Annotated in this window: 51 protein-coding genes (2 of these 51 running past the window's edge); 27 read left to right on the top strand and 24 right to left on the bottom strand. The window is 61.4% G+C overall.

The window, feature by feature from the left end:
• Positions 1-74: the end of a hypothetical protein gene (locus AB4Y36_RS24870; protein WP_368610194.1), read on the top strand. It extends 439 nt beyond the left edge of the window; only the last 74 of its 513 coding nucleotides appear in the window; its start codon lies off the left edge, out of view; the stop codon is at positions 72-74.
• A gap of 93 nt (positions 75-167) precedes the next feature.
• Here AB4Y36_RS24870 and AB4Y36_RS24865 read toward each other — a convergent pair whose 3' ends face one another.
• Positions 168-1,565, bottom strand: a complete 1,398-nt coding sequence (locus AB4Y36_RS24865; protein ID WP_368603100.1) for a hypothetical protein — start codon at positions 1,563-1,565, stop codon at positions 168-170.
• A gap of 256 nt (positions 1,566-1,821) precedes the next feature.
• Between AB4Y36_RS24865 and AB4Y36_RS24860 the strand changes: the two genes are divergently transcribed.
• From AB4Y36_RS24860 to AB4Y36_RS24845, 4 genes are all read left to right on the top strand, one after another.
• Positions 1,822-2,652 (top strand): NAD-dependent deacetylase, encoded by an 831-nt coding sequence (locus AB4Y36_RS24860; protein ID WP_368684386.1) that lies wholly within the window; start codon positions 1,822-1,824, stop codon positions 2,650-2,652.
• Between the two features lie 9 nt (positions 2,653-2,661).
• Positions 2,662-3,069, top strand: coding sequence for a hypothetical protein (locus AB4Y36_RS24855; protein WP_368603102.1), 408 nt, complete (start codon positions 2,662-2,664; stop codon positions 3,067-3,069).
• A 160-nt stretch (positions 3,070-3,229) separates the two neighbouring features.
• Positions 3,230-3,796, top strand: coding sequence for a hypothetical protein (locus AB4Y36_RS24850; protein WP_368684385.1), 567 nt, complete (start codon positions 3,230-3,232; stop codon positions 3,794-3,796).
• 127 nt (positions 3,797-3,923) lie between these two features.
• On the top strand, positions 3,924-4,274 hold the full coding sequence (locus AB4Y36_RS24845; RefSeq protein WP_368603104.1) for a hypothetical protein: 351 nt from the start codon (positions 3,924-3,926) through the stop codon (positions 4,272-4,274).
• A 43-nt stretch (positions 4,275-4,317) separates the two neighbouring features.
• Here the strand turns inward: AB4Y36_RS24845 and AB4Y36_RS24840 are convergent, their stop codons facing one another.
• The gene (locus tag AB4Y36_RS24840) at positions 4,318-5,373 is read right to left on the bottom strand and encodes a helix-turn-helix transcriptional regulator (protein ID WP_368684384.1); all 1,056 of its coding nucleotides are present in this window, start codon (positions 5,371-5,373) and stop codon (positions 4,318-4,320) included.
• A gap of 186 nt (positions 5,374-5,559) precedes the next feature.
• Here AB4Y36_RS24840 and AB4Y36_RS24835 point away from each other — a divergent pair, with 186 nt between their 5' ends.
• The 3 genes from AB4Y36_RS24835 to AB4Y36_RS24825 all read left to right on the top strand — a co-directional run bounded on the left by AB4Y36_RS24835 (position 5,560) and on the right by AB4Y36_RS24825 (position 11,133).
• Positions 5,560-7,206 carry a hypothetical protein gene (locus AB4Y36_RS24835; RefSeq protein WP_368684383.1) on the top strand — a complete coding sequence of 549 codons (1,647 nt, stop codon included), beginning with the start codon at positions 5,560-5,562 and terminating at the stop codon, positions 7,204-7,206.
• A gap of 208 nt (positions 7,207-7,414) precedes the next feature.
• Positions 7,415-10,216 carry an AAA family ATPase gene (locus AB4Y36_RS24830; protein ID WP_368603107.1) on the top strand — a complete coding sequence of 934 codons (2,802 nt, stop codon included), beginning with the start codon at positions 7,415-7,417 and terminating at the stop codon, positions 10,214-10,216.
• Between the two features lie 608 nt (positions 10,217-10,824).
• Positions 10,825-11,133, top strand: a complete 309-nt coding sequence (locus AB4Y36_RS24825; protein WP_368684382.1) for a hypothetical protein — start codon at positions 10,825-10,827, stop codon at positions 11,131-11,133.
• 1,158 nt (positions 11,134-12,291) lie between these two features.
• On the opposite strand, the gene AB4Y36_RS24820 is transcribed toward AB4Y36_RS24825, so the two are convergent.
• Both AB4Y36_RS24820 and AB4Y36_RS24815 read right to left on the bottom strand, forming a co-directional pair.
• Positions 12,292-12,537 (bottom strand): Txe/YoeB family addiction module toxin, encoded by a 246-nt coding sequence (locus AB4Y36_RS24820; RefSeq protein WP_368684397.1) that lies wholly within the window; start codon positions 12,535-12,537, stop codon positions 12,292-12,294.
• A 16-nt stretch (positions 12,538-12,553) separates the two neighbouring features.
• On the bottom strand, positions 12,554-12,814 hold the full coding sequence (locus AB4Y36_RS24815; protein WP_069262059.1) for a type II toxin-antitoxin system Phd/YefM family antitoxin: 261 nt from the start codon (positions 12,812-12,814) through the stop codon (positions 12,554-12,556).
• A 795-nt stretch (positions 12,815-13,609) separates the two neighbouring features.
• On the opposite strand from AB4Y36_RS24815, the gene AB4Y36_RS24810 reads away from it, so the two are divergent.
• The 3 genes from AB4Y36_RS24810 (at position 13,610) to AB4Y36_RS24800 (ending at position 16,250) form a co-directional block, all read left to right on the top strand.
• Positions 13,610-14,296, top strand: coding sequence for a hypothetical protein (locus tag AB4Y36_RS24810; RefSeq protein WP_368684381.1), 687 nt, complete (start codon positions 13,610-13,612; stop codon positions 14,294-14,296).
• Positions 14,297-14,613: 317 nt separating this feature from the next.
• Positions 14,614-14,985 carry a YciI family protein gene (locus AB4Y36_RS24805; protein ID WP_069262408.1) on the top strand — a complete coding sequence of 124 codons (372 nt, stop codon included), beginning with the start codon at positions 14,614-14,616 and terminating at the stop codon, positions 14,983-14,985.
• Entirely contained in the window at positions 14,982-16,250 is a 1,269-nt protein-coding gene (locus AB4Y36_RS24800; protein WP_368684380.1) for an RNA polymerase sigma factor, read from the top strand. Before AB4Y36_RS24805 ends, AB4Y36_RS24800 begins: the two co-directional genes overlap by 4 nt.
• A gap of 118 nt (positions 16,251-16,368) precedes the next feature.
• Here the strand turns inward: AB4Y36_RS24800 and AB4Y36_RS24795 are convergent, their stop codons facing one another.
• A complete protein-coding gene (locus AB4Y36_RS24795) occupies positions 16,369-16,782 on the bottom strand; it encodes a hypothetical protein (RefSeq protein ID WP_368684379.1) in 414 nt (137 codons plus the stop codon).
• Between the two features lie 344 nt (positions 16,783-17,126).
• Between AB4Y36_RS24795 and AB4Y36_RS24790 the strand changes: the two genes are divergently transcribed.
• Positions 17,127-18,086 (top strand): hypothetical protein, encoded by a 960-nt coding sequence (locus AB4Y36_RS24790; RefSeq protein WP_368684378.1) that lies wholly within the window; start codon positions 17,127-17,129, stop codon positions 18,084-18,086.
• 84 nt (positions 18,087-18,170) lie between these two features.
• Here AB4Y36_RS24790 and AB4Y36_RS24785 read toward each other — a convergent pair whose 3' ends face one another.
• The 7 genes from AB4Y36_RS24785 to AB4Y36_RS24755 form a co-directional block, all read right to left on the bottom strand.
• Positions 18,171-20,330, bottom strand: coding sequence for a response regulator (locus tag AB4Y36_RS24785; protein WP_368684377.1), 2,160 nt, complete (start codon positions 20,328-20,330; stop codon positions 18,171-18,173).
• Between the two features lie 8 nt (positions 20,331-20,338).
• Positions 20,339-26,383, bottom strand: a complete 6,045-nt coding sequence (locus AB4Y36_RS24780; RefSeq protein WP_368684376.1) for a HAMP domain-containing protein — start codon at positions 26,381-26,383, stop codon at positions 20,339-20,341.
• A 375-nt stretch (positions 26,384-26,758) separates the two neighbouring features.
• Positions 26,759-27,232, bottom strand: coding sequence for a PRC-barrel domain-containing protein (locus AB4Y36_RS24775; protein WP_069262064.1), 474 nt, complete (start codon positions 27,230-27,232; stop codon positions 26,759-26,761).
• A 157-nt stretch (positions 27,233-27,389) separates the two neighbouring features.
• Entirely contained in the window at positions 27,390-27,701 is a 312-nt protein-coding gene (locus tag AB4Y36_RS24770; protein WP_368610196.1) for a hypothetical protein, read from the bottom strand.
• On the bottom strand, positions 27,698-28,072 hold the full coding sequence (locus AB4Y36_RS24765) for a hypothetical protein (protein WP_069262066.1): 375 nt from the start codon (positions 28,070-28,072) through the stop codon (positions 27,698-27,700). The genes AB4Y36_RS24770 and AB4Y36_RS24765 overlap by 4 nt, the downstream gene beginning before the upstream one ends.
• 53 nt (positions 28,073-28,125) lie before the next feature.
• Positions 28,126-28,389 carry a CsbD family protein gene (locus AB4Y36_RS24760; RefSeq protein WP_368684375.1) on the bottom strand — a complete coding sequence of 88 codons (264 nt, stop codon included), beginning with the start codon at positions 28,387-28,389 and terminating at the stop codon, positions 28,126-28,128.
• A gap of 159 nt (positions 28,390-28,548) precedes the next feature.
• Positions 28,549-29,877 carry an NRAMP family divalent metal transporter gene (locus AB4Y36_RS24755; RefSeq protein ID WP_368603115.1) on the bottom strand — a complete coding sequence of 443 codons (1,329 nt, stop codon included), beginning with the start codon at positions 29,875-29,877 and terminating at the stop codon, positions 28,549-28,551.
• A gap of 73 nt (positions 29,878-29,950) precedes the next feature.
• Between AB4Y36_RS24755 and AB4Y36_RS24750 the strand changes: the two genes are divergently transcribed.
• The 4 genes from AB4Y36_RS24750 to AB4Y36_RS24735 all read left to right on the top strand — a co-directional run bounded on the left by AB4Y36_RS24750 (position 29,951) and on the right by AB4Y36_RS24735 (position 34,313).
• Complete coding sequence (locus AB4Y36_RS24750; RefSeq protein ID WP_368684374.1) at positions 29,951-30,157, top strand: hypothetical protein; 207 nt, start codon at positions 29,951-29,953, stop codon at positions 30,155-30,157.
• Complete coding sequence (locus AB4Y36_RS24745) at positions 30,157-31,233, top strand: acyl-CoA dehydrogenase (protein WP_368684373.1); 1,077 nt, start codon at positions 30,157-30,159, stop codon at positions 31,231-31,233. Before AB4Y36_RS24750 ends, AB4Y36_RS24745 begins: the two co-directional genes overlap by 1 nt.
• 133 nt (positions 31,234-31,366) lie before the next feature.
• A complete protein-coding gene (locus AB4Y36_RS24740; RefSeq protein ID WP_368684372.1) occupies positions 31,367-31,942 on the top strand; it encodes a pyridoxamine 5'-phosphate oxidase family protein in 576 nt (191 codons plus the stop codon).
• Between the two features lie 244 nt (positions 31,943-32,186).
• Complete coding sequence (locus tag AB4Y36_RS24735; RefSeq protein WP_368684371.1) at positions 32,187-34,313, top strand: penicillin-binding protein 1A; 2,127 nt, start codon at positions 32,187-32,189, stop codon at positions 34,311-34,313.
• 161 nt (positions 34,314-34,474) lie between these two features.
• Here AB4Y36_RS24735 and phaP read toward each other — a convergent pair whose 3' ends face one another.
• Both phaP and AB4Y36_RS24725 read right to left on the bottom strand, forming a co-directional pair.
• Positions 34,475-35,008 carry a TIGR01841 family phasin gene (phaP, locus tag AB4Y36_RS24730; protein ID WP_368603119.1) on the bottom strand — a complete coding sequence of 178 codons (534 nt, stop codon included), beginning with the start codon at positions 35,006-35,008 and terminating at the stop codon, positions 34,475-34,477.
• A 128-nt stretch (positions 35,009-35,136) separates the two neighbouring features.
• Positions 35,137-35,334: a hypothetical protein gene (locus AB4Y36_RS24725; RefSeq protein WP_069262071.1), complete on the bottom strand. Its 198-nt coding sequence runs from the start codon at positions 35,332-35,334 to the stop codon at positions 35,137-35,139.
• A gap of 370 nt (positions 35,335-35,704) precedes the next feature.
• Here AB4Y36_RS24725 and AB4Y36_RS24720 point away from each other — a divergent pair, with 370 nt between their 5' ends.
• From AB4Y36_RS24720 to AB4Y36_RS24700, 5 genes are all read left to right on the top strand, one after another.
• Positions 35,705-35,932, top strand: coding sequence for a hypothetical protein (locus AB4Y36_RS24720; RefSeq protein WP_069262072.1), 228 nt, complete (start codon positions 35,705-35,707; stop codon positions 35,930-35,932).
• A 425-nt stretch (positions 35,933-36,357) separates the two neighbouring features.
• Positions 36,358-37,062, top strand: a complete 705-nt coding sequence (gene phoU, locus AB4Y36_RS24715; protein WP_069262412.1) for a phosphate signaling complex protein PhoU — start codon at positions 36,358-36,360, stop codon at positions 37,060-37,062.
• Positions 37,063-37,156: 94 nt separating this feature from the next.
• Complete coding sequence (locus tag AB4Y36_RS24710; RefSeq protein ID WP_368684370.1) at positions 37,157-37,813, top strand: hypothetical protein; 657 nt, start codon at positions 37,157-37,159, stop codon at positions 37,811-37,813.
• A 100-nt stretch (positions 37,814-37,913) separates the two neighbouring features.
• Entirely contained in the window at positions 37,914-38,603 is a 690-nt protein-coding gene (locus tag AB4Y36_RS24705) for a hypothetical protein (protein WP_368603122.1), read from the top strand.
• Positions 38,604-39,140: 537 nt separating this feature from the next.
• Positions 39,141-39,305 carry a zinc ribbon domain-containing protein gene (locus tag AB4Y36_RS24700; protein WP_083245053.1) on the top strand — a complete coding sequence of 55 codons (165 nt, stop codon included), beginning with the start codon at positions 39,141-39,143 and terminating at the stop codon, positions 39,303-39,305.
• Positions 39,306-39,320: 15 nt separating this feature from the next.
• Here AB4Y36_RS24700 and AB4Y36_RS24695 read toward each other — a convergent pair whose 3' ends face one another.
• Genes AB4Y36_RS24695 through AB4Y36_RS24685 form a run of 3 tightly spaced genes read right to left on the bottom strand, consistent with a single transcriptional unit; the run spans position 39,321 to position 45,152 of the window.
• Positions 39,321-42,374, bottom strand: a complete 3,054-nt coding sequence (locus AB4Y36_RS24695; RefSeq protein ID WP_069262075.1) for an efflux RND transporter permease subunit — start codon at positions 42,372-42,374, stop codon at positions 39,321-39,323.
• Between the two features lie 11 nt (positions 42,375-42,385).
• Positions 42,386-43,537: an efflux RND transporter periplasmic adaptor subunit gene (locus AB4Y36_RS24690; protein WP_368684369.1), complete on the bottom strand. Its 1,152-nt coding sequence runs from the start codon at positions 43,535-43,537 to the stop codon at positions 42,386-42,388.
• Between the two features lie 37 nt (positions 43,538-43,574).
• Positions 43,575-45,152: an efflux transporter outer membrane subunit gene (locus AB4Y36_RS24685; protein WP_069262076.1), complete on the bottom strand. Its 1,578-nt coding sequence runs from the start codon at positions 45,150-45,152 to the stop codon at positions 43,575-43,577.
• Between the two features lie 318 nt (positions 45,153-45,470).
• Between AB4Y36_RS24685 and AB4Y36_RS24680 the strand changes: the two genes are divergently transcribed.
• Together AB4Y36_RS24680 and AB4Y36_RS24675 are read left to right on the top strand one after the other, a co-directional pair.
• Complete coding sequence (locus AB4Y36_RS24680; RefSeq protein WP_368684368.1) at positions 45,471-46,997, top strand: FAD-dependent oxidoreductase; 1,527 nt, start codon at positions 45,471-45,473, stop codon at positions 46,995-46,997.
• 143 nt (positions 46,998-47,140) lie between these two features.
• Positions 47,141-47,524 carry an ATP-dependent protease gene (locus AB4Y36_RS24675; RefSeq protein ID WP_069262078.1) on the top strand — a complete coding sequence of 128 codons (384 nt, stop codon included), beginning with the start codon at positions 47,141-47,143 and terminating at the stop codon, positions 47,522-47,524.
• A gap of 98 nt (positions 47,525-47,622) precedes the next feature.
• On the opposite strand, the gene AB4Y36_RS24670 is transcribed toward AB4Y36_RS24675, so the two are convergent.
• Positions 47,623-47,829 carry a hypothetical protein gene (locus AB4Y36_RS24670; protein ID WP_028204535.1) on the bottom strand — a complete coding sequence of 69 codons (207 nt, stop codon included), beginning with the start codon at positions 47,827-47,829 and terminating at the stop codon, positions 47,623-47,625.
• 441 nt (positions 47,830-48,270) lie between these two features.
• Here AB4Y36_RS24670 and AB4Y36_RS24665 point away from each other — a divergent pair, with 441 nt between their 5' ends.
• From AB4Y36_RS24665 to AB4Y36_RS24655, 3 genes are all read left to right on the top strand, one after another.
• Positions 48,271-49,035: a class I SAM-dependent methyltransferase gene (locus tag AB4Y36_RS24665; protein ID WP_342948120.1), complete on the top strand. Its 765-nt coding sequence runs from the start codon at positions 48,271-48,273 to the stop codon at positions 49,033-49,035.
• Between the two features lie 251 nt (positions 49,036-49,286).
• Entirely contained in the window at positions 49,287-49,946 is a 660-nt protein-coding gene (locus AB4Y36_RS24660) for a carbonic anhydrase (RefSeq protein WP_368684367.1), read from the top strand.
• A 72-nt stretch (positions 49,947-50,018) separates the two neighbouring features.
• Positions 50,019-51,548 carry a SulP family inorganic anion transporter gene (locus AB4Y36_RS24655; protein ID WP_368684366.1) on the top strand — a complete coding sequence of 510 codons (1,530 nt, stop codon included), beginning with the start codon at positions 50,019-50,021 and terminating at the stop codon, positions 51,546-51,548.
• A gap of 220 nt (positions 51,549-51,768) precedes the next feature.
• Here AB4Y36_RS24655 and AB4Y36_RS24650 read toward each other — a convergent pair whose 3' ends face one another.
• From AB4Y36_RS24650 to AB4Y36_RS24630, 5 genes are all read right to left on the bottom strand, one after another.
• On the bottom strand, positions 51,769-52,506 hold the full coding sequence (locus tag AB4Y36_RS24650) for a BON domain-containing protein (RefSeq protein ID WP_368684365.1): 738 nt from the start codon (positions 52,504-52,506) through the stop codon (positions 51,769-51,771).
• 134 nt (positions 52,507-52,640) lie between these two features.
• Positions 52,641-54,140 carry a type I glutamate--ammonia ligase gene (gene glnA / locus AB4Y36_RS24645; protein WP_368617540.1) on the bottom strand — a complete coding sequence of 500 codons (1,500 nt, stop codon included), beginning with the start codon at positions 54,138-54,140 and terminating at the stop codon, positions 52,641-52,643.
• A gap of 19 nt (positions 54,141-54,159) precedes the next feature.
• Positions 54,160-54,363 (bottom strand): hypothetical protein, encoded by a 204-nt coding sequence (locus tag AB4Y36_RS24640; protein ID WP_069262085.1) that lies wholly within the window; start codon positions 54,361-54,363, stop codon positions 54,160-54,162.
• 61 nt (positions 54,364-54,424) lie between these two features.
• On the bottom strand, positions 54,425-55,399 hold the full coding sequence (locus tag AB4Y36_RS24635) for a cysteine synthase A (RefSeq protein WP_368684364.1): 975 nt from the start codon (positions 55,397-55,399) through the stop codon (positions 54,425-54,427).
• A 178-nt stretch (positions 55,400-55,577) separates the two neighbouring features.
• Positions 55,578-55,922 (bottom strand): hypothetical protein, encoded by a 345-nt coding sequence (locus AB4Y36_RS24630; protein ID WP_069262087.1) that lies wholly within the window; start codon positions 55,920-55,922, stop codon positions 55,578-55,580.
• Positions 55,923-56,243: 321 nt separating this feature from the next.
• On the opposite strand from AB4Y36_RS24630, the gene AB4Y36_RS24625 reads away from it, so the two are divergent.
• Positions 56,244-57,221, top strand: coding sequence for a pseudouridine-5'-phosphate glycosidase (locus tag AB4Y36_RS24625; RefSeq protein ID WP_368684363.1), 978 nt, complete (start codon positions 56,244-56,246; stop codon positions 57,219-57,221).
• Here the strand turns inward: AB4Y36_RS24625 and atzF are convergent.
• Positions 57,218-57,438, bottom strand: the end of a protein-coding gene (gene atzF / locus AB4Y36_RS24620; RefSeq protein ID WP_368684362.1) for an allophanate hydrolase. Its footprint extends 1,582 nt past the window's final position; the window shows 221 of its 1,803 coding nt (coding positions 1,583-1,803); the start codon falls outside the window, past its right edge — the gene reads right to left on this strand; the stop codon is at positions 57,218-57,220. The genes AB4Y36_RS24625 and atzF overlap by 4 nt on opposite strands.

The following is a 57,438-nucleotide window of genomic DNA, read 5'->3' as shown; positions in this document are numbered from 1 at the left end:
TTGTCGGATGGACCAATCGGACGCTCGACACGCTATTGAATGAACTCGGCGATACCTGGGGCGAAACGGACTGATGAGCTTGCTGCGCCCCGGGGGCGTCGATGAGCAGTCAGCGCCTTGCCGATCGTCGCGCGCAAGAGCCGGCACGCCGGAGGGCTGCTGACGCTTCAAGCGTCCTGCTCTCGCGATAGGTACCACTCAAGGAGCGGCCGTATATTGACGCAGCCGTTCTCGACGTCCACCTTGGAGGCAAGCCGCCACGCGAGGTGCGGCGTTTTCCGCACGCGTTCAAGGACGCCCACTTCTTCGAGGACGGCGACGAGTCTGCTGGTGTCAGGAGCATTTCCAGCCTCGTTTCGTGCCAGCCTGTAGGCTTTGCCCATGCCCCAGCGGCCGTTCGGGTCTCGGGTCTCCGTCGCGCTATTGTGCAGACCGAATGGCTTCTCGCCGTATTCCTCCGCGGAAACGAGAAGCGTCAGGGCCCTGTTGACAATCGCGTCGCTGAATTCGATTATCTGATCCGCGCCCTCGCCCACCGTTTCGATACTGGATGTGACTATTCGGTAACGGAAGGCCGTCCGCCTACCAAGGGTCTTGCAAGCAACCCAGCTCTCGCTCGGCTCATCGGAAACAGCGACTGGGCCGCCGCTCAGCTGATCGCCGCTGGGCGCGTCGTCGGCGGATACTGTGTCTCCCGTCGATGGCGAATTCAGGTCATATCCAATCATGAAAAGCGCCGATTCGAGCGCCCGAAGTCGCGTGCCCTCATCGGCGATCGCCCTGAAGCCGCTGTGAGGCGCGCCTTCCCGACGCAGGACTTCGGTCAGGATCCAGTTGGCTCGCATATTCCATTCGGCATGCATCGGCCCCGACTGCAAGCGAGGAAAGTTCCAACCTCCCTCACTCGGATTGCGCTGCTTCGGAGCGCGCGCGTTGGCCGCCTCATAGCCTGGAGCCCAAGGGAACCTCAGTCCATCCGGCACCGTCGAAATTCCGTGAATCCGGCAATACTTGACCACCGCCCATCCGAGCGCCGCAGCGACCCGGCTGTCGTAAATGATGAAATCGCTGCATACCAGCGAATAGACTTTTGTCATGCCGGCGTTGAACCGCAACGCGCGAGACGTTAGCGTGGAATGGGCCGTGTCGCCAGCTTCGAAAGCCAGCCGCGTTGCATTGATCAGCGCGGCTAGGCCCGGTTCGTTCTGAAGCAACCAGTTGACGTTCCCGCGTCGCACGCCACCCCAGATCATAACGTCGATAGCGGCGACCAGCGCGTCGCGGTCACTACGCGTCGAGTCAAGTGCAGCCAGGAGATCGGACCGCAGCGCAGCCAGCACTTTCGCATTCGACGTGAACGTGCTGCCCTCCAGTACTCCAAGCCGAGCGATTTCGTCGTGAGGCCAGGCATATTGAACGTAGGCATCGAAAAGGCTGCGACACTTCCATTGCATACCGTTTTTTCTGTTGCGATAAGCGTGCGCAAACGTTTCGCTATCGAGATGCTTGCTCATCCACACAACGAACTTATTCACTTCCCCGGTCAAATACTCGTCTTTTGTCATACGGCGATTCTCAGCATTACGGATACCGTTCGATATCGGCATCCCGGTTAGCGACTTTAATTGCGGCGAGCGCCCGCGCAGGTGCGACCTGAATGTTTGCCCAACGGGCGCCACAGTCGATTATCCAGCATGATCTGGACACTCGATGTCCTGATCGCTCGTGTGTGGCCCCACCCACGACGCATCGCGAATCAGGACAGCATCTGTCCTGTTCAAGGTGGATGCTTAGGCCGTCATCAATCGACGGAGAAGCTGAATGAACGCCCATGAGATCCACCGTGCAGCCGACTTGATAGCCGATGCGGACGCTTTGATCATCGCCGCAGGCGCGGGAATGAGCGTCGATTCCGGACTGCCGGATTTTCGTGGATCGCGCGGCGTCTGGACAGCGCTCGACACGCCTGGCGCGACAGAAGATGGCCTGCGCGAACTGTTGCAAGGACGCTGCTTTACGGCCAACCCGAGGAAAGCAATGCAGTTCTATGGTCATGCGCTTGACGTATGCCGACGAACGACGCCTCATCAGGGATATGGCCTGTTGCTCGAATGGGCCCGCAAGAAGACGCACGGCGCATTCGTCTACACGAGCAACGTCGACGGGCAATTCCAGGCTGCTGGATTTGCCGAGACGCGGATTCTCGAATGCCATGGCTCAATCCATCATTTCCAGTGCGCCCGGCCGTGCTCGCCGCAAATCTGGCCAGCGACGGGATTCGATAAATCGATGCACGCCGCATATTCAACGCTACTGCCACGTTGTCCGCGCTGCGGCGGCCCCGCGCGCCCGAACTTCCTTTTGTTCTCGGATCCGGCGTGGCTAGTCTCGCGTACCAATGCGCAACGCCTGAGAATGGAGGTCTGGCGTGGCGCCCCCGAGCGTCCCTTGGTCATCGAAATCGGCGCGGGACTCGCGCTCCCGACGGTACGTATGTTTTCCGAAAGCCTGCGCATTCCCCTTGTCCGCATCAATACGCACGATGTGCAAGCGGCCAGAGCGAACACCGTGAGTCTGCAAGGGACGGCGCTCGAAGCGCTTCGGCACATCGAGCGCGAACTTTCCCGGCGGTTTGCGTGCCAACACGGTTGAGAACCCAACATGCCCCAGCTTATCGAACACATTGACGCGATTGCGCGTTCCAAAAAGCGCGATGTCCTGTTTTTGACGTTCACGCGCGAAGGCAAGCGTGATCCTGGCCGATTCACGTTGAACGAAAGTCGTATCGAGATACTGAGATGGCTCGATTCGATGGGTATAGGCTGGCAGCCGTGTGGCGAAATCGCCTCGGAGTATCGTTTCGCCTCTTACGACGGGGCGGTTTATATCGACGTACCGTTCGACGTCCTCGCTCCGGAATATCAGAAGCTGCAAACGTTTCTCGAATATCCAGATGGGACGATTCGCTTCCCGGACACAAGCTTCTTCGTTCTGGATCTCCAGACCGCTATGCAAAATGCCCACCACGACGAGCCGGGTTTTTGGGAGCGTATTGCTGACAATTTTTAGCCTCCTGGGTTCGCCGCGTCAAATGTACGGCGTGCAGGACGGAAAATGACGCGAAAACTAAAAAGGTTTCCGTTCAGAATCCTTTAAGCCATACTTTTGGGCAGCGAGTGGCACGGCTATGTGCCGAAAAGTAGGATAACCTCATCAATCGCAAGCAGAAATGGACCAGGACCAAACATACGGATATCGGGGATACCGCCTTGTCGCAAAACCAGCGGACAACGGGGCAAGATGCTGGGCCTGGCGCGACGGCGTGCCCGTCCACAAGTTGATTGGGTGCGACGTGCCTGACGCCATTCAGCGGACCCGCAATGCTATAGATTCCGATCTGGGCGTGGCCGCGCGTGACGGCGACGCCGGGGACGCGGCATATACGCGCGCGCTAGAGGCGGTCTTGCCGGAACTCAGCACGGGTCAGCTCAAAATGCTGCAGGCTCGCTATCGCGCCCCCGATCGCATCATAACTGCAACGGAGCTGGCAAAGGCTGCTGGTTACTCGAACTACAGCGGAGCCAACCTCCAGTACGGCAACCTCGGCAAAGCCGTGCATGCGCATCACCCGGTTGATCTGCCCGTCCGTAGCAACGGGACGCTCGTCTACACCTGCGCCCTGGCTGACTCCCCGGATCTTGAACCCTCCGCGACCGAAGACGATTCGCACTGGCGCTGGCGCATGCTGCCGTCGTTGGCGTTCGCTTTATGCGCGCTCGGCCTGGTCGCGAAATAGGGCGAATCCACGCGCGCCTAAAGTCCTGCTCAACGGCGCCGATAAATCGTCCAGTACGAGCTCGTTTGGCGCGAGGATAGCCGCGACGCTGGGCGCTCGAATCGTCACATCAATCCACGGGAATGCAATGTCTATTGAGTATGCACGATACACCACCGACGAATTGACCAGCGAGAAGCTGGACAGTCTGATCGCGTCGAAGACGTCGTTTCAGATCGTCAGCATTCAACACATGAGCTCGGTAGTCGAAAAGGTCGAAAACCGCATCGAGAAGGCGGGATTAACCTGCCGGGTATATACGGAGTACCGTTCTGCAGCAATGGCGGGTTCGCTCTTGGGCGGCGTGACGGCGCTCGCCGGCGTCGCGTCGGCGGCGGCCATCGCGGCTCACAATCTGGCGACGTGGGACCCCGACTACGAACTTGGCAAGAATCAGGTAAAGGGCCAGCTCACGGTCGTGTACAAGAAGGAAAAATGATGCAAGGAGGTGACTCACGCTGCGTGGGTCACCTCCTTGCGCTTCACTCTTCAGACGACGCTGGCACCGAAGGCTTCAGCGCATACCGGCGCGCGGCCGCTTCCAGTTGCTGCGCGATTTGCTCGCGCATTCGTGAGGGCGCCAGCAACTCCACCGTCGACGCATGTTCGAGCAGCAGGTTGCGCAATGCCAGCGAGGGCGTCATCGTTGCCGTCAAGACGAAGCCGCCCGGCTCTTCCGTAATGACCTGATCGTGCGCGAGCCGCGCCGCACGAAACGAACTACGCACGCCGCCTGCCTCGGTAACGCGCAACATCACCTGTTCTGGCGGTTCCGGAAACCATTCAAAGATCTTTTCTCCGCGAATGAATGCCGCCAGATCGAACGACGCGTCCCGCTCCATGCCATAGCCGCGCGACGCAACGGACACAATACGGTCCATGCGCAGCAGGAACGGATCGCCTTGCGCCCCGCTCGACCGGCGCAGGCTCACCACCAGATACCAGAACGGCGCCTTCTCGACGATCGCATACGGCAACACCACGTATTCGCGCATGACGCCCAAGGGCGCATCGGCGGGGCAATAAGCGATATGCAAAGTCTCGTCGCGGTAAAGCGCGGCGCAGACAGTGTCGAACACGACGTCGTCGATCTCGGGCGCGAGCACGGGATAGCCCGGCTCGACACGAGCCGTCTTGCCGATCCATGCCTGCGCATTGCGAATCCGGGAGTCCGGCGGCGGAACGCCCAGCACGCGATTGGCGCCCTCAAGATATTCCTGAAAATCGCCGATAACGCCGGGAGGCACATGGTGTCTCGCCAGCTGACGCAGTTTGAGTAACGCAAGTGAGAGATCGACCGGTGGGCGCATCGCGTCGCGCGGTCCGCGCGCGAGCAGCATCCACGTCGTGTTGCGGCCCTCGCCTTCGCGTTCGATCAGGCGTTCGTCCTGCAGTTTGAGGAGCAGACGGCGCACGGTCCTTTCGCCCAGCTCCGGCAGGCGAGCGAGCACGGCACGCTTGAGTTCGCCGGAAGGCCAGGCGCGTTGCGCCTGTGACGCCATGATGTCGAGTACGGTCTTTTCTTCCAGAGTGAGCATGGATGGTGTTGATTTTTTCGCTTGAGAAGTTATTGATTCCGGCCACAGGCGCCATGCTCTTCCGTCAATCGGACACGGTTTGTCCAGATGGACACCAATGATGACGGGGTCGCCAGAACACGCAGCGCGGGCTGCCGCGCAGGCACGAAGGCACACACCCGTCACTCACTTTTAAACGAAGCGAATATGTCACTCCTGACCCGCAACGATTCCAGTCCCGCCACGCCAGCAGCCTCTTCCACGGGTTTATCGGCGGCCACCCCCGTCGCCTTGAGCGACGCCGGCGATATCGCGGTGCACGACACCTCCCTTGATGACGGCGATGAGCAAGCAGGCCTGCCCGTCAACGAGCGTGGCGAGCCGCTCGATGCGGCAGCGGCACAAGCCGCGCACATCGTGAGTACGTTTCTGGGCGACTATGCGGCGAAGGATCGCGAGCAAACCGATGCACAATGGCTAACCGTCCAGTTCCGCAAGTACCCGGAACTGTGGAGCGATGAAGCGGAGATCGAGTCGGCGGCGCGCGAAGTCTCGGTGAGTGTGGCCGAGACCTTCGGACGCAGAGCGTCGCTCAACGACGCGTTGGCAAACGGCCAGAGCCGCGCGGGGTGGTTCGCGAGCGAGCTCGAACGCGTTGCGGCGACCAAGGGTGTCCACGATGTCGGTGCCTATGCGAACACCGTCGAAAATGCGCTCGAGCAGGCCACGCGCAACAGCGCCACGGTAATCCGCCGCGCAGACGGTGCGATCAGCGGCTGCCTGAATCTGGACGGCTTCATCGCCGAGCAGCACCACGTCGACACTTTCAACGTCGATGCCGTCACCCGCGGCAGCCCCTATCGCGCGAAAGTCATGGCGCCCGCCCCCGGCGAACGTTACGGCAAGAATTCGGTCGACATCGTGATCTGCGACGGCGATGGCAAGATCATGCGTCGGTATCAATCCAAGTACGGCGCCGACGCTGATGTCACCAGCGATCTGTTTGCCAAGGGTGACTATCGCGGTCAGCGCAAGCTCGTGCCCGAGGGCCACGGCGACGCGGTGTCACGCAGCACCGAAACGATTGAGATGGATGGTGTTTCGTCGAAGCCGCTCAGCAAGGAACAGGCGAAGCAGCAACAACACGACGCACAGGAAAACGGCGAGTCGGCGTTCTACGACTGGGAGCGGGTGAACCGGCGTGCCGTGGCGCGTCAGATTCTCAAAGGTGCCCTGCTCGCCGCTGTCGTGGCCGTAGGCTTCGAGGGTGCGCGCATTCTCGGCCGCCGCGCATGGAATACGCTGCAGGGCAAGACCAACCCGACGATCGCGGAAGACCTCAAGGCATTCCTTCTCGGCTCCCTTGGCAGCGCGGCGAACGCGGGCTTTCACACCGCGTTTGCGGGGGCCATGGTCATCGCCGTCAAACGCGGCCTGCTCGGCGAGCTGCTCAAGCAGACCGCGCCAGGCCGTATCGCTTCGGCGGCGTTTATCGCGCTTGAAAATGTCAAGGTGCTCTGGCAACTCGGCCAGGGCCGCATCACCGCCGAAGAGGCGCTTGACACCATCGGCGAAACCACGACAGTCGCCATCATTTCGCTGGCCGTGATGACCGAAGGTGCTGCCCTCGGCGCCGCCGTCGGTGCGGTATTCGGACCCGTAGGCGTCGCCATCGGCGGCTTCACGGGCGGGCTCGTGGCCGGCATGGCAGGAGGCGTTGTGGGCAAAGCCATCTATGCCGGCTCGAAGACGCTCGGCAAAAAGGCCGTCCAGGTTGTGTCGCGCGTCGCCGACTCGATCACGGAAGGCGCGAGCCGCATGGTCGATTCCATGCTGTCGCTCTTCGGCATTTGATAGGGGAAGCCGGTCTATGCAAACACGACAGGCACTGCTCGCGGAACTCGACGACCAGATTCGTGCGGGCGCCACGGGTTTTTACATCCAGTCCACTGAGGAACGCAGGCTCGACGATCTTCTCTCCGATCTGTGTAAACAACGCTCGCTGCGGCCGCTCGAATGGAACCGGGCCTATGGCTGGACCCGCTTCGACAACAAGCAGCCGATGCGCGACGAAGGCGCGCGCGTCTACGACCTCGCAGCCGCGCTCGAAGGCATGCTCGACGAGCCGCTCGACGGCCGCCTGCTGATCGTGCGCCATGCGCAACTCGCCCTCGAAGGCAATGGCATCGCGCTCGCCCGGCTCAAGCTGCTGCTGGACCGCCTCTCGCGGCATCATGGCGGGCGCGCCGCCGTCGTGCTGATCTCCGAGCGCTTCGACGTTCCCATCGAACTCGAAGCGCTGCTGATGGTCTATGGGCTGGCTTTGCCAAGCGGCGACGAAATCGAGGCTCAAGTCCGCGCGCACTACGCGCTCGCGCCGGATCTTCTCAAGCGCCTTGCGGTGGCCTGCGGCGGCCTGAACCAGGCGGAAATCGCGCATGCGCTCTCGCTCGCCGACGCGCAAGGCACGCGGCGGCTCGACGAAACCGCGCTCGCCGTTGTCGCAAAACAAAAGGGGCAAGTCATCGCCAAGGGTGGCGTGCTCGGGATGGTCGAACCGGATGCCGGGGCCGACAAGGTCGGCGGCCTCACTAACCTGATAACGTGGCTCAAGAGCCGAGCCGACGTGATCCGTCGTCTCGCAGAGGCAAAGGCATTCGGCGTCCAGGCGCCCAAAGGGGTGCTGATTGCGGGCATGCCCGGCTGCGGCAAGTCGCTGACGGCCAAAGTGACGGCCACGATGTTCGAATTGCCCCTGCTGCGTCTCGACATCGGCTCGCTTCTCGGCAAATACGTGGGCGAGAGCGAACACAACATGCGCCGCGCGCTGCAGACCGCAGAGGCCATCAGCCCGTGCGTGCTGTGGATTGACGAGCTTGAAAAGGCCTTCGTCGGCATGGGCGGCGCCAACGCGTCAGAGGTCACCTCGCGTCTGCTCGGCTACTTTCTCACGTGGATGCAGGAGAAGTCCGGCGCTGTCTTTACGATCGCGACCGCCAACGACATCACAGCACTCCCGCCCGAGTTGCTTCGCAAGGGACGGTTCGACGAAATTTTCTATGTGGGATTTCCCGATGCACGAGAGCGGCGCGAGATTCTCAACATTCATCTGAGCCGGCGCTCCCAGGACCCCGCCAGGTTCGATCTCGCGGCGCTGACCGCGCAGTGTCGCGGCTTCACCGGCGCCGACATGGAAAACGCTGTCAACGAAGCGCTGGTGACGGCGTTCAACGAACACGAACCACTTACGCAATCGCGGCTCGAAGCCGCGATTGCGCAGACGAAGCCTCTGCGCGAAACCATGCAGAAGAAGGTTCGTGAATACGAGGAGGCCTTCGAGAAGCTCAAACTGAAATCCGCCTCGATCCATGAAGGCATGAGCGTCGCGGAAATGATTCGCCTGGCCGAGGGCGAGAATCCTGCCCGACGCATCGATGTGGCCACGGATGAAGAGGTGCCGGAAGATCTGCTCGAAAAGCTCGCGGACGATCCCGAGCTCGATGTGCGCCGCGCCGTGTTCGAACACCCTCGCTGCCCGGAATCAGCGCTTTCCGCTCGGATCAACAAAGGCGAAGGCAAAGGCGCCGATACCGAGATATTTGCGCTTGCGTGCGCACACAGACGCGCGCCGGTCGATCAGCTCGAGCGCGCAATCATGGCAAGCAACTTCCCCGAAGCCGTGTTTCTTCGCGTCATGCGTGTCACGTCCGCGCCTGAGCGCCTTTTGAGGGCCGCGGGCTACGTCGCCGACGGTGATAAACCGCTCGACCGGAAGAACGGCATAGATTATGGATATAGCTATAAGGCCGGCCCGCTGCAGGAGGCGTTGGCTACCAACCCAAACATTGGCATCGACCTTCAGCTATGGCTCGTGTCAAATTCGGCACCCGCCGAAATTCCCCGCGTGCTTGCATCGAACACGTCATTGCACCAGGCGGTTCAGGACTTGCTCGCCACGACCGGGGATCTCCGCGTGCGCGTTAATCTTGCGCACAACCGCATAGTTGAAGCGGTTCAGGAAAAGCTGGCCGTCGACACCTCAGTCACAGTCCGACAGGCGCTGGTGGACAATCCCGCATTGACCGATGCGGTCCAGCGCACCCTCGCGAACGACGCTGACAACAAGGTGCGATTCAAGCTCGCCGCAAGCGAGCACGAGACCGCCCTGCTCGCCCTGCTCGACAGCGAAGACAACGAGATCGTCAAAGCCGTCCTCGCGAACCCCAAGATGTCGGAACGCGTCATCCGCGACATCATGCTCCGGCCGCTTAGTGACACGCTGCGGCTTGTGAATATCATCCAGACCAGCTTCGGCGTCAATGAGCGTGTCCTGGAAGAATTGGTCATCCACCAGCATCATGCTGTCCGTCATGCGGTGTGCGAACAGTTGGCAGAGAAGCTCGACGACCAGAAAAGAATCCGGCTGCTCTACGACAACAGCATCGACGCCGATTCTCGCAAGAGCGTCGTTTCACGCCGTGTGTCCGAAGGTGTCGTGCGAGCGCTCCTCGAGAGTGAATCCAGCGTGCTGCGCACATACGGGTGCACGTTGATGGAAGCGAACGTCGGCCTGACTTTGAGTGAAGGCTTCTTCGAATTGCTGCAAGCAATGACGAACTGGAGAAGCGGTTTGATCCCCAACGAGCTACTCGCGGACCATAAAGTCACGAATGTGCGCATTCAGAGCGCGTTAGCTAGCCATTCCAGTGCGGAAATCAGAAGGCGCCTCGCCCGCTGGAACATCGACGAAAACGTTCGTCGACGGCTCGAATCTGATAGCGACGACAGCGTGAGATCTGCCGCCGCCGAGGGTCGGGCACTCTTCGGCATTCCGCCAGAACTCGCGCACACGCCGGAACTTTGAGTGCAGCGCGTGCGGCAATGGATGGATTCATTGCCGCACGCCTGTTTGCGCCGTGTTCATCGAGGTGATTCGACGGGCTGCAGCGAAGCGCGCCGTCCGGACAACGCGTGTCCAGTTAGCCGCATACGATGAATGCTATTGCGCCGGAATGACTGGCGCCGATCTTGTGAGAGGAGTCGATCACCATGCCGTACAACAACTCAGCACTCGAAACGCTTGCCGCGTTCGCAATCACTTTTGCGGCGGGCGTCGTGTCCACGTTTGCGATCGGAAAATACATCGAAAAGGTCCGGCGAGACGCAATTGACTCCGTTTCGCGCCCGGCGTGAGGACTTTGCCGCCGAACTCCCGGAAATGATACTTCTCGACTCTGGAAGGCTCGTAACGGGATCAGCCTTTATTCGGGAAGCTAACGGACCGGAACCCCGCACAACGATGAAGCTGCGTAGCGAACCGCATCAAAATTGACGGAGAGTGAAACAACAATCGGAACGGTTTTGCGGAGCGAGACCACCCCACTCTCTATGCGGCGTCGAGCGGCGAAGGCGCCTGCATCGCGGTGCACCTTATCGATCTATTTGCCAAATACGGTGGTAGACAAAACACCCGTGACGAACACAATAGCAACTGCAGCGAGCGTTTCAAGCGGAGAGTTGTTCGAGAACATTCGCCCCCTCCTTGCGCTGCCATTCAAACGCATTGCCGACGCGACGGTTCACGATGAACCCTGTTCAGTTCGCTTCAAGTCGCCGCTGAACTGTCTTGATGTGCACGACTTGAATGCCAAGCCGTCTGACCGCGCTTGGTCAATGCCCGTCCTGGCTGCATTCGGCGAATTTCAGTCACTCGACAGGGGAATTCAGATCGCCGACAATTCCGCGTGCCGTGGTGAAGGAGCTGAGTCTAGCTTGTTTTAAGAATCTAATTCCAGGAATATTGAGGCTTTTCTTGTGCTTGGTCCAATTTTTAAAATCACGAAAACCTGTAAATCCTGCGTGTGGTCTACGACATATAGCGTCGGGCCTATGGATAAAAATTATCTCGATTGCCTCGTTTCGCCGCCCGCTAACAGGCTTCTGAATTTTTTCACAACAAAGGAAAAATTCGCTTGTCCGAAGTGTGGTGGGAAGAATTTTGAGGAAAAGAGGACGGTTGTGGCACTCAGCTGAATCGGGGCTTCCTAACCGTGATTAGCGGAAAGCCTTGGCGCTCGGTCATCGCATGCTTCCTACCTTTTCATTAGCTTCGTGATTGACGCGATCCGCGTCGCCATCCGCAGGGCCGGCGTGTCATGTTCATCTCGAACTACCGGCTACGGGCACACCGCCACTGAACAACATCAAGAGACTCAGCTCGGAAGCCGCTATCGATGTTCTTCCACATTAAAGGGCTCGCGCGGATCGAGCAGCGACCGCCACGTCCGGCACAGAGCGGGTCAAACCCGGTCATTTACCTGCCGCCCTCGCCTCTCCGCCAAACACGTCTTTCGAGAGCGAACTGCGAACATAGTATGCATGCCACGCCCGCACGTTGTCCCGCTACTTTCGACACTACAGATCGACTGTCAACCGAAGGAGCATTAACGCGCCCCCAGCTCTTCCAAAACGCCGGAACCGTCTCGCGCTGCTGGCATATGTGCGCGCCCGGCAGCCTGTAAATTGAAGCGCAGGGATCGCCGCTTTCGCCACGCAGGTGATTGCCGGGAGACGGCGATGTGGTGTCGATCCGACGAATCCCGGCTGGGGCTCGTCATGCATGGGAATGTCGCCTCAAGCACTGACCGGCCTCGCCTTCAGCATGCCTGGATGCAGGCATCGCGCCGTCAGGTGACCGGTCCTGGTCAACGGCACGCAGGCGCGTGCGCGTACTGGGCGGCTGCCCTTTCCTGGACGCGAATGCTTCGACCGCAAAGCGAAGCGACGCTCCCCAGCAGAAGTGCCCCAGATCAGCAAAAAGACAGCTTGCAGGTCAAATGCGCTCCGATCTACCGCTTACCGGTTCGCGTCCGGGATGGGTCGGCAGGCATGCCTGGAGAATTCGGGCAGCCTCGCAATGCAGCTGGACGATGGCGTCGATCAATAATGATAGCGACACGAAATGATGTTGATCTGCGCGCGGTCTATTTCGTAGACCAGACGATTCGTCTCATCGATCCGGCGTGACCAGAAACCCGTCAGGTTTTCCTTCAATGGCTCGGGCTTGCCAATGCCCTCAAACGGGGAGCGCTGCGTTTCCTTGATGAGTTGATTGATCCGCTTTAACGTCTTTCTATCCTGCCCCTGCCAGTAGACATAGTCGTCCCATGCCTCGGCGGTCCACATGATGTTCAAGGCGCGCTCATTCGCTGTCTTCGACCAGCTTGCGGGACTTGACCTTGCCCGACCTTGCCTGCGCGATTGAGCGCTCCAAATGGGCTACGTTGGCCGGGGAGCGCAGCAGGTGGACCGTTTCCATCAAACTGTCGTAATGCTCCTGAGACATGACGATCGCGTTGGGTGCGTCCCGCCGGGTAATGAGCGTAACGTCTACGTCATCCACTACCTGGTCAATGACGCGCTTCAGATTCGCGCGGGCGTCCGAAAAGGGAATCGTGCGCATGCATCCTCCTTCGAGGCAGATTTGTACCAAATATCGTACAAGTCTACCACGCGCCTCATTCATGTACAAGTACTTGTACATATCCTGCTGCACGCATCGCCAGCTTCCTCCGACGAGTACATTGGAGCGCATGAGACGCAAAATCACGCGGCAACACCTGCCAGCTGCACCTTCCTCGGAAAATGCAAGGACGTCGACCATCGACGCTCGAGACGCCCATGACAGCCAGAGGCAAGCGACCGAGCGCGCCACCTGCCCTGCCGGCTGAAGTAATGCGCCGGGAACCGGCGGTTAGGGGGTGTCGGTGGAGGGGACCGTTAGTTGCACGGTGGGCGGAAGCAAGGCCTTCGATGGTTGGCGCCCATCAGCACTGCCGCGCGCGCCGGCAATCTGGGCGCTTGGGATCAAGGCCCGCCAGCGGAACAGGACGCTGGCACGGCGCCGTGTCGCTTCTCCCCGGGCGAGATGACGTTACGTCATGAAAGCGCCAGCCGTGCAAGCGGCAATCGGGTCGGGCAGGCCCATTTCTGCCGTTCGCCCCGCGGTTTAGCCGGCCATTCACGCGGCCGCGCGGGCGTCCTGACGCTGCGCCCACGGTGATCGAACTGTACGAGCCCACCAACAACTCACTCCCGTTCAGGCAAGTCGACAGGGAATGCGCCCTTTTTTTTGCTTCAAAAGCGCTTGCCGGTCTCTGATGCCAGATAGGTATAATCGCCGCCCGGGTGGCGCAAAAATCAAACAAGGGGACATGTCGTGCGCGCGACAATGGCAGTGGTAATGGCGGTTGCGGTAATGAGTGTGACGACGGCGGCCGCGGCCTCCGTCGAGTATCGCGAACAATCGGTGCCGCCGGATGTGTGTCACGGCATCGTCGCGAAACGGACCGAGGCAACAGGTCAGATCTCGGTCGGTGCGGCTGCGGGCAACGCATGTGTTTGCCAGCCTGCGGGCGCCGGACCGCGCGCCGCCGCGGCAGCCCGCCCTGCGCCGCCGTCGGGCGATCATAAAGACCAGGATGACGACGGAGCACTCAAGGCGGGGGCAGCGATGCTCGGGCTTTGGCCGAAAGACTCCGGGAACCATACAGGTCACGTCGTGACCGGGCAGATTGTCCGCAACGTTCGGCACGAGCCGGTTGCTGCCGCACACGCGCCGGAGGGTGGATCGCATCACGCGTTCAGCTATGGCCGTCACGCAAACGTTTGGCATGCGCCGAGTACTGTCGCGCGAACGACAACGGACGCGCCGCCGCATCGCGCTTCAACCGGCAACAGTAAGGACAACACCCGGCACAAGCCGGTCGCTGGCGCGCGCCTGGCGGCAAAGATACCGCCGCACAGTGACGGCTCGCGACGTTCGCTCGCAACTGCCGCCGCTCATCCGGTGCCGCATCATCGCCTCATCGTCGAGACGAAACCGATGCAACCGAAGGTCCTGCCAAACTCGCCACGACGGGAATTGCCACCCATTCTCAGTTGATACTGCATATAAACTGCGCAGAGATTCGCTCTCTGCGCTTCGTTTCGCGCAGCGGCACGTCATGCGACATTCCCGCCAATCGCTCGATCTGGTCACGGCATGACGCATCGAGAGATCACCTGGCGTTCTCCGCGCTGCGTGCAATCGAAACTGACGGGCCGTTAGTTGCATTGATTCATCGACCTCTCGCTGCTGCCGCTTGACATCTGCCCTCCGCGATTTTTTGATGCGCCTTGTCCGTCAGCATGACGCGAGAGCGTCATTATGATGGCGGGACGATGGAATTCATCCGCCTCAACCCCATGACGGAGGCTCAAATGGAATACCTGTTGATGATCTATTCGGAAGAAAACAGCTGGAACCAGATGACCGACAGCGAGCGACAGCAAGGCGTCGCCGCCTATCACGCATACACGGAATCGCTCCAGAAAGCGGGGGCGCTGGTGGGTGCCAACCGGCTGCAGCACACGAATACGGCCACGACCGTGCGGCTGGTCGACGGCAAGCCGCAGGTGCTCGACGGACCGTACTCCGATTCGAAGGAGCAGCTCGCGGGCTACTACCTGATCGACGTACCCAACCTGGACGCGGCAATGGCGTGGGCGTCGCGGTGTCCAGGCGCGGCGCACGGCATCATGGAAGTGCGCCCGGTCTGGACCGCTCCGTACGACGCGCCATCTGCTGCATGAGCCAGTCCGGCGGCGGCCGTCACGCTGACGCCGCCGCACATCCCATTGCCGAGGCCGTCGCGCGCCGCAGTTATGGCAAGCTCGTCGCGCTGTTGGCGATGCGCACGCGCGACGTCGCCGCGGCCGAGGACGCACTCGCCGACGCGTTTGCGGCGGCGCTCACGGACTGGCCGGAGCACGGCTGCCCCGCGAGCCCCGAAGCCTGGCTGATGACCGTTGCGCGCCGCCGGGCGATAGATGGCGCACGCCATCGCCATGTCGGCGACGCAGTGGTGAACCAGCTCGCGATCCTCGCGGAAGAGATCGACGAGTGTGAACCCGGCGCGTTGCCGGACCGGCGGCTCGCGCTGCTCTTCGCGTGCACTCACCCTGCACTCGAGGCCGCAATTCGCACGCCGCTGATGCTGCAGGTCGTGCTGGGCCTGGATGCGAAGACGATTGCATCCGCGTTTCTGATGTCTCCCGCCGCCATGAGCAAGCGCCTCGTGCGCGCGAAGACCAAGATCCGCGAAGCGGGCATTCCGTTCAGCGTGCCCGAGCGTGAGGAACTGCCCGGCCGGCTCGACTCAGTGCTTGAAGCTGTCTATGCAGCGTATGCGGAAGGTTGGACGGACCCGGTCGGCGGTGATACCGAACGGCGCGATCTAGCCGACGAGGCGCTGTATCTTGCACAATTGCTCGTCGAACTGCTGCCCGAGGAACCGGAGACGCTGGGTCTGCTTGCGCTGATGCTGTTTGCGCAGGCGCGGCGAGATGCCCGACGCGATGCGGCCGGCGATTACGTGCCACTATCGGCTCAGGACCCGGCAACATGGAACGCACCGATGATTGACGCAGCCAACGTACTCCTGCGGCGCGCGAACGCGTTAAATTCAATCGGTCGCTTTCAACTCGAGGCCGCGCTGCAGTCGGCCCATGTGCATCGCTGCCGATCGCATTGCCCGAACTGGGACGAGATCGTGCAACTTTACGATGGGCTGCTCGCCATTGCAGCTTCGCCCGTCATCGCGGTGAACCGCGCACTGGCACTGGCGGAACGCGACGGCCCACAGGCGGCGCTCGACGCGCTCGCGCCGTATGCGGACGATCCGCGGCTGACTGACTACCAGCCATACTGGGCCGCACGTGCCAATCTGCTCGCGCGTGCCGGCGCTACGACCGAAGCGCTTGACGCGTACGATCTCGCCATCGGCCTCGAGCGCGATCCGGCCGTGCGGCGGTTCCTGCAGCGCAAGAAACTGGAACTTGCATCGGCGAGCAGCTAGGGACGCGTGGCGATGCGAATGTCCGCAATGGAACGTGCAGCCGCCTCACGGCCGCGGGTCACCGACCGTCCGCTATGGCCGAGCTGCTGCGTCTCGTTGTCCGTTGGAAGCGCGTCGATCACCCGTGAATCATCTTGCCAGGTCCGTGATGTTGCGGCTGAATGGCGGCGAAAACGTGCGCCTCCTTCTGTAGCGCCGTCAGAATCTCAACGGCCTGGGCATACAGCACGAGGCCAGCAACACGAACGAACGTCTCACGCGAGCGCGCGATCGACGCAATCTGCTCCGAGCACACAAATACAGTTTCGCGGGCATCTCCCGCAATGACCGTGTCCTGAAGGATCTGCAACTGATGAATGATCCGAGCGAGGAATATGACTCCCTCACTCTTATGGGGAAGCGTCGCTGATAAGCGTTCCAGGTCGTCAATAGTTTGACGCAGCCGCGATAAAGTCGCCCGATCCATTCTCGCCTTCTCCTTGTTTTCTTCCTCTTTCCACGGTGGGTCGATACAAAAAGTACCACTGGCCAATCTCCGAACTCCGTTGCCATCTCTCGCCCAACCCTTCTTTATCGGCATCTACGCACGAGTCTGTAGATCCATACGACGAACCCAGTCTACGTTTATGCAAAACGCATTCACCGGGACAGGTTGAGCGCGGCGACGGCTTCGCAGTCCGTTTCATCGAGCGCCAGGGCGATGTTGTGCCGGCTCGATGGCGAGATCGTTCGCCGCAAGATAGTTCTCGATCGCGCGGCGCATCGGACCGGCCACATCGAGTCTTTATCAACCGCCCGCGAGGCATGTCCCTTGCGCGGAACCAGACGAACAAGCATACATTCGTGGATGGTGGGCCATCCCGATCCAGGACCCTTATGTCCGATTTTATCGAATCCGAAATTCATCGGGCTCGCAGAGACCGCGTCACGACGCTGGTGCGAACGATAGCGCGCACGCTGACCATTCTTGCGGCAAGCTATTTGCCGTGCGCGGGGCTGTCTGCTCAGCCAGCTGACAATGCCACCAGCTTGCGCGCCACCTACGAGAGCCTGAAACCACAACTCGACCATGCCGCGTTTCATCGCAGGCTGTATCTCGATTCCCGCGAGTCCCCCTCAACCGTCACGGGCGAAATCTACGCTGTGCTGGACTACCCATTCGGGACCGTCAGTGATGTATTTAATGACCCGACGCAGAGCGCGAAAAACTGGTGCGATGTCTTGATCCTGCATCCCAATATCAAGTACTGCCACGCCTCTGCCAACAGCAGCGGCGACACGCTGACCGTATACGTCAGTCAGGAGGAAGTCGCTGAAGAACTCGCGTCCACCTACCGCCTGCAATTCGATTACGAACCGGCAACCACCAGCCCGGGATACTTCCGGCTAAAACTGCACTCCGATAGCGGGCCGCTGAACACCCGCGATTATCAGATCGTTCTGGAAGCGGTGTCGCTCGGGAGTGGTCGCACGTTCCTGCACCTGACCTATGCGTATAGTTACGGGGCAATCGGGCGTCTCGCCATGAAGGGCTATCTCGCGACTTTCGGTCATGGCAAGGTCGGCTTCACCAACCTCGCGGAACCGTCCGCGGCAGAGCCGAAATTCGTCGACGGGGTGCGCGGTCTGGTGGAACGCAATACCATGCGTTACTACCTGGCCATCGATGCCTATCTCGGCGAACCGACGAGCCTACCGGACAATCGCGTGGAGCAGCGCCTGAGTAACTGGTTCAGTGCCAGCGAGCAATATCCACGGCAACTGCACGAAATTGACCGGCAGCAGTACATGGAGATGAAACAGGAAGAATACCGGCGCCAACAGGCGCGACCGTAGGGGCTTGCCGCGCCCTGCTGCTGCGTCGCGACGTTCTGCCTGCATGCCTGGCACGTGGATCACTCAGCAGCCGCCTGCAATTGCTTAGGCGAAAGCGCCGTTACCAGGCGTCTTCGACTGTCCGTAGTCTTCGATGATGCCGATCAGAACGTTGAGATCGGCCGGCTTGACCAGGTAATGATCGATACCGGCATCGGAAGCGCGGTTTCGATGGTCCTCCTGGCTGTAGCCGCTTATGGCAATAATCAGGCTGCGCGGCAACGCTTCGTCGGCGCGAAGATGCTGCGCGACTTCGAAGCCTGACATACCGGGCAGTCCGATATCTAGCAGAATGACTTCCGGCAGAAATGCACGTGCTTGCAAGAGCGCTGTGGGGCCATCAGAGGCACGCTGAACCTGATGCCCATGTATGCGCAAAAATGCTTCAAGGCTTTCTGCTGTCGCGGTCATATCGTCGACGATCAGGACGCGCGCGCCTTGAGTGCGCCGTATCGGAACCACGTTCGTCTGTGTTTTGGTCAACTGCTGAACCGCGCGTGCCGGCAAGCGGACGGTAAACCGGCTTCCTTTTCCCTGGCCCTCACTCTCGCACTGAACCGTGCCTCCATGCATTTCCGTGAGATGGCGCACGAGCGTCAGGCCGATGCCGAGGCCTCCCTGGCTGCGGTCCAGCGAAGTCTGCCCCTGTGCAAAGAGTTCAAAAACGTGTGGCAAAAACGCGGGATCGATACCAACGCCTTCGTCGGAGACGACAATCGAGGCTGTCGCGCCGTCATATTTTGTCGAGATGTACACGCGCTCCCCGGGCGACGTAAATTTGGACGCGTTGTTGAGCAGGTTTGTCACGATCTGTGAGAGCCTGACGATGTCACCCTCGATCACGACGTCGACATCCGGAGTTTCGCGTATCAGGGTTTGCGAACGCCTGCTGTAGTGCGGTCCGCTCGCCTCGATTGCCCGGTCGATGACGCTCGACAGGAGCACGAATTCCGTACGAAGGGTGACCACGCCACGCGCAATTCGCGAGACGTCGAGGAGGTCGTCCACAATGCGCACGAGATGCTCCGCCTGCGTTCCGATAATGTCGCTACCCCATCGCAGCACGTGGGGATCCGTCGACTTGGCACTTCGCATCACCGCCACGGCATTGACGATAGGCGCAAGGGGATTGCGCAGTTCGTGCGCAAGCATCGCCAGAAATTCATTTTTGCGCCGGTCGCCATCGCGGATCGCCGAGAAAAGCAAGGCGTTTTCGAGCGCGATTGCCGCACGGCTCACAAACTCGCGCGTCACCGGCCCTTCGTCGATGCGTTCGATCGAGTGGCGCACGCCCAGCACGATGACGCAGGGTTGGGCGGCGTCGACCAGTAACGGCCAGGCCGTCATTGCGTCCAGTTCGAGGGGCATCCCGGTAACGCTGCCGTCGTCGTGGCTGGACGCCAGCACCGGGCTCCCGTCGATCTGGCGCGTTGCCGGGAGGCCCTTCGAGAGGCACTCTTTGACCAGATCGTCGAGTGCCTGCAAAGGCAAAGTCCGCGGCAGCAGGACGCCAGCCGCCTCGGTTTGAGCGCCTGCGTGCGCAGCGTTCGAAATGTACGCAACGGTTTTCGGCGCCACTCCTTCCCCGGCGGTGAACACCAGAACCGCGAGGTCGGCGAGCGCGGGCACGGGCAGTTCAATGATCCTCGCAACGGTATCGTCGACCTCCAGCGAGCGGGTCAGCGCCTGACTCGCGCGGGCGAGAAAGTCGGCTCGGTATCGCGCCTGCTCGGCAGCCGCGCGCTGCGCCTCGACTTTTGCAAGTTCTTCGCGCTCGGCCGCGCGCGCGAGTAGCTGGTTGCGCATCCGGTACATGTCGACAAAAACGCGGACCTTCGCCCGCAGTATCTCCGGAACGACAGGCGAGGATATATAGTCGACAGCGCCCAGTGAATAGCCGCGCGACATTTCCTTTTCATCCACATAAGCGGTGACAAAGATAATGGGCGTTTGCCTGGTTCGCCGGTACGCGCGCATCATCGACGCCGTCTCCAGTCCGTCCATGCCTGGCATGTTCACATCCAGCAGGATGACTGCGAACTCCTGTTCGAGCACGGCCGCAAGTGCGGCCCGCCCGGATGAAACCTCCACGATGTTCTCGCGGAGTTCTTCGAGAACGCTGCGAAGAACGAGGTGCTGTTCAGGCACATCGTCGACGACAAGAATGTTGACCTGATCGCCCTCTTCCCGCGAATACGTTTCCATGGTAGTTCCTACGCATGAAGCCACGCGTTCAGGACGGCAAGCAGATCGGCGCGGTCCACGGGCTTTGAGAGGTAGTCCCACGCGCCTGCGGCGATGCACCGTTCGCGGTCGCCTTTCATTGCCTTGGCGGTTACGGCAACGATCGGCAAGGTTCGACCGGCAGACAGCTTGCGGATCTCGCGAATCGTCATGAGGCCATCCATCTCGGGCATCATGATATCCATCAGCACGGCGTCGATTGCAGGGTCAGTTGCGACCAGACGGATCGCGTCGCGTCCATTGTCGGCCCAGACGTGACGCATGCCGTAGTCTTCGACAACGGTCGCGAGAGCGAAGATGTTGCGCATGTCATCGTCGACGATCAGCACCTTCTTGCCTGCTAGCGCGAGTTCCGACTCCCGCAAGCTCCCCAGTTCCGCCTGCGCCTGCTTGCCGAGTCGACCGGAGCCGACATGCATCGCGGCGACTGTCGTATCGAGCAGATGCGCCGGTGTAGAGACCGGCATGACGACGTACCGCTCGGCCGCGCCCAGCCAACGCGCCGGTAACGCTCCCCGTTCCCCGATCAGGACCACCGGCAGCGGCGAAAAAGCTGTACGCCCGGGCAGCGCCTCGTGCAGTTCGTCGGGCGACATGCTACTCAATCCGTCGACGTCCATGACCAGCGCGTCCACCGACTGTGAAGCGAGGCACCTAAACGTTTCGTGACCGGGCACGGCCAACTGCAACGCGATGCGCTCGCCTGCCAGACGCTGAATAAGCGTTTCGCGCTGCGGCGTTGGCGCTAGCGTAACCAGTACCCGGCGAGCATCGGTTTCCACGTATTGCATCAGCCGGCCCAACGCTTCGTCCAATTGCTCGCGCGACTGGATCGGCTTGGGCAGAAAGCCGAAAGCGCCCGAACTGAACGCGCGCTCGCGTGACTCGTCCGTGGAGACCACGCAAACCGGTACATGACGCGTCGTCAGATCGTGCTTCAAGCGGGACAAAACGCGCCACCCTTCCATATCGGGCAGCAACAGGTCCAAGGTAACGGCAGCGGGCTTGAACTGGTCCGCAAGCGTCAACGCCACGGAACCCAATGACGTCACGAGCCCTTTGAAGCCCTTTTCACGCGCCGCGTCAAGCAGAAAGCCCGCAAACGGGCGATCGTTCTCGACGATCAGCAGCACACGATCGCCCCGCGCGATGTTGCTTCGATCGTCTTGCGCTTCATCAGCGAAGCTTGCGACTTCTTCCACCACGGCGGTTACAGGTTCACGCACCGCGGGGCCAGTGACCGACTCCAACCGCGCTCGAGAATTCAATACGGCTACCGAACCGCGTGGCTCGTCATGGGTGGCCGTCCTGCGCAGCGGCTTGCCGGGTTCGTTCCCGTACGGGAGATACAGGGTGAAAGTGCTGCCCTTGTTTGGCGAACTGATGAGCCTGATTTCCCCTCCCAGCAGCTTGGACAGTTCGCGACTGATTGCAAGACCAAGGCCGGTACCCCCGTACTTGCGGCTCGTGCTGCCGTCGGCCTGCTGGAATGCCTCAAAGATAATTTGCTGTTTCTCCGCCGAGATACCAATGCCGGTGTCGGACACGGAAAACGCAATGACCTGGTGCGCACGATTCAGGCTCTCGTTATCCGCTGTCCAGCCGTCGAAGGCCTCTTCGATCGATAACGTGACATGCCCTTCGTGGGTGAACTTGAACGCGTTGGAAAGCAGGTTCTTGAGGATCTGCTGAAGGCGCTTCGGATCGGTATGGAGGGACGCGGGAAGTTGTGCTTCCGTGTGAATCATGAAGTCGACCTTGCGGGCTTCGGCCACATGACGGAACGTGCGTTCAACGTATACGGTGAGATCCTCAATTCGATGCTCGGTGATGTCCACGACTACCGTGCCCGACTCGATCTTCGAAAGATCGAGGATGTCGTTAATGAGCATCAACAGATCGTTACCCGACGAATGAATCGCTTTCGCGAAATCGACCTGTTTCGGCGAGAGGTTGCCGTCCGCGTTCTTGCACAGGTTGTCTGAGAGAATCAGCAGACTGTTCAGCGGTGTGCGCAGTTCGTGAGACATATTGGCGAGAAACTCGGACTTGTACTTCGAGGTCAACGCCAGTTGTGTTGCCTTTTCTTCGAGCGCCTGTCGCGCCTGCTCGACTTCGGCATTCTTGCGTTCGACCTCTTCGTTCTGGTGCGCAAGGAGGTGCGCTTTCTCCTGCAACTGCTGGTTGGTCTGCTCGAGTTCCTCCTGCCGGCTCTGCAACTCGTTGGCTAGCGTCTGGGACTGTTTCAACAGGTCCTCGGTGCGGGAATTTGCCTCGATCGTGTTGATCACGATGCCGATACTCTCCGTCAACTGATCGAGAAACGCCTGGTGCGTGGGATTGAGCCGCTCAACCGATGCGAGTTCGATGACTCCCTTGACCTTCGCCTCGAACACGACGGGCAGAACGAGCACGTTGTGAGGCGTTGCGTCAAGGAGTCCGGACATAATACGGAAGGGCTCGGTTGCGGGCGACTCAAGCAGAATCTTGCGTCTTTCGACTGCGCACTGGCCGATCAATCCCTCGCCGAGATGAATCTGCTTGCCGTGCGTAGCGTGCCCGCCCGAAGCGTAGCTCGCGGTAAGACGAAGGGATGCCGGGCTGGAAGCGGTATCCAGCACATAAAATTCGGCGCGTTGCACGCCGACTACCGGGGCGAGTTCGGAAAGAATCAGCTCGCCGACCGCAACGAGATCTTTCTGGCCCTGCAACATCCGGCTGAATTTGGCGAGATTGGTTTTCAGCCAGTCCTGCTCCGTATTGACCTGGGTAGTGTCCTTCAGGTTACGGATCATTTCGTTGATCGTGTCTTTGAGCGCTGCAACCTCACCCTGGGCCTCAACGGTGATGGAGCGAGTCAGATCGCCCTGGGTCACCGCGGTCGCGACTTCGGCAATCGCGCGCACCTGGGTGGTCAGGTTTGCGGCGAGCTGGTTCACGTTTTCGGTAAGTCCCTTCCACGTTCCCGAGGCGCCTGGCACCTTGGCCTGCCCACCCAGCTTGCCCTCGACGCCCACCTCGCGAGCCACCGTGGTCACCTGGTCCGCGAAGGTTGCCAGCGTGTCGGTCATGCTGTTGATGGTATCGGCGAGCGCTGCGATCTCGCCTTTTGCTTCGACGGTCAGCTTGCGATCGAGATCGCCGTCCGCGACAGCCGTCACGACCCTGGCAATGCCGCGCACCTGGCTCGTCAGATTGCCGGCCATGAAGTTCACGTTGTCGGTCAGATCCTTCCAGGTCCCGGCCACCCCTTGCACATCGGCCTGACCACCGAGCTTGCCTTCAGTGCCGACCTCCCGGGCTACACGGGTCACCTCGGAGGCAAACGAACGCAACTGGTCGACCATCGTATTGATGGTATTTTTGAGCTCGAGGATCTCGCCTTTCACATCGACCGTGATTTTCTTCGAGAGATCGCCGGCTGCCACTGCCTTGGTCACATCCGCGATATTGCGTACCTGACTCGTGAGGTTGCCCGCCATGAAGTTCACGTTGTCGGTCAGGTCTTTCCACGTTCCTGCCACGCCCCGCACATCGGCCTGGCCGCCGAGCTTGCCGAGCGTGCCGACTTCGCGCGCCACCCGCGTGACTTCAGAGGCGAATGAGCCGAGCTGGTCGACCATGGTGTTGATGGTGTTTTTCAGTTCGAGGATTTCGCCCTTCACGTCCACCGTGATTTTCTTTGACAAGTCACCGGCAGCCACAGCCTTGGTCACGTCCGCAATGTTGCGCACCTGGCTCGTGAGATTCCCCGCCATGAAATTGACGTTGTCGGTCAGATCCTTCCAGGTGCCGGCAACGCCCTGCACGTCGGCCTGCCCGCCGAGCTTGCCTTCCGTGCCCACCTCGCGGGCCACGCGCGTAACCTCCGAGGCAAACGAGCGGAGCTGGTCCACCATCGTATTGATGGTGTCCTTCAGTTCCAGAATCTCGCCTTTTACGTCAACGGTGATCTTCTTTGACAAGTCACCCGCCGCGACTGCCGTCGTGACGTCCGCGATGTTGCGAACCTGTGCGGTCAGGTTGCTGCCCATCGAATTGACCGAGTCGGTCAGGTCCTTCCATGTGCCCGCTACGCCCTGCACATTCGCCTGGCCGCCGAGTTTGCCATCGGTGCCCACCTCGCGCGCCACCCGGGTGACTTCGGATGCGAAAGAGCCGAGCTGGTCCACCATGGTATTGATGGTGTTCTTGAGTTCCAGGATCTCGCCTTTCACGTCCACGGTAATCTTCTTTGAAAGATCCCCGGCCGCAACGGCTGTGGTCACTTCGGCGATATTGCGCACCTGCGCGGTGAGATTGCTGCCCATTGAATTGACCGAGTCGGTCAAATCCTTCCACGTGCCGGCCACGCCCTGCACGTCCGCCTGGCCGCCGAGCTTGCCTTCCGTGCCGACTTCGCGGGCAACTCGCGTCACCTCGGAAGCAAACGAACGCAACTGATCCACCATCGTATTGATGGTGTTTTTCAGTTCCAGGATTTCGCCCTTTACGTCGACGGTGATCTTTTTCGACAGATCGCCCGCGGCGACGGCGGTGGTCACCCCGGCAATGTTGCGCACCTGCGCGGTGAGGTTGCTACCCATCGAATTGACCGAGTCGGTCAGATCCTTCCACGTGCCGGCCACGCCCTGCACGTCGGCCTGGCCACCGAGCTTGCCTTCCGTGCCCACTTCGCGGGCCACACGGGTCACCTCCGAGGCAAACGACCGCAACTGATCCACCATCGTGTTGATGGTGTTCTTCAGCTCGAGAATCTCCCCTTTCACATCAACCGTAATCTTCTTGGAAAGATCGCCGGCAGCGACGGCCTTCGTGACCTCCGCGATATTGCGAACCTGACTCGTCAGGTTGCCTGCCATGAAGTTGACATTGTCGGTGAGATCCTTCCATGTGCCTGCAACCCCCTGGACATCCGCCTGTCCACCGAGCCGGCCTTCCGTGCCGACTTCGCGGGCGACCCGTGTCACTTCCGAAGCGAATGAGCGAAGCTGGTCCACCATCGTGTTGATGGCGTTCTTCAGTTCGAGAATTTCGCCTTTCACGTCGACCGTGATTTTCTTCGAAAGATCGCCGGCGGCGACAGCCATGGGCACTTCCGCGATATTGCGCACCTGGCTGGTCAGGTTGCCGGCCATGGAGTTGACGGAGTCGGTCAAGTCCTTCCAGGTTCCTGCAACACCCTGGACGTCGGCCTGGCCACCGAGCTTGCCTTCGGTGCCCACTTCGCGCGCCACACGTGTGACTTCGGCCGCGAAGGTGCCCAGCTGATCAACCATGGTGTTGATCGTGCGTGCCGTGCGGAGAAATTCGCCCTGCAATGCGCGGCCATCGGCTTCGAACGCCATGTTTTTGGAGAGGTCGCCCTGGGCCACCGCGCCGATTACGCGGGCGACCTCACTCGTGGGGTGCACCAGATCGCCGATCAGCGAGTTAATGGCATCCACCGAGTCGCGCCAGAACCCGCGCGCAGCCGGCAACGCGGCACGTTCGTTGAGACGCCCTTCTTTTCCGACGACCCGGCTCAGACGCGCGAGCTCTTCCGACATGCGTACGTTCTGGTCGACGAGTTCATTGAACACCTGGGCCAACCTGCCGTGCAGACCCGACCAATCGGGCGGCAGTTCCGCCGTTTCGCCGTCCTTAAGCGCACTCAGCGCGAGAAGCACCGTTTTCGCACGGTCCGTGTCAGGTTCGCCTCGCAGGATGATTGCATTGATATTGGCGGCGTGATCGAGCCAGAAGCCTTCGAGTGCTTCGGCGGACAGGCGCCTTCCGATATCGCCGGGTGTGCGCACAGTCAGATCGCTCGCCACATCCCGCAGCTGGACAGACATCCTGCCGCATTGCGCGGCAAGCAGGTTGTATTCGGCCGCAACTTCACCGTACAGGCCCTCCCAGTCGTCCGGCAATCGCGCTGCGGCGTCGCCGCGCCGGAAAGCGCCCAACGTACGAGCGATTCGCCCAAGGTTGTTTTCCTCCGCCACCGTCGTCATAACCGTAGGAGCGTCCATTTTCACCTCGTGGCCGGGAAAGCCGAGCGGAACCCGATGCAGCCGAGTCATCTGTTTTGTTCTAGTCGATGCAATGCGCCGACGTGCTGAGGCGGTAGTCAGCCTGGCAAAAGTCGGAGAACCGGTATTGATGCTGCATGAAGCGCGGTGGATGGGGAGCAAGAAACGCGCCCGTATCTTTCATTTAGCAAACACCGCAAATGGCGGTCGGCACGGCGCCGGTCAGGGTATTGACCAGCGAACACCGCCTTTGCAAAAAAAATGGCACCGGCCGCTAAAAGCCGATGCCCCATTTTCCGCTCTGGAGGAAGTTTTACAGCAGCTCCGTTCAGGCTCACCCGTGGGACTATTCGTCCCACGGAGGTCGGGTTGCTCTCACAAGTCCGTCGGGTTATTCATTCCGGGATCACGTCCCGGAAGCTCCCCAGTCGCCAGCCAGTATGGACGGCGGTTGTAGTAGTCATGCAGTTGCGTCCCCCACGTCGAATCAGCCATCGATGGCCAGTGATCCTTATCGAATCCGGGATCGTCCTTGATTCGTTGAGCCTGGATGTCGACACGGAAGCACTTCTCATTGGTGTCCAGCGTCAGTGCGTTCCACGGAATGGCGTGAAGCGTATTACCCATGCCGAGGAATCCGCCCTCAGCCAGGACTGCGTACGCGACGCGCCCGCTACGTACATCGAGCATGATGTCGGAGATCTTGCCGACGTGTTCACCGTCAGCAGAAATCACCTTGTCGCCGTCGAGCGTGGCCGCGGCCATGATTTCGGGCCCCGGGCCTTCGCCGACGCCCCCGCCGACGATCTGTGCGCCAGTGCCCCCTGCCTGGGGATCAAGGATAGTCATGTTGCGCTCCTTTCGGTTAAGAGTTGCGCTCGCTCTAGCGCACGCCGCGTGCCACGCTGCCGTTCGCACATGAATTTAACCCGCGTCTCATTGTCGTGGCGCAATGGGTCGAGCTTCGCGTCGAGCAACACATGATCGTTGCCGAAGTGCGCTCCGCTCAGCGTGCAAGACGCAACCGGACATTGCGCACGATCCAGCCAGCCAGACCGGTGCGCATCACGACGGGCAAGACGCGTCTCGGGCCGATAAGCAGGGCGCCCAGCGTGAAGCATCCGAGCATGGCGAGGAGCGGCGCGGCGGACACCGGGCGGCCGACGCTCGCCAGGCTACGCGAATGTGCACGGGCGGCAGCGTGCCCGGCTGCCCGCGAGCGAACGTTGGCCGCAAGCAATCGCACGCGCGTCAATTCCATATGAGTAAGCAGGACGGCTTCAGATGCCTGACGATTCAATCGGGAGCGACGACTCATTTAAGCGCCTCGTTGAGCGTTTCAAGGTCCGCTTGCAATTCGCTCTTGAGTACCGCGAACGAACGCGCCGGCTTTTGTGCGCGCAATACCAGCAATGCGGTGATCGAGGCGAATAGCCAGAGCACCGCTATGCTCCACACGACAGTGAGGAAATAGCGTGTATTCCACGCGGATGCGATCAGCGCGACGCAAAAGAATGAGAGCGTGAATAACCCACTTACGGCGAGAGCCACGAGCGCGAGAATTTCGCGCGTCATGGATGTGCGTGCCTCGGACAGTTCGAGTGACAGCAGTTGCCCATAGTCCGTTGTGCGGACCGCGAGAAATCGCAACACGTTGTGCCAGCGGTCGAGCTTCGCGTGAATTGTCATGGTCCACCTCGCACATGCGGCGTGCCGGCAACATCCGTCTGGTTCAGGTCCGCTTATTCGCGGCTCGCTCCCCATAACGCTCCGAGCGCGAAGCCGATGCCCACGGCGATACCCACGGTCGCCAGGGGATTGTCCGCAATCGTCTCGCGCGTCACGACCGCCGCGTCGGTCGCCAGTTGTTGTGACTTGCCGCATAGCGCCTTTGCCTTGCCCGACAATCTGGTACTCGCGTCGCCCAGCATTTCGCCGACCGCCTCTTGCGCGTCGCCCGCAAGTTCACGGACCCTGCCTTCGGTTTTCGTGGTTCCCATTTTCATGTCTCTCTCCCAGTCAGCCTGCCTGCACAATGCGCGAAACCGCGCAAATCGCTATCGACAAGAGCCCATGCGCAACGGGCGTGCCAACCACGCGAGCGCCGCTGCCGGGCTTCGCAGCCCTCCTGCCGACGCAGACGAGCACCTCTGCGCCATGCACAGCTAGGGAAGCTGAAGGACGACATGAGCGGCCAGGGCCGCGCAGGTAGTGATGGTTGCAAGCCAGCACAAGGTGCGCGTGAACCAGTGCGCTTTCATCTCGCCCACCGCTTCACGCCGGGCACTCAGGAGCACGAGCAGGATCAACACCGGCGACACTGTCATCCCGTTGGTCAGCGCACTCCAGTAGCAGGCCCGGAGCGGATCGACGCCGAATGCGCCAAACAGCAGTGCGACGATAGTGCTCACCGCCATAAGCAACACCAGGATTGCAGCTATCCGGCGATCCCGCTGCGTGCCCCGCTGCCACCCGAACGAACTGGCGGCGGCGTGCGCGGCCGAGCCGGCCAGCGGCGGGAGTGCGAGCAGCGCTGTGCCAAGCAGCGCGAGGCCGAGCAGCGGCTGCGCGTAGGCACCCGCGACCGGCGCGATCGCTTGCGCGGCCTCGCGAGTCGAGCCAGAGGGAGTGAGCGATGCATGGGTCGCGTGTAATGTCGCGGCCGCGGCGCAAAGGATGAGTGCTCCGCATACGTTGGACATCGAGGTACGCACCAGTATGTCGCTTCGTATTTTCTTTAGCTGCTGCCGGACGTCTTTCTGCTGTACGCGGCTGCTGTCCTGAGTGCCGTCGTGCGAGCCCTCTTCGACTTCCTGCTCGGCTTGCGAGAACAGCAGATACGGGCTGACCGTGGTACCGAGCACCGCGAGCAGCATCCCCAGATAGTCTTCCGACCAGCTGATGTGCGGCACGAAAGCGCGCCAGGCCAAAGTGCGCCACGGCACGTCCGCCACCAGCATGACGCCTGCATAACAGAACAGCGACAGAGCTAGCCACTTGAGGTAGTTTGCATAGCGCGCATAAGGCACCCACCACTGCAGCGCGAGCGACATGCCGGCAAAGAAAACCGTGAAGAGCGGGACCGATCCCCTGAATATCAACTGCGCGGCTTCGCCCATCGCCAGCATGTCGGCGGCCATGTTCACGGTATTGGCTCCGAGAAAACGGGCGACCGCCAGCAGAAACAACCAGCGGGAATAGTGTTCCCGCATGTTCTCGGTCAGGCCCTTGCCCGTGACGGCCGCGACGCGCGCAGACACCATCTGCAGTGCCACCATCGACGGCCAGGAAAGCACGCAGACCCACAGGAGATCGAAGCCATACTGCGCGCCTGCCAGCGAATACGTCAGGATGCCGCCGGGATCGTTGTCGGTTGCGATCGTACCCAGGCCCGGTCCGATGTCCGCCGCCCAGCCGTGCGCCGGATTTTCCCTGCTTCGATTGTTTCGGTTCACGAGAAAGCGTCGCGACCGGTCGCGCTCGCCGGCTTTCATACCTTCCTGACTAGAGTGAAGTGACTCGTGCGGGACGCACGCGCCTGCTCGCGCAGGCGGCATTCCCGCGTTCGTGGCGGACCTGCATGACGCGGCACCGCTTTTGCTGTATCGCCATGGCACCAAGCAATTTTTCCGTCGGTGGTATATCGAGGCCTTCAGAACCGAGGAGTCAATCGCAATGGCAAGAGCGCCGAAGACACCAGGCAGCCGCGTCGCCGCCAGCAATGCCAGCATCGCGGTTAGCGCCCGCACCGCGCGCACGATTCCGGGGCTGTGATGGAGAGCGCGACTCCACGGCAGGTCCGTACGTTGTCTGGCGACGGCGTGTGCGGCCCGTTCGACTTTGCGGCACTGCTCGAAGGCTGCACGCTGCCACTCGACGCGCAGTCGCTCGCAGGCGCCGCACGCCAGCTCGTCGCCGTGGGCCCCGCGCTGCCGCTGCCGGGAGGCGGGCGCACGCTTGCGCGCTGGCAATTTCTCGCCGGGCTCGCCGGCCAGGATCTCTCGCTCCTCAAGATCTACGAGGCGCATGCCGACGCACTCGCCATTCAGTCAGAACTTGAAATGCCGTGCCTGCCGCATGTAGCGGTGCCCCGCAGATTGGAACCAGAAATATGGGGTGTATGGGCAGCCCGTTCTCCGCGCAACGAGCTGCGTTACGCCTCAAGCCGCAGCGGGCAGATCCTGCTTTCAGGCGTCAAGCCATGGTGTTCAGGTGCGGCATTCGTCACGCACGCGCTCGTGACCTGCATCGACAGCGACGATCGCGATTGGCTCGCCGCACTGCCCATGGACCAACCAGGCGTGACGGTCACGGCACGTGGCTGGGAAGCCGTCGGCATGGCGGCGACGCAAAGCGTCGAAATCGATGTGCTCAACGCACACGCCACGCTCGTGGGTCCAGTGGACGGCTACTTGCGGCGTCCTGGCTTCTGGCACGGCGGCGCGGGCATCGCCGCGTGCTGGTACGGCGCGGCCGCGGCGCTGGCCGTCCGCCTGCGCGACGCGGCGAGACGCCGCGATGATCCGCACCTGAATGCGCATCTCGGAGCGGCCGACGCCGCGTTGAGCGCTGCGCGCGCCTTGCTGCGCGACGCCGCACATAAGATCGACTCCGCGCCACACGCCGACGCCATGGCGCTTGCGTTGCGTGCTCGCGCCGCTGCGGAAAGCGCCGTCGAGGCCACACTGCATGCCTGTGCGCGCGGCCTGGGCGCCGGCCCGCTGTGCCGCGACCCCTGGTTCGCTCGCATGGCAGCGGATCTGCCCGTGTTCGTCCGTCAGAGCCACGCGGAGCACGATCTCGCTGCGCTCGCGCAGCGAGCCGCGGCGGACGAAGACTGGACACTCTGAGCCTGCCTTGGCAACATGGAACGCCCTCTTTCGCACGCCGACTACTTCGATGCCCAGTTCGCCCATGATGCCGACCCGTGGCATCACCGCACGAGCCGGTACGAGGCGCGCAAACGCTGAAGGTGCCGCGCCGATGAACCTCGAACAAATCTACAACCGCATCTGGGATTGCCTCGCTGCCGCTGTCCGTGAAGATAAACATCCCTTCAAGGTCATGCAGGCCGCAACCGTTAGCCTCGATGGTGCACCGAACGTCCGCACCGTGCTGCTTCGGAGTGCCATTGAACCGCAGAACGTGCTTACTTTTCATACCGACCTGCGCTCGCCGAAGATTGCCGAACTCCGACGGGAGCCGCGAATCGCGCTCGTCGGCGTCGACCCTGTTCACAACCTGCAGGTCCGCGTGTCCGGCGAAACCCGAATACTTTGCGACGGACAGGCCCGGCTCGATGCGTGGAGGTCCAGTCCCGACCATGACCTGGTCGTCTACCGGACGCGCTTGCCGCCCGGGACTCCCATGATCCACGCCGATGATGCGCTCGATGAGACGCACGTTCCTGGACCGGGCGAAGGTCTGCGGCATTTCGGCGTCGTTGAGGTGCGCCCCACACGCCTGGACTGGCTGGACCTCTCGGCAGCGGACCTTCACCGACGCGCGCTGTATGTCCGTCGAGGCGATACCTGGGTCCATTGCTGGGTCGCCCCCTGAACGCGCCTCCCCTGAACGCGCGATACCGCCGTCCTCGTGCCGCAGAATCGAAACAAGTGTAATCGTCTGTTAGCAGTGCACCTGCAGAGCCATTTTTCTGCCGGAATACCGCCTGGGCTTTGGTACGATCCGGCGTTTCGTATATGGCTCAACCACCGTGACTCACCCCTATGTGTCGCTCTTTCGTGAACGCTGCGCACGCTGGGCGAAATCCGGTCGGGCCGCTGCTGCCAGCGCCGGTGCAATGACCGTGCGCCTTATCGCTGCGACGTGGCACAGCATGCGCCATCCGACACGTCGCGGCATTGCACTGACAATTGCCGCTGTGCCTGCGCTGTTGCTCGCGTATACGCTGGCCCTTATTCCATTCACACCCCGCCTAGGTGACATCCGCAAGGCACGCGTCGATCGTCCCGCGCTGATCCTCTCCGCCGACGGCACCGTGCTCGCGGAATTCAAGCCGGTCAATCGCGAGTGGGTCACGCTAAGCCAGATCTCACCGCATGTGGTGGACGCCCTGATCGCGACCGAGGACCGCCGCTTCTATCAGCATCACGGTATTGACCTGAGACGCATTCCGTCGGCGGCATTGCGCACGTTTGCCGGGGCCCGGCAGGGTGGCTCCACCATCACGCAGCAACTGGCACGCAACCTGTATCCCGACGAAATCGGCCGCGCACCGACGTTGACCCGCAAACTCAAGGAAGCGATCACGGCGCTCAAGATCGAATCTGTCTATAGCAAGGACCAGATCCTCGAGACGTACCTCAACACCGTGCCGTTCCTCTACAACGCCTACGGCGTCGAGATGGCTGCGCGCACCTACTTCGGAAAGCGCGCAGCAGACCTCGATGTCCTCGAGAGTGCAACGCTCGTTGGCATGCTGAAGGCGAATAGCACGTACAACCCCGTGCTCAATCCTGAGCGCGCACTGGAACGCCGCAATACGGTACTTGCGCAGATGTTGAAATGCGGCAAGCTCAGTCCTCCTGAGTATGCCCGGCTGAACCGGCAACCGCTCAATGTCGATTTCGAACCGCAGGCCGAGCCCATTGGCACTGCACCGCATTTCGCAGTACAGCTGCGCAGGTGGTTGACCGCGTGGGCTGATCGCAACGGCTATAACATCTATTCGGACGGGCTCGTGGTGCACACCACAATCGACTCCCGACTTCAGGCAATGGCGACACAGGCCGTTGCCTGGCAGGCCGGCCAGCTGCAGTGGATCGCGAGCGGCACATGGAACGAGCGCACAGGCTGCTGGCCGGGGAACGAACTGTTCCAGTCCTTCATCAGACAGACAGCGGAGTACCGGACCGCACGGGACACCGGCCTTTCCGACCAGGCCGCAATCAGGAAACTTGCGCAGGATGCGGCGTTTGTGGATGCGCTCTGCCACAGCAAAACCCAGATTCAGGCCGGATTCGTCGCCATCGATCCACGCAATGGAGACATCAAGGCATGGGTCGGCAGCCGGGACTATCGCGACGAGCCGTTCGATCACGTGCAGCAGGCGCGCCGGCAACCCGGCTCCACCTTCAAGGCTTTTGTGTACGGTGCGGCATTTGCCGATGGTGCACAACCGGGTGACACGATCGTCGACCGCAACGTTGCCATTGCATTGAAGGGCAATGCGGTATGGCGGCCGACTGACCCCGAGCCCCCTACCGGCCGCCCGATGACACTGCGCAATGCGCTTGCCTTCTCCCGCAATCGCGTGACTGCACAGCTCATGCAGCGGGAGGGACCGGCAAAGGTTGCGGCGCTCGCGCGTGAAATGGGCGTGCGCGAAAGTCCCCTTGATGCCGTGCCCTCGCTTGCCCTGGGCACGAGCCCGGTCACGCTCAAGGAGATGGTCTCGGCGTATTGCACGATCGCGAACCGGGGAGCCTATGTCGAACCGCGCATGGTGACACGTATCGAGGATCGCAACGGCAACATGCTCGCCGAATTCCCTGCTGCACGACCGGAGCAGGCGCTGCCGGCCGCTGCTGCGCTCAAGCTGGTCGATGCGATGCGTGACGTCGTCAACCGCGGCACTGGCTCCGACATCAGGACGCGTTTCGGCATTCACGCCGACGTGGCCGGCAAAACCGGAACGACGCAGGACAACACGGATAGCTGGTTCATCCTGATCCATCCGCAACTGGTCGCCGGCGCGTGGGTGGGCTTCGACGACGCACGCGTGACATTGCGCAACGACTACTGGGGCGAAGGTGCGCATGGCGCATTGCCGATGGTGGGGGCTTTCTATGACATGGCACTGCGCGCGCGTGTCGTTGATGCGCACGCACAGCTTGCGCCTGTGAGCAATCAGTCGCACGCAGGTCATGCGCGCCCGCGCCATCATTTCCTCTTCTGGCGATTCTGATGCTCGCGAGCTATTTGGTCGATTGCGGACTGGCCAAGGCGTCGCCGTTGCGCCAGAACGAATAGATTGGCACTCACGTCGCCACGATGATCAAAGGCCGACAGGCATGGATCGACACGCCCGTCGCCCCATGAGACCAACTCACGCCATGCCGGTCGCTGTTACTGCGCGCTCGCGCGCCTGGCACTCTTCGACGCGGCATTGGCGACCAGGTTAAAGTTGCTTCGCGCGACTTCGACCGCCTGCTGCCCCGTATTCCCGAGCGTCTGGTAGAGCGTATTGGCCGCGGTAATCGCGGAGTTGAACGCAGCCACAGCCGCCTCTGAGCCCGCAGGCGCGTTTCTGGTCGCTTCCTCGACGAATGTCTGCGCCCGGCGCATACGTGCTTCGCCTTCCGCCCGTGCGACGCTGAGAAGTTCAGCGTGCGTCGACGACACGATCCCCAAAAGCTCGCGAGTGTAGGACTGAACCTTCTCAGCCATTGGCGCTCCGAGCGTGCCATGGAGCGCGATCCAGTCCTGTGGCTTTTCCACCGTGGTCTGCGACAACTCCGACGCCTCCTTGAGTGTCGCTCGTATGTATTGTGCGTTGAGTTCAGTGAGTTTGCCGATCCCATCGACCATCGTGCTGATCAGACCATAAACGGCGTCGAGATTGCCACGTTGAGCGCTTGCGACCAGTTCCTGGGTGTGCATGATCAATAGTCTCCTTAATGGGCGGAAATGCTGCGACCCCGCGCGTCGCCAGCGCGGAATGAAAAAAATGGGGTGTTGATCGACCGGTCATCCCGCGCCCGGCTCGAAGCGGGGCGACCGGGTGCCTGTCAACGTTTTCGCGTCATGGCCTGAAGCAGGGATTCGCCTTCATCCGTCACATGCGCGAAGCGTGCACCGGTTGCGAGGCTCTCGAGTGCTACGAGTTGTTGCTCGAGCAGCGTATCGAGTTCCTCGCGGCCCATGTCGATCTGGTCGGGCGATGACTTGACCAGCATGAGCGTCGCAAATTCGTGAGGGCTCAGCACTTGTGTCTCCTGGAATCCCGGACCGGCGGGTCTTTACCGCCGCATGTGTTGCCAGCCTGACCGACTTCAGATCGCGACCGCCTCCTTCGAGTCGCGTCTACCTGGCGAAGAAAAGCTTAAAGATGGCTTGTACGAGCATATTCAGGGCCGACCCGAAAGTACACGATGTATGGGTGTTCGTATGTGCATCTTTATGGACAGGCTTCCGAGGCGGGAGCGAGAGCGCCCCTCCGCTGCGGTCGGCGCCCTTCTCTTCAAAAGGAACATGCGTCGCATGCAAGGCGAAGTCACCTCCAACTCGCTGGGACGACTCGCGGCATGACATTTGCGCAGGCGCTTTTCATCACGCGACAAGCTACCGGAGCGAGCCATGCAATTCATGTTTCAGTCTTGCCTGATCAGCACGAGCGCAAGCATCGATGACGGGAGAATTGTGGCGAACGCGAGAATCTTCGTCCCGGCGTCAGACGGCTCATTCGAAGATGACGTCCATGACATCTGTCTGGACGACAACTTCATCGACGAGAACGAAGCGCTGAGCTATGCGCGCGAACGCGCAATGGGCTGGGTCGAAGAGCATTGCGTCAGTGAGATCTAGCGCCGCGGCTCCATCTTGCTGCCCGATGGCGTGACCCCACAAAACGCAACCTTCGTATTCTTCTGCTGCATTGGCGGGTCACCCGTATGCCGCATTGCCAGGAAGTTCAGCCACTTATGGCCCAGCAAGTCTGGCAATCATATGCCTCGATGCGCATGTCATTCGTGCACAAGCTGCAGCTTTCCCGCCCAGCGCGGCGCGTCGCCTTACCGATCGCACGCGCAACAACCGTCAACCAGCTCTCGCTACGACCTGCATTTGCCAGTCACGCCGTCGCGCCTCAGCGGCTAAGGCGATCCATAAGTCGTGGATTCCGGACAGGCATGCATGCAAGGACCGGACCTATCATGTCTGTCTGCGCTGCGTCCACGGGATGGTCCATTTGATTGGCAGTTCCGCGCGCGTGGCTCATCAAGGGGACGATGATGCCGGAAAAACATCTATCCAGCGGTTTTGACGCTGACCTCACCCTCGCTTCGACGAGGCTCCTTGAGATGGGCGGCCTCGTAGAGTTGCAGATCGCTCGCGCCCTTTCGTTACTGCATGCGTTCGACCCCGACGTCGTCTACGCGGTGCTCGAAAGCGAGCAACGACTGAATCTGATGGAGCTGGAAATCGATGAAGAGGTGAGTAACGTCATCGCTCGCAGACAGCCTGCAGCCCGCGATCTTCGACTTCTGCTGGCCATCTCGAAGTGCACCACCAATCTCGAGCGCGCTGGCGATGAAGCACGGAAGGTGGCCAAGCGCATCCGTCGCATCCAGGCCAATAGTGAAGCTCCGGTCATCGGAATCGTCGAAATCAAAACCTCGGCAGAGATGGCCATGAGCCTCCTTCATGGAGCGCTGGATGCGTTCGCACGAATGGATAGTGCCGCAGCCGCGCATCTGGTGCGGGACGATGTGGCCATCGATAACGAGTTTCGGGCGTTTACGCGCGGACTGATTGCCGAAATGACGGCGGACCCGCGCGTCGTTTCGACTGGGCTCGATTACATGGTCATCGCCAAAGCCATAGAGCGCATTGGGGACCATGCTAAAAACATCGCCGAATTCGTCGTCTATGTCGTCAAAGGTACCGACGTGCGGCATGTACCTGCGGCTCAACTCGAGCATGAGGCCAGCAGCTGAGCGGCTGCCAGGCCTTCTTGAACCGTGGACGACTTCACCACGGCGCATTTTTTCGGACACAATGGACCCTCAACGTTGCGCAACGCGGGCAAACATGGTCACAGACACATTTCTGCCTGATTCGATGGAACCGCAGGTACTTCTGGACGGCGCACCAGCGCAGGCAGACTACTTTCTGCTCTCGACGCTATGGGGCCCCGAGGGAACTCTTATCCCCGTATTTCAGGTACTCGGCTGGATGGAAATCCTGCGCCATCGCGGTGCCGATTTTGCATCGCACGCCGCCGTGTGTCAGTACTGGCTCTACGAACACGTGCCAGACGTACCCGCATTGCTGCACGCGTGGAAATGGGAGCGGCTCGCCCGCAACACGGTCGCCCGAAGCGCCGTCGCCCTCGCCAGGCAACAGACGCTCGTCAGCCAGCTCCGGCGTCACCGCATTCAAGAGTCCACAGCTGTTGACACGCTCGATTCAATGCAGAAGGCTTTCGGGGTCTTCTGCGAAATCTGGGCGATGCACGCCAAAACCCTCGATGTTTTACTGGGGCGCCCTGACGAACGGGACCTGCCCTCGCAGCCCGGTGCCGTTCCTGTTCATGTGGCCGCTGGGTTCAACCCGGAATCGGCGCCCAGCGCCGGGCTGGAATATGGCGGTGGCCCGGAGACTAGCCCGGCGGGATGGATTTTCAATCCGTCATCGACTCCGAACCGTGACGATCGTTGCCCAGGGCATTGCGCGAGCGGCAGATAGCAACATTTCGTCTGCACAAATGCAACAAAGAACAATAATGAAAGGAATCTCCAACTCACGACGCCAGGTCTTCGTGTGTCATCGCGGTCGGGAGCCACTCGTGAAAGTCCGCAACGCGACGCCAACCCTCTCGTTGCTCACGAGGCACTCTTGCCATGCCGCACTGTTGCTCGGGTGTCTGACGAATCCGTGCACAGCGCAGCCGCCAGCAAGTCCACCCGGCACACCCACGGCTGACGCGCCGAGCTACAAGGTCGGTGATACGTGGACCTTTATATGGGGGCGAACCGACTCCACGCCCGGCGTTCCTCTTGTTGTGACGGTAGTCGCAGTAACAGAGACGCAGACGACGATGTCGTCCTCGTGGAACGGTGGGCGCCAAAAGGAAAACCACTACGACAGTCAGGGCAACCTGACGCGGGATGGCAACGGAACAACGTATGAGCCAAGCAATGGAACCCTGAGTTTCCCAATGACTGTGGGAAAGAACTGGGACTTTCATCATGTCCGGCGTTTCACGATCGGAACCATTGATGTCAGCGGCCACGACGAGATCGTTGCGTTCGAGAGGATACAGGTACCCGCTGGTTCATTTGACGCCTACAAAATAGTCAGCCATGGGGTGAACGCCAGGCAGCTTGATCGCTTGTACGATGCGCCGTTCACCGAAACCTACTGGTACGCGCCAAGCGTTAAAAAGGTCATCAAGTCGGATTACGTGTTGTATCTCGATCACCAGGCGCTGCTGTCCCGTACTTCCGAACTGAGTGCCTATTCACTTGCGCCGTGACAGCGCTTGACGCAAGCGTTGGCCGTTCCTTTGAATGGTGCAAGCACTACATAACTCACTAACACGGCTTCGCGTTACGAGACAATGTTTGGGAGAGCGGCTGGGGTACGGCCCTGCTGCCCTGCCCTCGCAAACGCTTCATTTAGGCAACAGGAATAGACATACCATTGGGTCCCGTGAACGTGATCCCTGCTTCGAGCTCTGGCCGGAAGTGATCGCCGCGGTAACTTTCAGGGCGAATTCCGCCGCCTCGGCACTAGAATTCAGTGCATGGTCGCATTCCCGAAGGAGGCTGCCATGACTCAGTCAATGATCAGTTTTTGGGTTGGCCTTGTGGTTCTCGTTGTCGTTGCCATGGCCCTGTCCCGTCGCTACAGGCGCGAACACCAGGGAGAGAGCCTGAGCCAGTGGCTCGACACGCACCATATGAGCTGGATGCATCGCAAGCACTAGCTTGCGACCGGACCGACACCGGAGAGCGCGCCCATTTCCTGCACTGGAATGGGTTGTCGCCCGGTTTCTCGTTAGAGGAATACCATGCCGACTTACCAGTACCGGTGCGAGAAATGTGGTGAGATGTTCGAGCATGCCGAGCATCTTGCTGAACATCAATCCGCTCATCCGCCTTGCCCGAAGTGTGGCAGCGAGAAAGTTCAGCACATCCCCACACCATTCGTGGCGAAAACATCCAGAAAATCGTGAAATCTCTTCGGTTGCTCAGGTCTGCTCCGGATGCTCGCTGTCTCGATGGTGGTCCGCGGCGAGGAACATATACATCGCGGGCACGACGAACAGCGTAAACAGCGTGCCGATCGACATCCCCGTGAAGATCACGAGTCCCATTGCGTTGCGGCCGGCCGCACCCGCACCCGACGCGATCACGAGCGGCACGACGCCCAGCACCATCGCGGCTGTCGTCATCAGGATCGGCCGCAAGCGCACGCCAGCCGCTTCTTCGAGTGCCTCGCGCTTGCCGCGCCCCGCGCGTTGCAGTTCATTCGCGAACTGCACGATCAGAATGCCGTGCTTGCTCACGAGGCCCATCAGCGTGACGAGGCCCACCTGCGTGTAAATGTTGAGCGTGGTGAGTCCCACGTTGATGAAGATCAGCGCGCCGAACAGCGCCATCGGGACCGATACGAGAATCACGACCGGATCGCGAAAGCTCTCGAATTGAGCGGCGAGCGCGAGAAACACGATGATCGTCGCCAATAGCAGCGTGGTCACGAAGCCGCCGGACTCCTGCACGAACTGTCGCGACAGACCCGAATAATCGGCCGTGTATCCCGCCGGCGCGACGTCGGTCGTGGCCTTGCGCAGGAAGTCGAGCACTTCGCCCTGCGAGATGCCCGGCGCGAGCACGCCGGAAATCGTGGCCGAATTGAGCTGCTGGAAGTGATTGATCGACTCGGGCACGACGTTGCGCTGCAGATGCGTGACCGTCGATGCGGGTATCACGCTGCCATTGGCTGTGCGCAAGTAATAGTCGAGCACTTGCGACGGGTTCAGCCGGTCCGTTTGCAGCACCTGCGGAATCACCTTGTACGAGCGGCCAGCGATCGAAAAGTAGTTGACGAAGTTCCCGCCGAGCGCCGCGCCCAGCGTCTGCCCGACATCGCTTTGCGTCAGCCCGAGCGAAGCGACTTTGTCGCGGTCCACGAGCAACACGCTTTCGGGCTTGTCGATCTTCAGATCGCTGTCGACGAAGAAGAACATGCCACTTGCGCGCGCCTTTTGCAGCACGGCTTGCGACACTTCGTTGAGGTTCTCGAACGGCTCCGTCGTGCTGATGACGAATTGCACGGGCAATCCTTGCGCGCCCGGCAGGGGCGGAAACTGAAATGCGGCGACACGCGCACCCGCGATGCCGTTCCACTTCTGCTGCAATTCCTGCTGTAATTGCGTCGCGCCCTTCTTGCGCTTGTCCCACGTCTTGAAGAGCACGCCGCCGATACCCTGGTTCAGCGTCGGTACGCCCGTGAGCTGGAACATCTGCGCGTATTCGGGCAACTGATTCGAGATGTCGAAGACCTGATCCGCGTAGGTCTGCATTTGCTGGATCGTCGCGTTCGGCGGACCCTGGACCTGCGACAGAACGATGCCCTGGTCCTCCTGAGGTGCGAGCTCCGTTTGCGACGTCATGAAGAGATAGACGGTGCCGCACAGGAGCAGCGCGCCCATCACGACGAATACGGGCCACGTGTCGAGCATCGCATGCAACAGACGCCGGTAGCCGTGATGCACACGTTCGAACTGCCGGTCGACGAAGCGCGGGAAGCGCCCCGACTGCTGGTCCATGCGGAAAAAACGCGAGCACATCATCGGCGAAAGCGTCAGCGCGATCACGCCCGACACCGTGACGGCGCCCGCGAGCGTGAACGCGAACTCGGTGAACAGCGCGCCAGTCAGTCCGCCCTGAAAGCCGATGGGCACGTACACGGCGATCAGCACGACCGTCATCGCGAGAATCGGGCCGCCGAGTTCGCGCGCCGCGATCAGTGCGGCTTCGAAAGGCCGCCTGCCCTCCTCCTTCATATGCCGGTCGACGTTCTCGACCACGATGATCGCATCGTCGACGACGAGGCCGATGGCGAGCACGAGCGCAAGCAGTGTCAGCAGATTGATCGAATAGCCGAGCACCTGCATCACGAAGAACGTGCCGATCAGCGAGAGCGGCATCGCAATCACCGGCACAATCACCGCGCGCAAGCTGCCGAGGAAAAGGAAGATCACGACGGTGACGATCAGCAGCGCCTCGACGAGCGTCTTCACTACTTCCGTGATCGCCGTGTTGATGAAGTCGGTCGCGTCGTAGACGATGTCGCCCGTCATGCCCGTCGGGAACTGCCTCTGCAGATCCGGAAAGATCGTTTTCACGCGCTTCGCGACGTCGAGCACATTCGCATCGGGCGCCACCTTGATGCCGATGAACACCGATCGCTTGCCGCTGAACGCGACGTTGAAGTCGTAATTGTCAGCACCGAGCACGACGTTCCCCACGTCTTCAAGCCGCACGATCGCGCCGTTCTTCTGCGTGACGACGAGTTTCTTGAAGTCCTCGACGGAATGCAGGTCGGTGCCCGCGTTGAGATCGACGCTTATCATCTGGCCTTTCGTTGTGCCAAGCGTCGCCAGATAGTTGTTGTTGCCGAGCGCCGTGAATACGTCAGCGGCCGTCACGTTGTGCGCGGCGAGCCTGCTCGAGTCGAGCCATGCGCGCAGCGCGAACTGACGGCCGCCGAGCACTTCCGCCGTCTGCACGCCCTGGACCGAATCGAGCTTCGGCTTCACGACGCGCAGCAGATAATCCGTAACGTTGTTGCTCGGCAGCACGTTGCTGTAAAAACCCATGTACATCGCGTCGGTGGTTTGACCCACTTGCACGGTCAGCACGGGCTGTTGCGCCTGCGGCGGCAACTGGTTGCGCACAGATGCGATCTGCGTGTTGATCTCCGTGAGCGCGCGGTTGGAGTCGTAGTTGAGGCGCAGCGTCGCGGTGATCGTCGAGACGCCCGTGGTGCTCGTCGACGACATGTAGTCGATACCCTGTGCCTGTGCGATCGCGGCTTCGAGCGGTTGCGTGATGAAGCCCGCCATCGTGTCGGCGCTCGCGCCATAGTATGCGGTCGTGATCGTCACCACGCCGTTTTCGGTTTGCGGATACTCGCTGACCTTCAGCGCGGCAAGCGAGCGCAAGCCGAGCACGAGTATCAGCAGGCTCACCACCGATGCGAGGACCGGCCGTTCAATGAAGATGTCGGTGAATTTCATCGCGCGCTCTTCTATTGTTCCTGGGGCGTCGGGTTCGGGCTGTTCGCAGGCAGCACGCGGTTGTCGATCACGAGGGGCGTGCCGTTTTTCAGTTTCAGCTGGCCGCTCGTCACGACCTGCGTGCCTTCGCCGATGCCCTTGAGAATCGCGACCTGGTCGCCGCGCGTCGGCCCCGGCGTGACAAACACCTGCTGCGCGACGGGCATGATCTTGCCTTGTGCGTTCTTACGTTCGCCGGGCTTCACGATGAACACGGTCGCACCATATGGGTTATAGGTAATCGCCGTTTGCGGCAAGGTCAGATAGCGCTGCGCGCCACCCGCATCGATCTTCACGTTCGCGTACATGCCGGGCAGCAGCTTGCGCTCGCGATTGTCGACGGTCGCCTCGATCTGGACGTTGCGCGTGGTGCTGTCCACACGCGGATTGATCGAGCGGATCTTGCCGTCGAACGTGCGCTTGCCGAACGCATCCGTATCGACGACGATGGTCTGGCCAACCTGCAATTGGCCGAGCTGCTGCTGCGGCAGAAAGAAGTCGGCGTAGATCGGGTCGATGGCTTGCAGCGTGACGATGGCGTCACCCGGATTGAGGTACTGGCCGGGGTTGACCGTCGTGATGCCGACGCGTCCCGCGAACGGCGCGCGTATCGTCTTCTTTACGACGAGGGCGGCCTGTTGCTCGACCTGGGCTCTCTTACTCTTGAGGTCGGCGGCGTCGGCGTCGAGCTGCGCCTTGGCAATCGCCTGGATGTCGAATTGCGCCTTGTCGCGCTTGTAGACCGTTTGCGCTAGGTCCGCCGCTGCCTGAAACGACGCGAGCTGTGCGCGGTCCGAATCGTCGTTCAGGCGCACGAGCACCTGGCCCGTCTTCACCTCCTGCCCCGAGTTGAACGCGATCTCGCGCACAAGCCCGGCCACTTCCGTCGTCACGTCGACGCCGCGCACCGCGCGCAGGCTGCCCACGGCGACAAGCTGCGGCTGCCATGTTTGATAGCCTGCAATAGCGGCCGTGACGGTGGCGGGCGGTGCGGCGTTGCTCGCCATGAACTTCTGGATCATGTGCGCCCTGAACAGATTGAAGCCGACCAGCGCGGCGAGCAGTATGCCCACGCAGATCAGCATGATGATCATCCGCTTTGCCATCGGCTTCTTCGTCGTCATCGTCATGTCCTGGCTTGGGTGGCCACTGCAAAAGGATTCATTTCGGCGCAGCCGGACTCGGCTGGGCTGCCTGGCTCGTCGCCGTGTCGTTCCACCAGCCGCCGCCGAGCGCCTGAAACAGCGCTGCCGTGTCTGCATAGCGCGCGGCCCGCGCCTGCGCGAGATTCACGACCGTCTGCTGGTATTGGCGCTGTGCATCGAGCAGCGCCAGATAGCTGACGCCGCCGATACGAAACTGACCGCGCGTCAGGTCGAGCGAATCGCTGGCAGCGCGCCATGCTTGCGTCTGCGCGCTCAGGCCGGTCGCATCGTGCTCCAGCGCGCGTAACGTATCGGCGACGTTCTGGAATGCGAGCAGCACCGTTTGGCGGTATTGCGCGTTGGCCTCGTCGAATGCCGCTTCTGCCGCGCGCTTTTGCGCACTCAACTGGCCGCCGTGAAAGATCGGCTGCGTGATGCCTGCGCCGATGCTCCAGATCATGTCGGCGTACTTAAGAAGGCCCGCGGGCGTCAGCGCCTCGGGGCCGTAACTCGCGGAGAGCGTGAGCTGCGGATACATGTTCGCCGTCGCCACGCCGACCTGGGCGCTCGCCTGATGCAGCGTGGCGTCGGCGGCGAGAATATCGGGGCGCTGCCGCACGAGCGAAGACGGCACGCTGACGGGCAACGTTTGCGGCAGCGTGAACATCGACATCCGGAACTCGGGCACGTCCGCATCGCTCGGCGGCTTGCCCGCCAGGACCGCGAGCTGGTGACGCGTCTGGTCGAGCGACTGATGCAACGGCGGCAATGTCGCGCGCGTCTGCGCCACCAGCGTTTCCTGCGCAAGCACCGTTGCGCGGCTCACGCCGCCCAGTTCGAGCTGCTTGCGCATGATGCCGAGCTGCGCGTCTTCGTCGTCGGCGATGCGCGCGGTCGCTTCGATCTGCTCCCGCAGCGACGCTTCCTTGATGGCCGCCGTCACGATGTTCGCGGACAACGCGAGATACGCCGCTTGCAACTGAAAGCCCTGGTAATCGACCTGCGAGCGCAACGACTCGAGCTCGCGCCTTCCGCCGCCGAACACATCGAGGTTGTACGACACGTTCACCGATGCGTTATAGAGGTTCAGCAGTTCCGTGAGCTGCGGCTCGCCGAACGTGACGCCGTTGAACTTCTCGCGCGTGGCATTGGCCTTTGCATCGACTGACGGATAGAGCGTGGTGCCCATTTGCGCGCGAAGATTTTCGCCGGCCTGCCTGAGCGCCGCTTGCGCCGCGGCAACGTTGGGGCTGTTGGCGAGCGCCTCGCGTATCAGCGCGTCGAGCGGCTCGCAATGATAGAGCGTCCACCACTGTGCGGGAATGTCGAGGCCGGCCACGAACTGTTGCGGGACACCCGAAGCGCCCGGCGCCGAGGCCGTTTGATCGGGTAGCGGCGTGGACGTGTAGGTGCCGGTAGCGGGCGGCGCGGGCGTATGGTAATTGGGGCCAACCGTGCAGCCGGACAACGCGATCAGGACGATGCCCCATGCAGCACGCGTGAGCGTGTCGCCGGCTGCATGGCGGTGAGACGCACTGCGAGAATGCCAGTGCGACCGGCTGCGACTGAAACCGTGGTTGACGTCATCGATCATCGATCCACCTTGTTTCACTGCGCGGAAAACGAACGAAACGGCAGATGCAGAGTTTGAAATCATGCCACAACAAGTTGACGCGACCCGCGAACGGTTTTCCCACGGGACCCACGCCTCACCGCAGATGCCAGCTGAAATCGGGAATCACGAAGCTTTCGGATGACTGAAAGAGTTCCGCAAGCGGATTGGTCTCTGGCAATGTCGGGCCCTGCCTGCGGCGGTGTTCTGATCAACGTGGACTAACATTGAAACTGGCGGCCTCTGCCGAGGACGCCGGTAGTGATGCATTAGCTGGGTCACGTGCCCGTGGAGGTCGCCATGAGTGGTGAGGCATCGAATGAAAGCGGTCCTGATCTGGCAAAAGGCGTGCCCATCGAATCCCTCGGTGAAGCTGGCCTGTTGTCAGGACACGTCGGTAATGATGCGGTGCTGATTGCGCGGCTCGGTGATGAATTCTTCGCTATCGACGCTGCCTGTACTCACTACCACGGCCCACTCGCCGAAGGCTTGACCGTCGGGGACACGGTACGGTGCCCGTGGCACCACGCGTGTTTCAGCCTGCGTACAGGGGAAGCGGTGCGAGCGCCTGCGCTCAGCCCTGTCGCGTGCTGGTCTACCGAGATCCGGGGCGACAAGGTTGTTGTACTGCACAAAAAAGCGCCGCCCGCAGGTTCCGGGCCCTCGCCGGCCGGAGCGCCACAGAAGATCGTGATCGTCGGTGCAGGGGCCGCAGGCTTTGCTGCGGCCGAGCGCCTGCGGGGCCTCGGCTACGCGGGCAGTCTCACGATGCTGAGCGACGACGCGGCGCCGCCGGTGGACCGGCCCAACCTCTCCAAAGACTATTTGGCCGGCAGCGCGCCTGAGGAGTGGGTGCCGCTTCGAGACGATGCTTTTTACACAGACCAACGCATCGATCTGCGGCTGAACACCGGTGTCTCGCGTCTTCACATCGCCGCGCAGGAAGTGGAGCTTGCGGATGGGAGCAAGGTCCCCTACGACCGTCTGCTTTTAGCCACCGGGGCCGAAGCGGTTCGCTTGCCTATTCCCGGCATGGATTTGCCGCATGTGCATACCCTTCGCACATTGGCCGATTCCCGCGCCATCATCGCTCGCGCGGAGAACTCGCGGCGCGCGGTTGTCATCGGAGCCAGCTTCATCGGACTGGAAGTGGCGGCGTCATTGCGCGCGCGTGGACTCGAAGTCCATGTCGTGGCGCCGGAGCAGCGTCCGCTGGAACGTGTGCTGGGGCCACAGATGGGTGAATTCGTGCAGCGGTTGCATGAAGAACACGGCGGCGTCTTCCACCTCGGGAACACCGCCAGCGCGATCGACGCGCGGCAGGTATCGCTCAAAGCGGGCGGCAGCCTGGAGGCCGATCTGGTGGTGGTCGGCGTCGGCGTGCGGCCGCGACTGGCATTGGCCGAGCAAGCCGGCCTCGCGATCGACCGCGGCGTGGTGGTCGATGCCTGCCTGCAGACCAGCGCGCCTGGCGTCTTCGCTGCCGGCGACATCGCACGCTGGCCCGACCCGCACAGTGGCACGGCAATTCGCGTGGAGCACTGGGTCGTCGCGGAGCGCCAGGGACAAACGGCGGCGATGAACTTGATTGGCGGACGTGAGACGTTCGACGCCGTGCCATTCTTCTGGAGCCAGCACTACGATGTCCCGATCAACTATCTCGGGCACGCGGACAGTTGGGACGAGATTTCAGTTGACGGCGATATTGCAGCGCGCGACTGCTTCCTGCGCTACAAGCGAGACGGGCGCGTCGTCGCCGTAGCCTCTATTTATCGCGATACAGAGAGTCTGCGGGCAGAGGTCGAGATGGAGCACGATTTCCGTTGACGCGGGAACGAAGCGCAAACGGATGCCCCCTCAAGTGACTTGCCCTCCCGTCGTCTTCCTGGGACGGCATGGTTGACGAGTTCGCGGCACACGCCCGGGTGCGGCCTGTGCGATGATGCGCCACGGCAACCATGAGATAGGCGATGACATCTACATTCGACGAGGCAACAACGGCGGCGATCGCCGCGTTTGCCCAACTGGACTTCTACACGGCGGTGCAGGCGATGCGTGCCGAAGCCGACTACGACCGCGAGCGGGACCAGTGGATCTCGCGCTACATCGACGAGCACGGCGGCGGCGCGGACGATGCGGCATACGATGCCTTGCACGCGCAGGCCCAGGCAACTCCGGAATACGCGCAGTTCGTCGATGCCGTTCGCCGGGAAATCCAGGAATACTTCGGCGTGGCCGAGGAACAACTGAACTGGGTAGTCCTGCTGCGCAATGACGACAGCGATGAGCTTTGGGCGGAGGTCAACCGGCAGCGGAGCGAGTTGGGAACCGGTGAGGTCCGCGGAGATCTCTGAGCATTGCTTGCCAACGGGCTTGCAAGTCGTGCTGGATGCGCCCATGAAAGCGTCATGAGCGACCGTTCGTTCCCAGGCCCACCGCAACGTGTCGTTTTCTAATATTCGTTAATTAATCGAGCCAACGACTCGGCTTCTCGCGCAACGGCTTCGTCTGCTGATACGCCGTCACCTATCCATAGCTGGACGGTGTCGGCGAACGCTGTTTTTGCCGCGCCGCACAACTGAGCGATGCGAATTCTATACACACCGTCGAAGCTAAACACTTCCAGCCGCCCTTCATACTCACGCGCATAGAATTTCATCGCCAGCTCCTTGTGTCGCTGCCGTGCGTTTTTTCACCGCTCCGGATATCGCCGCCGCGCCAGGCGTGCTACCTCCTGCGGTACGAGCACAGCCTCAAGCCGCGGTCACCCATCATGCGCTCAATCGGCCAGCGGTCGCAACCGTCGTCGCGACGAGCCACAACGGCCAATGATCTACACCGTTGCACGGACATTTGATCGTCGGTTTTCCAGCGATATATAGACCTTCGCAAACCAGCCAAATCAGCTTTCTATCCACGGTTTTCGAACTTTGTCTCCGCCATCATCTATATTTTCAACGCGCCCACAAAAATAATTAAATATCACCGCCGTTTTCGCATATGTGTCCTATTGTTGAGATCGTGATTTAAATCCCTTCCGCCCGGAAAGTTTGCCGACATCTTCGTCGCCAGCACGTCATTCCGCCATTCAGAGGTCGAAATGAGCCATATTACGATTTCATATCATTATGTTGATTGCAATCGTAAATTCGAACATTACGACGCTAATCGATCATTCTTTCAGGAGTACTACGCCACTCGTCTCGCAGCGGAGCCCGGAATATCCTGCCATGTACTCGACATCGGATGTGGTCACGGCACCAACCCAACCATCAGCAGGATCCAGCACGTCCTTGGGGAAGTTGATGGCGTCGATCCGTTCCCCGTTGTTCAACCCCATCCATTGATCAGGCAGCGGTGGACCTGTGCCATGGAGGAAATCCCTGTTCCGTCGAACACATACGACCTCGCCTATTCCTATAACGTTGTAGAGCATGTCGTCAACGAGACTTCGTTTCTCGCCAAAACGATCGAGGTGCTCAAACCCGGCGGCGTGTATTGGTCAATGTCGCCTAACGCGAGACACCCGTTCACTGTCATCGTGCGGATCATGCAGGCGCTCGGGATAAAGTATCTCTACCGCCGGTCAATCGCTCCACAGGCAAACGATTATCCCGCCTATTACCGGCTTTGCAACGCTACGAAAGTCCTAAAAGCAATCGAAAAGCTTGATCTTCCAGTATCGAAAATCGACTTCTTCCTGATCCCGAACGTCCAGTGGGATACGTTTTTTCCGCGCCGACTTCGCTTCATTGCCCACTTGATAGACCGCGTCGTTGTCCTTAACGCGCCTTCGATGTCAAACATTTTCATGTTCCGCATGGAGAAAATGGATACCGGGCCGCGCGACGGGGCGGCGACATGACCCATCCAGGCGATTCTTCATCGGCAAGCGTTGCCTGCGCGAGGCGTAGGGGTGACGTGAGTGGCTCCTCCGTCTCAGCAGGCTGCCGAACATTCCACTCGACGAGCGGGATCTCGAGCGTTGTGGGGCTGTTTTTTTATATTCGCCGCGCATTGTTCCGATTTATTTTTCGAAACCGACAGGCTGATTTCTGATAGAAAGGTATACGTAAGGATTGAGCGAAGCCGCCACCTTCAACGGAGCCTCGACCCATGAATCTGCCGAAACGTATGCTCGTTGCCAACGTCGCCTGGGCACAGGAAATCGCCCGGCGCGATCCACAATTCTTCAGCACGCTTGCCACAGGGCAAAAGCCCCAGGTGCTGTGGATCGGCTGCTCCGACAGCCGCGTGCCCGCCGAAAGCGTCACGCACTGCGCGCCCGGAGACTTGTTCGTTCACCGCAATATCGCGAACCTTTTCCATCCCGACGATGACAACAACATGAGCGTGCTCGAATACGCGCTGCGTGTGCTGCGAGTCGCGCACATCATCGTTTGCGGGCACTACGGCTGCGGCGGCGTACGCGCCTCGCTGCTACCGCCCGCCGACGCCCTGCCCCGTGTGAACCGTCGCATCGAGCCGCTTTGCGCGCTCGCGCAAACGCACCGCTCGACGCTGGCGCGCCTGCCATCGGAAGAGGCACGCATCAACCGCCTTGCCGAACTGAACGTGATCGAACAGGTGCGCCTGCTGCGCGAGCATCCGCTCGTACGTGAGGGCGAACCTGCGCCGCTCGTGCACGGCTGGATCTTTTCGCTGAACGACGGCCAGCTGCGTGAACTCGCGTCGGGCTACGACGTTGAATCAGCGAAAGCAACCGCCGCGGCCTGTGCTAATCCATTGCGCATTGCACAGCCCACGCACGCTTGAGGCGCACGCCTCAAGTCGCGTCAGGACCGCCGCCGTCGAGTCCTCCACCCTTCTTTTCTACCCGCTTCCATCATGACTTCGAAAGCTTCACTGTCCGCGCTTGCGCGTGACCTCGCCGCCGGCACCGTCGTCTTTCTCGTCGCCCTGCCGCTATGCCTCGGCATTGCAAGGGCTTCTGGGGCCGAGCCGTTGGCCGGCCTCGTTTCCGGTATTGTCGGCGGCATCGTCGTCGCCGCGCTCAGCGGCTCGCGCCTGAGCGTGAGCGGCCCCGCCGCTGGCCTCGTCGTGATCGTCGTGGATGGCATCGCGCGCCTCGGCAGTTTTTCTGCATTCCTGATTGCTGTGCTGCTCGCCGGTGTGCTGCAGTTCGGCTTTGGCATGCTCAAAGCCGGGCGGCTCGCCTCGTATGTGCCCACACCCGTCATCAAGGGCATGCTCGCCGCCATTGGCCTGATGCTGGTCATCAAGCAGATCCCGCTCGCGCTCGGACTGACGTCGGGCAACGAGACCGGGTCTCTCACTCACGCGCTCGAGTCGATCTCGCCCATCGTATGCACGGTCACTGTGATCTCGCTCGCCATTCTCGCGGGTTGGGAAACACGCGCCTTGCGACGCTTCGCATTGGTGCGGCTCGTGCCCGCACCGCTCGTCGTCGTGCTTGCGGGCGTGAGCGCGACGCTGGTTTGTGGCTCGCTCGGCTCGGCATTCGCGTTGCCGGTCGAACAACGCGTGGCACTGCCTGCCATCGAATCATTCGCGGCCCTCGGCGACGCTCTTCAGTTCGGTGAATTCGAGCTGAGCGTCGCGCGCTTTGCCGACCCGGAGATCTGGATCGTCGCCCTGACCCTCGCCGTCGTTGCAAGTCTCGAGACGCTGCTGAGCCTCGAAGCGGTCGAACAGATCGACCCGCAGCGGCGCGCCGCGCCGCCCAACCGTGAACTCAAGGCGCAAGGGGTCGGCAATATCGTCGCCGGCGCGATCGGCGGACTGCCCATTACTTCGGTCATCGTGCGCAGCTCGGCCAACGTGCATGCCGGCGCGCAAAGCCGGCTCTCTGCGATCGTGCACGGCGTGCTGCTACTCGTCAGCGTGTTTGCACTCACCGACGTGATCAACATGATTCCGCTCGCGAGTCTTGCGGCCATCCTCATTCACACCGGCCTCAAGCTCGCCAAACCTTCGTTGTTCGTCGCGCTCGCGAAACAAGGCGCGGCGCCGTTCGCGCCATTCATCGTTACGATCGCCAGCGTGCTCGCCACCGACCTCCTCACGGGGATCATGCTCGGCGTGCTGTGCAGCGCGGGCCTCGCGCTGTGGGCGAATCTGCATCGGCCGATCGCGCTCGCGCGGCACGACGATCATTTCCTGGTCTCCTTTCGCAAGGACGTATCTTTTTTAGGCAAGGTGCCGCTCAAGCAGATGCTCGCTCACATCCCGGATCGCGCGACAGTGATTGTCGACACCTCGCGCGCCGATTACATCGATTACGATGTGCGCGAACTGCTCGACCGTTTCATTGCCGAAGCTCCGTTGCGGTCGATCGCGGTGGAAGTCCGCCATGCTGCGGCCGTGCTACCGCCTGCGACTCGCTCGGGCATTTGAGCGCTCGCCCAGCGATGCCTGAGGGGTGCATGGCGGACAGCCCGGAACGCGCCATTGGGTTTTGGGTGCTTCCTCGGGAAGCCGACCGCTGCCGCCGAACTGCTTGCTGCCCAGCAGTGAGCAGCGCCATGACCCGCAGGTACGCGCACAGCCACCATGCGGCTATCAGATCCTGTGATCGCCCGATGCCGGGGAAATTCGCGATGGCGACGACTCACACTCAGGCGCGCACCTCGATCCGGTTGACCACACCTCCTACGGTGTCCAGACACCACGCATCCATCTCTGCCCGGCGCCTCTCAGCTTCGGTCGCTACACGCCCCGCAAGCGTAATCCGCTTGCTCTCCACGTTGATTGTGATTTGTTCTGCGTGAACGCGCGGATCGGATTCGAGCACGAGAGCGAGGGCCTCGTGAATCTCTTCGTCGCCATCCGCTTCGGCCGGCACCAACTCCAGCAGATTCGTCACGTCCCGGCAACCGCCGACCCACCACGCGATCACGCTTGCGAGCCGTCGATGCGACAGGCTCATCACCTGGCCCGTCAACGTCACGACGCCACCTTCCACGGTGACCTCCACAACGCCGCCGCCCTCCTCGCCGGCCTGGTCCATGGTGCCGCGCAGCATTTCGAGCTGGTCTTTCACGCGCGCACATATCACACAGTTGCGGAACTCCACCGTTCGCAAAATCCGTTCGCAGATCCGCGTGCGCAACTCGCCGTCGCCAATCGGCGGCTCAGCGCTGACGCGCAGTCGGTCAATGAGGGGTTCGCCGTCGCTGTAAGTCCGGGTCAACTGAATAAACCGCTTCTTGGACGCTATGTCCGGCACTTCGCCTGCAACCGTCAAGGCACCGCTATCGCGGCTGATGTGAATGGGGCAATTGTGGAGTTTCAGGTGCGATTCGCGTTCGAACGCCGCCATCACCTGCTTGAGGATCGCATCAGGGCGTTGCATGATTTGCCTCGCGCAAAGGGGAACGAAGCAGCCACCTCGATGCCCCGCAGTACAAAACGCGTCACGCGAGGCGGGCGCCGCCCAATTCATTATAGTTATTGCGCCCATCCTTCCCCTCAGCGTTGCACGTGTGATCAGACGTCGAAGTACAGATAAAACTCCCACGGATGCGGACGCAGCCTGATTGCGTCGATCTCATGCTTGCGCTTGTACTCAAGCCACGTATCGATGACATCTTCAGTGAAGACATCGCCTCTGCGCAGAAACTCGTTGTCGGCCTCGAGCGCATTCAGCGATTCGTCGAGCGAACCCGGCACCTGACGGACGTCCTTCGCTTTCTCGGGCGGCAGGTCGTAAATGTTGACGTCAAGCGGATCGCCTGGGTCTGTCCTGTTTTCGATGCCGTCGAGCCCGGCCATCAGCATGGCTGAGAAGGCGAGATACGCATTGGCCGACGGATCGGGACACCGGAACTCGACGCGCCGCGCGTTCGGCGAATCGGAGTACATCGGAATGCGCGCGGCCGCCGAGCGGTTGCGTTGTGACATCGCCAGATTCACCGGCGCTTCATATCCGGGCACGAGGCGCTTGTAGGAGTTCGTGGTCGGAGCGCAGAACGCCATCAGCGCTGGCGCATGCTTAAGCAGGCCGCCGATATACCATCGACACATGTCAGACGTAAGCGCCCAGCCATGCGCATCGTAGAACAGATTCTCGTCGTCCTTCCACAGGCTTTGATGGCAGTGCATGCCGCTCGCATTGTCGGCGAAGAGCGGCTTCGGCATAAACGTCGCCACCTTGCCGTGCTGGCGCGCGACGTTCTTGCAGATGTACTTGTAGATCATGACGTTGTCGGCCATCCGCGTAAGCGTGGAAAACCGCATGTCGATTTCGTTCTGCCCCGCTGTCGCCACCTCGTGGTGATGCACTTCCACCTGCACGCCGGCCTGTTGAAGCAACAACACGATCGTCGAGCGGATGTCCTGCAGTGTGTCGTGCGGCGGCGCCGGGAAATATCCTTCCTTGAAGCGAGGCTTGTAACCGAGGTTGCCGCCGCCATACGCGCCTTCGTCGCGGCCCGAATTCCAGTCCCCTTCGGCAGATTCGACAAAGAAGTAGCCGCTATGGGCATCCTGGCCAAAACGGATCGAATCGAATATGAAGAACTCGAGCTCGGGCCCGAAATAGCACGTCGTCGCCATGCCGGTCTGCTTCAGGTAGGCTTCGGCCTTCTTCGCGATGTAGCGCGGGTCGCGCGAGTACGGCTGATGCAACACCGGATCGATCACGTCGCAGATCATCGAGAGTGTGGGCGTTTCGCTCACGTGATCGATGAACGTGGTCGTGGGATCCGGCTTGAGAAGCATGTCGGATTCCTGAATTTCCTGAAATCCGCGGATCGACGAACCGTCGAAACCGATCCCGTTGGCAAAGAGGTCTTCGTGCACCTCGGGCAGCGTGATCGAAAAGTGCTGCCAGAGACCGGGTAGATCCGTGAATTTGAGGTCGACGATCTGAATCTTGTGTTCGCGCAGTAGTTCGATAACCTGTTGCGGGTTATCAGGACGCGCGACACGATAACTGCCGGCGTCGACGGTTACATCGAACGCCGGTGCACCTCGTGGACTGGCCATGGGGACTCTCCCTGCGCAGCTACTGATCGTGTGCGAGCGCTTCGAGACGGGCGTAGCCCGCGTCTTTCGCCGCGCGCTCCGTCGCAAAGGGCTCTTCGGCGACGAGCGAGCGCCGCACTTCGCGCGCATCGAAATCGACGAGCGAGATAACCCACACCCAACCGCCGATCTGCTCGGCCGTCTGCACGAATGCGCGCACATTGCCTTTATCCTTGGTGCTCATTTGACCTCCTCACGAGATAAACACAAGGGGAACATGGGTGACGCCAGACTTGACGGGCAGTCTACGCCGGGACCAGGCCCCTTTGTTTCAACCAGTCCAGATTGAAAAGGCGGGAGCGGTACAACTCGCCGCCGTCGCACAGCAGTGTGACGATCGTATGCCCCGGCCCCATCTCCCGGGCAAGCCTGACAGTAGCCGCGACGTTGATGCCTGTCGAACCGCCGACATATAGCCCTTCTTCGCGAAGCAATCGGTAGACCATGGTGACGCATGACTGGTCGTCGATCTGATAAGCGTCATCGATCGGCGTGCCGTCGAGGTTCGCGGTAAGGCGGCTGGAGCCGATCCCCTCGGTAATCGAGCTGCCTTCCGCGTGAATCTCGCCCGTCTTCACGTAACTGTACAAGCCGCTGCCGTACGGGTCGGCGAGAACGATCCACAGATCGCGGTTCTTCTCCTTCAGGAAGCGGGCCACCCCGGCGAGGGTGCCGCCAGTACCGGTCGCGCTGACGAACGCATCGACCGTGCCAGCGGTATCGCGCCAGATTTCTGGGCCGGTGCTCTCGTAGTGAGCCTTGCGATTGGCAAGGTTGTCGAACTGGTTCGCCCAGATCGCGTCGTCCAGTTCCTCCGCGAGCCTTCCGGCGATCTTCTGGTAGTTGTTCGGGTCCTTGTAGGGGGCGGCCGGTACCGGGTGGACTTCCGCACCCAGGACGCGCAACAGTTCCATTTTCGCGGGAGACTGCGTCTCGGGAATAACGATGACACAGCGATAGCCGCGAGCCGCGCAAATATGGGCAAGGCCGATGCCGGTATTGCCCGCAGTCCCTTCCACTACCGTGCCGCCGGGCCTAAGTTCGCCACGCTGCTCGGCGTCCAGAATAATGGACAGCGCCGCCCGGTCCTTCACCGAACCACCCGGGTTCATGAATTCGGCCTTACCGAGAATCTCGCAGCCGGTTTCGTCGCTGAGACGAGCGAGCCTGATCAGCGGCGTGTCGCCTACGCAACCGACAAAACCCGTCCGAACATGCATATCCTTCCCCCTGCAATCGCAAGCCTGGCATCAGGCCACTCTCACACTGGAAGGATAGGCAAAGATCCGGCGCACTTCCCGACGTTTGACGGGCAGTCGGTGAAGATGACCGGGAAGCGGATACGCCGACTCACTCGACTCACTCGCAAAAAGCTTGCCAACGATCAGGGCACGCCGATCACCGCCCGGTCAGCAGCCGAAGGATCTTCTGCACGATGCGTTCGTGCAACTCGAGCGCCTCACCGAGCGTGCTTGCGCCAAAGCTCTCGTTGTCTTTTCGCGCTTGCATTCCGGCGATGCGCGTCACGAAGAGCGCGGGCTCGGCGGTCCGCGCGTCAGTCACACCGCGAAATCGCGTCGTGACCGTCACGCCGGACTCTTCGAGCAGCGTGCGGCGAAAGATCAATTCGTTTTCGGCCATCCAGCGCGACCACTCGCTGCGGTCGAATACCTCAACAGGCCTGTTCTTCGCGTCGAGGATGTAGAAGCGTTCGCACTGGGGCGGGATCGGGCGGGTTCTCATCTATTCCGATCCGGAAGGTGCGAGCAGGAAGCCGATCGCCTCCCGCCACCGGCTATCGTCGACGTGGCCAGGCCAGTCGTTATGCTCAGTCGCCTGGGAAAGTAGAGAAAACGTTCCTGCAACATGGCGACGCCTGTCAAATGGATCGGCACGCGAAAGCGAGCCTCAGTTCGATTCCCCTGAACAATGCGCCGGTCAGGATCTATCCGCAACCCGGACTGCCCGATCGTTCGTCTGGAGCACGTGGATCGGGCGAGCGATGCGCTGTGAAGCGTCCCCATGCGGCATACTCGAGTCCACGATACCCGAAGGCCCAAAGACATGGTTGCCGACCTCGCACACTCCTGGTTGACGTTCAGCGCGGCTGTAGCCGCTGCAAAGGCCGCCGGCCGCCCGCTTGTCGCGCTCGAGTCGAGCATCATCGCTCACGGCATGCCCTATCCGGAGAATATTCGCACTGCGCGCGAAGTGGAGGCCCTGGTCCGCGCGACGGGAGCCGAACCCGCGACGATTGCACTGATCGGGGGGCGAATTCACATCGGACTTGCTGACGACGAACTGGAACTGCTCGGCCGCTCGGAGCATGTACACAAGGTTAGCCGCCGCGACCTGCCGGCCGTGCTGGCCGCCGGCGGGCTCGGTGCCACGACAGTGGCTGGCACGATGATATGTGCCGCGCTGGCCGGCATCGAGGTCTTCGTCACCGGCGGCATTGGCGGCGTGCACCGGGGCGCGCAGGAAACCTTCGACATCTCGGCCGACCTGCAGGAATTGGCAAAGACCTCGGTGGCGGTGGTGTGTGCCGGTGCGAAGTCCGTCCTGGACATCGGGCTCACACTGGAATACCTGGAGACTTACGGCGTGCCGGTGCTCAGTTGCGGGCAGGACAATTTCGCGGCGTTCTACACGCGCGATAGCGGCTTTCGCGCGGACTTCCGGCTGGACGACGCAGCGGACCAGGCGCGCTTCATCCGCACCAAGTGGAACCTGGGCCTCGAGGGCGGCGTAGTGTTGAGCACGCCGGTGCCGGAGGCATCAGCAATGCCGTCCGCAGAGATCGACGCGCTGACTCAGCAGGCGCTGACTGAGGCCAGGGCACAAGGCATCACAGGTAAGGCCGTGACGCCCTTCCTTCTGTCTCGCATCATGGCACTCACGGGTGGACGCAGTCTGGCGACGAACATCGCGATCGTGAAACACAACGCCGAGGTCGGGGCACGACTGGCGCTGGCGTTGGCACACAGGTTGTGCACTGGATGTCGCGACGAGCGTTCCATCTCGCAGGGGCGATCGGACTAGCGCTCGCTCGCGAGCCATGCACGCCATCCGCCGAATCCGGAGATATCGGTTCCCGACTTCACGCCATAGGGTTCGCACAAGAAGCCGGTCACCCACGAGCCGTCCGACAATTCGACCTTCCCCAGCACCAGCGGAGACGGCACGGTTGCCATGAACGAGCCCAACTCGACGCTCGGCATGTCCCAGACTTCGACCGCGATCTCGGAGCCGTTCCCGG

The sequence above is a fragment of the Paraburkholderia sp. BR10936 genome (assembly GCF_040965735.1).
Lineage (GTDB): Bacteria > Pseudomonadota > Gammaproteobacteria > Burkholderiales > Burkholderiaceae > Paraburkholderia > Paraburkholderia nodosa_A.
The sequence above is the reverse complement of the archived record's forward strand: the minus strand, read 5'-3'. Positions and strand labels throughout refer to the sequence as shown.

Bases quoted from the DNA above. Each gene is read 5' to 3' on its own strand.
- AB4Y36_RS24785 (WP_368684377.1), bottom strand. From the start codon at position 20,330: ATGGAAACGTATTCGCGGGAAGAGGGCGATCAGGTCAACATTCTTGTC.
- AB4Y36_RS24850 (WP_368684385.1), top strand. From the start codon at position 3,230: ATGGACCAGGACCAAACATACGGATATCGGGGATACCGCCTTGTCGCA.
- AB4Y36_RS24820 (WP_368684397.1), bottom strand. From the start codon at position 12,537: ATGTGGACCGCCGAGGCATGGGACGACTATGTCTACTGGCAGGGGCAG.
- AB4Y36_RS24755 (WP_368603115.1), bottom strand. From the start codon at position 29,877: ATGAAAGCCGGCGAGCGCGACCGGTCGCGACGCTTTCTCGTGAACCGA.
- AB4Y36_RS24740 (WP_368684372.1), top strand. From the start codon at position 31,367: ATGAACCTCGAACAAATCTACAACCGCATCTGGGATTGCCTCGCTGCC.
- AB4Y36_RS24835 (WP_368684383.1), top strand. From the start codon at position 5,560: ATGTCACTCCTGACCCGCAACGATTCCAGTCCCGCCACGCCAGCAGCC.
- AB4Y36_RS24630 (WP_069262087.1), bottom strand. From the start codon at position 55,922: ATGAGAACCCGCCCGATCCCGCCCCAGTGCGAACGCTTCTACATCCTC.
- AB4Y36_RS24815 (WP_069262059.1), bottom strand. From the start codon at position 12,814: ATGCGCACGATTCCCTTTTCGGACGCCCGCGCGAATCTGAAGCGCGTC.
- AB4Y36_RS24855 (WP_368603102.1), top strand. From the start codon at position 2,662: ATGCCCCAGCTTATCGAACACATTGACGCGATTGCGCGTTCCAAAAAG.
- glnA (WP_368617540.1), bottom strand. From the start codon at position 54,140: ATGGCCAGTCCACGAGGTGCACCGGCGTTCGATGTAACCGTCGACGCC.
- AB4Y36_RS24720 (WP_069262072.1), top strand. From the start codon at position 35,705: ATGCAATTCATGTTTCAGTCTTGCCTGATCAGCACGAGCGCAAGCATC.
- AB4Y36_RS24775 (WP_069262064.1), bottom strand. From the start codon at position 27,232: ATGACTATCCTTGATCCCCAGGCAGGGGGCACTGGCGCACAGATCGTC.
- AB4Y36_RS24735 (WP_368684371.1), top strand. From the start codon at position 32,187: ATGACCGTGCGCCTTATCGCTGCGACGTGGCACAGCATGCGCCATCCG.
- AB4Y36_RS24765 (WP_069262066.1), bottom strand. From the start codon at position 28,072: ATGACAATTCACGCGAAGCTCGACCGCTGGCACAACGTGTTGCGATTT.
- AB4Y36_RS24790 (WP_368684378.1), top strand. From the start codon at position 17,127: ATGTCCGATTTTATCGAATCCGAAATTCATCGGGCTCGCAGAGACCGC.
- AB4Y36_RS24745 (WP_368684373.1), top strand. From the start codon at position 30,157: ATGGAGAGCGCGACTCCACGGCAGGTCCGTACGTTGTCTGGCGACGGC.
- AB4Y36_RS24675 (WP_069262078.1), top strand. From the start codon at position 47,141: ATGACATCTACATTCGACGAGGCAACAACGGCGGCGATCGCCGCGTTT.
- AB4Y36_RS24810 (WP_368684381.1), top strand. From the start codon at position 13,610: ATGAGTGTGACGACGGCGGCCGCGGCCTCCGTCGAGTATCGCGAACAA.
- AB4Y36_RS24635 (WP_368684364.1), bottom strand. From the start codon at position 55,399: ATGCATGTTCGGACGGGTTTTGTCGGTTGCGTAGGCGACACGCCGCTG.
- AB4Y36_RS24840 (WP_368684384.1), bottom strand. From the start codon at position 5,373: ATGCTCACTCTGGAAGAAAAGACCGTACTCGACATCATGGCGTCACAG.
- AB4Y36_RS24665 (WP_342948120.1), top strand. From the start codon at position 48,271: ATGAGCCATATTACGATTTCATATCATTATGTTGATTGCAATCGTAAA.
- AB4Y36_RS24805 (WP_069262408.1), top strand. From the start codon at position 14,614: ATGGAATACCTGTTGATGATCTATTCGGAAGAAAACAGCTGGAACCAG.
- AB4Y36_RS24800 (WP_368684380.1), top strand. From the start codon at position 14,982: ATGAGCCAGTCCGGCGGCGGCCGTCACGCTGACGCCGCCGCACATCCC.
- AB4Y36_RS24860 (WP_368684386.1), top strand. From the start codon at position 1,822: ATGAACGCCCATGAGATCCACCGTGCAGCCGACTTGATAGCCGATGCG.
- AB4Y36_RS24655 (WP_368684366.1), top strand. From the start codon at position 50,019: ATGACTTCGAAAGCTTCACTGTCCGCGCTTGCGCGTGACCTCGCCGCC.
- AB4Y36_RS24830 (WP_368603107.1), top strand. From the start codon at position 7,415: ATGCGCGACGAAGGCGCGCGCGTCTACGACCTCGCAGCCGCGCTCGAA.
- AB4Y36_RS24760 (WP_368684375.1), bottom strand. From the start codon at position 28,389: ATGAAAATGGGAACCACGAAAACCGAAGGCAGGGTCCGTGAACTTGCG.
- AB4Y36_RS24685 (WP_069262076.1), bottom strand. From the start codon at position 45,152: ATGATCGATGACGTCAACCACGGTTTCAGTCGCAGCCGGTCGCACTGG.
- AB4Y36_RS24670 (WP_028204535.1), bottom strand. From the start codon at position 47,829: ATGAAATTCTATGCGCGTGAGTATGAAGGGCGGCTGGAAGTGTTTAGC.
- AB4Y36_RS24625 (WP_368684363.1), top strand. From the start codon at position 56,244: ATGGTTGCCGACCTCGCACACTCCTGGTTGACGTTCAGCGCGGCTGTA.
- AB4Y36_RS24770 (WP_368610196.1), bottom strand. From the start codon at position 27,701: ATGAGTCGTCGCTCCCGATTGAATCGTCAGGCATCTGAAGCCGTCCTG.
- AB4Y36_RS24650 (WP_368684365.1), bottom strand. From the start codon at position 52,506: ATGCAACGCCCTGATGCGATCCTCAAGCAGGTGATGGCGGCGTTCGAA.
- AB4Y36_RS24865 (WP_368603100.1), bottom strand. From the start codon at position 1,565: ATGACAAAAGACGAGTATTTGACCGGGGAAGTGAATAAGTTCGTTGTG.
- AB4Y36_RS24780 (WP_368684376.1), bottom strand. From the start codon at position 26,383: ATGGACGCTCCTACGGTTATGACGACGGTGGCGGAGGAAAACAACCTT.
- AB4Y36_RS24640 (WP_069262085.1), bottom strand. From the start codon at position 54,363: ATGAGCACCAAGGATAAAGGCAATGTGCGCGCATTCGTGCAGACGGCC.
- AB4Y36_RS24695 (WP_069262075.1), bottom strand. From the start codon at position 42,374: ATGAAATTCACCGACATCTTCATTGAACGGCCGGTCCTCGCATCGGTG.
- AB4Y36_RS24710 (WP_368684370.1), top strand. From the start codon at position 37,157: ATGGTCACAGACACATTTCTGCCTGATTCGATGGAACCGCAGGTACTT.
- phoU (WP_069262412.1), top strand. From the start codon at position 36,358: ATGCCGGAAAAACATCTATCCAGCGGTTTTGACGCTGACCTCACCCTC.
- AB4Y36_RS24660 (WP_368684367.1), top strand. From the start codon at position 49,287: ATGAATCTGCCGAAACGTATGCTCGTTGCCAACGTCGCCTGGGCACAG.
- AB4Y36_RS24845 (WP_368603104.1), top strand. From the start codon at position 3,924: ATGTCTATTGAGTATGCACGATACACCACCGACGAATTGACCAGCGAG.
- AB4Y36_RS24690 (WP_368684369.1), bottom strand. From the start codon at position 43,537: ATGACGACGAAGAAGCCGATGGCAAAGCGGATGATCATCATGCTGATC.
- phaP (WP_368603119.1), bottom strand. From the start codon at position 35,008: ATGCACACCCAGGAACTGGTCGCAAGCGCTCAACGTGGCAATCTCGAC.
- AB4Y36_RS24680 (WP_368684368.1), top strand. From the start codon at position 45,471: ATGAGTGGTGAGGCATCGAATGAAAGCGGTCCTGATCTGGCAAAAGGC.
- AB4Y36_RS24700 (WP_083245053.1), top strand. From the start codon at position 39,141: ATGCCGACTTACCAGTACCGGTGCGAGAAATGTGGTGAGATGTTCGAG.